Here is a 53530-nt window from a genome sequence, read left to right as displayed (position 1 = left end):
GGCTGCAAGAAGGATTCGATCTGCTATCCGCCGCTGACCCTGACGGTCAACACGGCAAACCTTCAGGTTTCCGAACCCGTTGTCGGCTTTGGCATAGGTCCAACTCCGGCCGCCCCTGCCGGAGGGACGGGAAACGGCGGCTTCAGCCTGGCTGAGGACACGCAGGACGGCGGCATGGTCGGCTCGCTTCTCGCCAGCGGCGGTGCGATCTGGGTGATCGTGAGTTTCCTCGCCTTCGGGCTGTTGCTCGCCTTCACGCCCTGCGTGCTGCCCATGTATCCGATCCTGAGCGCGACCCTGGCGCGCGAGGGCGAGGCATTGACGGCCCGGCGCGGCTTCATCCTGTCTTTGGCCTATGTGCTGGCAATGGCCGCAGCGTTTGGCCTGCTTGGCGTGGTTGCCGCGTGGTCCGGCCAAAACCTCCAGATGGTGCTGCAATCGCCCTACGCCATTGGCGCCGTCGCAGCGCTGTTCGTCGTGCTGGCGACGGCGATGTTCGGCCTGTTCGAACTGCAACTGCCGACCACCTGGGTCAGCCGGATGGCAGGGGTACAGGCCGGCACGCGCGGCTCGGTGGGCGGAGCCGCCGGAATGGGCTTCCTTTCCGCGCTGATCGTCGGTCCCTGCGTCACCGCGCCGCTCGCCGCGGCACTTCTCTATATCGCACATACGGGCGATGCCTGGATCGGCGCGAGTGCGCTGTTTGCCCTCGGGCTCGGCCAAGGCATTCCGCTGATCGCCTTTGGCACGATGGGGAGCCGCGCTCTGCCGCGTGCGGGGGCGTGGATGGTGCAGGTCAAATACGCGTTCGGCTTCGTCTTTCTCGGCGCGGCGATCTGGATGGTCTCCCGAATCCTGCCGCCGCAAGTGACGCTGGCGCTTTGGGCGGGCCTCCTCTTGATTGTTGCGGTCTTCATCGGCGTCGCTGATCGGCTCCTGGCCGATGCGGGTGCCTGGCCACGTTTCCGCAAAGCCGCCGGACTTGGGGTTTCCCTCGGCGGCGTCATCCTGGCGATCGGGGCGGCGTCGGGCGGGACCGACCCGCTACGTCCGCTCGCCCACTTCGTCATGACCGGTTCGGGCCAGCAGATCGCCCAGTCCGAGATGACATTCATCGAGGCAAACTCGACGCCGCAGGTCGAGCAAGCGATTGCCTCTGCCAACGGACGTCCGACATTGGTCTATTTCACGGCCGACTGGTGCGTCATCTGCAAGACGATCGAACGCGACGTCTTTTCGAGCACGGAAATCGTTGCCGCACTGAACGACTTCCAGCGTGTCAAGGTGGATCTGACCGGACTGGATGAGGCCAGTCAGGGTCTGATGCGCGATCTTGCTGTGGTCGGCCCACCGACCATGATCTTCTTCAACCGAAATGCCTCGGAGGCAAACGGCTCCCGCCTCATCGGCGATGTGACAACCGATACGTTGCTGACATCGGTCTCTCAGGCGAGGCAGTGAGATGAACGCAGTCGCCATCGGGCCTTTCGTCTTCGCACCCGACCGCTTCGCCGCGATCCTCGCCATCGCCGCCTTTCTCCTGCTGAGCGAGATCCTCGCCCGCAAGGTCGATCAGCGCTTTTCGTCCTGGGCCTGGGGCGCGACCGTCGCTTTCGTGGTCGGCGCGCGCGTCGGGCACGTCATCCAGCACGCGAGCAGTTTCCTCGCCGAGCCGCTGCGCGTATTCTACATGTGGCAGGGCGGCTTCATGATCGAAGCCGGCATTGCGCTGGCGTTCGCCTACACGTTCTTTCGCTTCCGGCGCGAATTGCGGCTCACATTGTGGACGGCCCTGCCGAGCGCCGCTGCGGCCTATGTCGCGTTCTTCGTACTGCAGCTCAGCGCCGGCGTGCCGGCGACACCGCTGCCGACCGGAGACATCTACCGCACGCTGGCCGGAGAACGGTTCAATCCAAGTGAACTCGAAGGTCAACCTGTGGTCATCAACCTGTGGGCGACGTGGTGCCCGCCCTGCCGCCGTGAAATGCCGATGATGGCGGACGTTGCCGCAAATACGGACGCTGCCGAACTTGTCTTCGTCAACCAAGGTGAAGGCCAGGAGATCATTCAGCGCTACCTCACAGCCGAGAATCTTGAGCTTGAGCATGTGGTGCTCGACGGACTCGGTGAGTTCGGTCGTCATTACGAGGTACCGGGCCTGCCGGCTACGTTGTTCCTCAAGAGCGACGGGACGCTGCAATCGGTACACATGGGCGAGATCTCAAGAGAAGCCCTCGTGAGCGGCATTCAAGGTCTCGAATAGCCGCCGCAGGTCCGGCACGGCTGGCTTTTGCTGACGACCGTGACGAAGCTGCGACCATCCTCATGATGTTTTGTCATGCAATCCTCATTGAGCCTGCCATTCTCGGACGCTATTGGGCAAGGCAACAGGTCTTAGGGCCTTTGATCGAGACGAGCCTTAATTGTCTCCATCTGCTCGATCTCGCTGCGCTGGGCTGCGATGATTTCTTCGCAAAGCGTCAGCAATTCAGCATCGCGCAGGTCTGCTTCCCGGCACATGAGGATCGCGCCCGAGTGGTGCGGGATCATCGAATCGATGAACTGCCCGTCACCGATCAGGGTTTGGCTTCGTGTGGCTGCGAATGAGGCGATCGTCAAGACGAGGAAGACGGCGTAGAGGGTGATATTGAGCCCTTTTCGCGGAAACATGCCGGGCATCGTTGCCAGCATGAAGATGCCCATCGGCGCCCACATGGTCACGGCCATGTAGAACATGTTGAGATTGTTTCGGAAATCTTGAAATCCGTCGATCATCGAGAACATGACGACGTACATGACGATCAGGCCGAGCGCCATGTTGATCCAGAACATCAGGTAGGGACGTCCTTCGCCGTGATCGGCGTGTTCGTGCTTGCCATTATGGGACGATTGGGTCATCTCGTGGCTCCTTGGTTTTCGCTTAATGTCCGAGACCGATGCCCATGGGCTTGAGTAGCATCCAGATCGCCATTCCGACCATCATCAGGTTCTCCGTCAGCGAGACGAAGCCGAGCGGAACGTTGCTGTCACCGCCAACGCAGGCGCATTTGAGTTCGCGCTTGTCGATATAGACCGCCTTGAAGACCGATACGGCTCCGACAGTGCCGATGAAGAGGGCAACGGGGATCGACAGCCACATCAGCGCGCCGGCCATCATCAGGATGCCCGCCAGCGCTTCGGCGAACGGATAGACGTAGGAGTAGCGCACCCAGCGCTGGGCGAACAGATCGTAGTTGAGGAACATGGTAGCGAAGCTTTCCACGTCCTTGAGCTTCTGCAGGGCGAGCAGACACATGGCGATGGCAATGAACCATTCTGCCGCCGCAACGGTCGCAAGGGTACCGAACGCGGCCCAACTCGTCGCTAGCGCCATCAACGCAGCCATCGCGAACAACGCGATCACCGGCGTATAGGTGGTGGCGTCCTTGTCCTTTACCTCCTTGCCGAAGAAGGCGAGAAGATCGTCGTAGCCGCCGATGCGATTGCCGCCGATAAAGGTCTGCGGTGTGGTGTCGACGCCGTGCGTTTTCTTGAAAGCATCGATCTCGGCGCGCGACGTCAGCTCATGATCGTTGACCTCGTAGCCCTGCCGTTTCAGGAGGTCGAGCGATTTGAGACCGTAGGGACAGGTATGTTCGTGGGTCACCATCCTGTGCAGGTCGGCGCGTTTTGCGGTGGAAGTGGCCATGTCGTCAGTCCTTCGATTTCAGAGTTTTGCTTTTGCGAACACCTCGACCAACTCGCTGAATTTGCGGCGTTGCGCGTCCGCATCACCTGCCGCTATCGCTTCCTCGACACAGCAAGCGGCGTGGGTCTTGAGGATTTCGGTCTCGACCTTGGCCAGCGCCGCCTTGATGGCGTGGATCTGATGCAGGATATCGATGCAGTAACGGTCATCGGCCACCATCTGGCTGACCCCTCGCACCTGTCCTTCGATTCGCTTGAGCCTCGCGCGGAGGGCTTTGTTGTCCTTCTGGCACATGGCCGTAAAATACCCCGTATGGGTATATTTAAGGTTCGAGAGCCATCTTGGTTCCCTCCGATCAAAAAATCTCGCCGGCGCTTTCTGTCTGCTTTGCACCATTGTCGCGATCATCAGTGGGGTTGACCTTCCAATGGTTGGAACCCTCATCTTGGAGGGCCAAACGAAGGAGATGGACATGAAGATCAGAGCCGAGAATCTGATCGCCGCAGTTGGAGAGCTTCGGGTCGGGTTGCTTGCGGTCAGGGATCTGGCCGATACGCTGTTATCCCTGGTCGAGGCCCGCGGACGCATCACCATTTTCGAAACAGGGTTCCAGACGTGGTTCAGCGTCCACGCGAGCCGTTTGCCTTGACCGAAGGCGCACCGATGGGGCGCTTGTCGCCTTCGCGGTGGCAACCGTCCTCGTGCTGATGACCGGCAAAGGAAAAGGGCGGAATTGATCCGCCCTTCACCGTCTCATTGGCTGCGCTTGGCCAGCCATTCCTGCATCTGCGCGATTTCCGCCTCCTGGGCGGAGATGACCTCCTCAGCAAGTGCTCGCACCTCGGGGTCTGATCCGTGTTCGAGAACGACACGAGCCATGTCGATGGCGCCCTGGTGATGGGGGATCATGCCGCGCATGAAATCCTCATCCGCATCGCCCGTAAACTCGATCGCCATATCGGCATGCATCTTGTCGTTGACTTGCTGGTAGGCGCGAATGACAGGGTTATCCGAAGGCGCGGTGGCGCCGTGTCCGGCATGTTCGCCGTGATTCATGGTCGCTCCTTGGCCTTGCTCGTCCATCTGAGACTGTGCGTAGGCGAGTCCGCCAGCAATGACGAACGCGCCGGCAATGAAGATCGGGGTGAGCTTGTTCATGACACAGCTCCTGGTCAGTTTACAGTTGCAGGATAGCCGGCTTCTTCGAGAACCTGCTGAATAGCCCCCGCACTAGCAGTCGTCTCAACCTTGACCGCCCGCGCCTCCGGATTCGTCTCCACCCTGGCGGTGGGGTCGACTGACTGGATCGCCTTGGTGACGGATTTTGCGCAGCCACCGCAGGTCATGTTCTCGATTCTGAGTTCCATGAGAATTCTCCTTGTTTGGTCTCACGTTGCCAAATGTGGGGCTTCCAACCATGGGAAGGTCAATGGCGATTTTTCTCTGTTTGTCCTCTTGACCTTCCCATGGTTGGAAACCCCATCTTCTGTCCGAACTGGAATTTCGGGACAAAAAAGGAGGCGGCTATGAATGCCCCCGTTCGAGCAACAGACCTGTCTGGAACGATATCACTCCCCATTGAGGGGATGACCTGTGCATCCTGCGTAGGTCGTGTCGAAAGAGCCCTCAAGGCCGTGCCTGGCGTCGCCGATGCGGTCGTCAATCTGGCGACCGAAAAGGCGAGCATCACCACGAACGCTGCGGTCGATCCTGCCACTCTCGTCAAGGCCGTGGAGGATGTAGGCTATGAGGTTGCGGCAAGCTTCTCCGCGCCGACGGCAGCCTCGCTTGAAGTGGCGATCGAGGGCATGACCTGCGCATCCTGCGTGGGACGCGTCGAAAAGGCGCTCAAGGCCGTACCCGGCGTCACTAATGCCGTCGTCAACCTCGCGACCGAGAAGGCCACGATCCAGGGCAGCGCCGATGCGGCGGCTTTGGTGGCTGCCATCGAGGGCGCGGGATACGACGCCAGGGTGATCGCCACGGCGGCAGGAACCAGCCAGGGCGAGACGGATGATCGTACCGAAAAGAAGGAAGCGGAACGTCGTGAACTGACCCGCGATTTCACCATCGCGGCGGTGCTGACGGTGCCTGTCTTCATCCTGGAGATGGGCTCACACGTCATTCCGGGCATGCATGACCTGATCGCTTCAACCATCGGCATGCAGACGAACTGGTATATCCAGTTCGTGTTGACGACCATCGTCCTGTTCGTTCCGGGTATCCGCTTTTACGACAAGGGGCTGCCCGCCCTGTGGCGGCTCGCCCCCGACATGAACTCGCTGGTCGCGGTCGGCACGCTCGCCGCCTATGGCTATTCGCTGGTCGCGACCTTCGCGCCCGGTTTCCTGCCTGCCGGAACGGTGAACGTCTATTTCGAGGCTGCCGCCGTCATCGTGACGCTGATCCTGCTCGGCCGTTTGCTGGAGGCTCGTGCCAAGGGACGCACCTCCGAGGCGATCAAGCGTCTCGTCGGCCTTCAGGCCAAGATGGCGCGCGTGCGCAGGGACGGCAAGACGATCGAACTGCCGATCGACGCCGTGCTGTCGGGAGACATCGTCGAGGTTCGTCCCGGCGATCGCATCCCGGTGGATGGCGAGGTCATCGAAGGCCAGAGCTATGTCGACGAATCGATGATCACGGGCGAACCGATCCCGGTGTCCAAAACGAATGGCAGCGAGGTCGTGGCCGGAACGGTGAACCAGAAGGGCGCCTTTGCCATCCGTGCGACGGCGGTCGGCGGCAACACGGTGCTGTCGCAGATCATCCGCATGGTCGAGGAAGCGCAAGGCTCAAAGCTACCGATCCAGGCGCTGGTCGACAAGGTCACGATGTATTTTGTGCCGGCGGTGTTTGCGGTAGCGATCCTCACCTTCGCCGCATGGATGTGGTTCGGCCCGTCGCCCGCGCTGACCTTCGCTCTGGTCAATGCCGTCGCCGTCCTGATCATCGCCTGCCCCTGCGCCATGGGTCTGGCGACGCCGACCTCGATCATGGTGGGCACGGGCCGCGGTGCGGAACTGGGCGTGCTCTTCCGCAAGGGCGAAGCGTTGCAGCTGCTCAAGGACGCCAGGGTCGTCGCCGTCGACAAGACGGGCACACTGACCGAAGGCAAGCCTGCGCTCACCGATCTGGAACTGGCCATCGGATTCAACCGGGCAAATGTCCTCGGTTTGGTTGCGGCCGTCGAAGCGAAGTCGGAGCATCCGATCGCCCGTGCGATCGTGGATGCGGCCGCCGGGGAGGACATCCCGCTGCCGGCCGTGTCGGACTTCGAGTCGGTGACGGGTTTCGGCGTCAAGGCCATGGTCGGCGGCAGCCAAGTCGAGATTGGCGCTGACCGCTACATGGCAGACCTCGGCCACGACGTAGCTGCCTTCGCCAAGATTGCCGAACGTCTCGGCAATGAGGGCAAGTCACCGCTCTATGCCGCCATCGACGGCAAGCTCGCGGCGATTATCGCCGTGGCCGATCCGATCAAGGAGACGACGCCCGCAGCGATCAAGGCGCTGCACGATCTCGGCCTCAAGGTCGCGATGATCACCGGCGACAATGCCCGCACGGCAAAAGCCATCGCGGCTCGGCTGGGGATCGACGAGGTGGTGGCGGAAGTGCTGCCGGACGGCAAGGTCGACGCTGTACGCCGCCTCAAAGCCCAGCATGGCAAGGTCGCTTTCGTCGGCGATGGCATCAACGACGCTCCGGCGCTGGCCGAAGCGGATGTGGGCCTTGCCATCGGCACGGGTACGGACATTGCCATCGAGGCAGCCGACGTGGTGCTGATGTCGGGCAGCCTGCAAGGCGTGCCGAACGCGATCGCACTGTCCAAGGCGACGATCGGCAACATCCGGCAGAACCTGTTCTGGGCCTTTGCCTACAACACGGCTCTGATCCCCGTTGCCGCCGGTCTGCTCTATCCGGCCTACGGCATCCTGCTGTCGCCGGTCTTTGCCGCCGGCGCGATGGCCCTGTCGAGCGTCTTCGTCCTCGGCAACGCGCTGAGGCTCAAGACCTTCCGCGCGCCCGCGCAGGCGGAAAGCGGCGCAGTCCGGCCCCGTCAGCCTGAACTTGCGCCTGCGGAATGAGAAACAGGCGAGCCTGCTTCGGCAGGCTCGCCACATGTAAAGGAATGAAGCGATGACCAATACGGGAACTCCGTCAGTGGTGCTGTATACCACGCCAACCTGCCCCGATTGCCATGCCGTCAAGCGATGGCTTGCTGACCAGGGTGTCCCATTCGAAGAGCGTGACCTGTCAGATCCGCAGATCGCCGAAGAGGCGAAAGCGCGGACCGGCGTGCGCGTTGCCCCGATCACGATTGTCAACGAACAGGTCTTCTATGGCACCTTTGCTGACCAGAAACCTCGTCTGGCGGAAGCCCTGTCATCGGGCGCCGCCTGAGGGAGATTGTCATGGGAAGACAAATCGAAATTCGGCAGGCGGGGCGCATCATCGACGTGCCGGATGGCCGAACCATTCTGGAGAGAGCGCTAGAAGAAGGGATCGCATATCCTCATGGATGCCGTTCGGGCCGCTGCGGCTCGTGCAAGTCCCGACTGGTCAGCGGCGAGGTCGATCTTCTGCCGCACACGCGCTTTGCCCTGACGGACGATGAGCGGTCTCAGGGACTGATCCTTGCATGCCGCGCGCAGCCGCTCACGGATTGCACGGTCGCATGGCTCGATGAGGAGGAAGAACAGCTTGATCTTCCCGTCCGCACCTATCGCACGCGGGTTGTCGCGATCGATGACGCAACCCACGACATCCGGCAAATCAGGCTGGAGGTCGAAACGGGAGAGGCCGTCGCGTTCAAGGCGGGCCAGTATGCGCAGGTGACGTTCGATGGCGTTCCGGCGCGCGACTATTCGATGGCGAACCAGCCGGGTCGAGACCATCTCGAATTCCACATCAGGCATGTGCCCGGTGGAGCGACGAGCGAACACGTCGCCAGGTCACTCAAGGTCGGCGACGAGGTTTCGGTTCGCGGGCCGCTCGGCAGTTCGTTTCTGCGCGAACAGCATACGGGTCCAATTCTGGCGGTCGCCGGCGGATCGGGACTGGCGCCGATCAAGTCGATTGTCGAAACGGCGCTGGCAAGCGGCCTGCGGCAGCCGATCCATCTCTATTTCGGGGCACGGACGGAACGTGATCTCTATCTCGTCGATCATTTCAGTCTTCTGGCGAGCACCTACGACAACCTCACCTTCATGCCCGTGCTTTCGGAGGTGAGCCGATCCGATCACTTCCGAACCGGCCTGGTAACGGATGCGATCGTGAGTGACGTGCAGGACCTCAATGGCTGGAAGGCATATATGGCCGGACCGCCTGCCATGATCGATGCTTCCGGCATCATGCTTCGCGAACTGGGCTTGCGCGGCGAGGACATACATGCGGACGTGTTTTTTACGCCCGAAGAAGCGCCTACATAAGTCGAAGAAAGGAACCAGCGATGAACATCGGTAAAGCAGCGGCGGCATCAGGCGTCTCGGCGAAGATGATCCGCTACTACGAATCGATCGGATTGATCGCGGAAGCGTCGCGGACGGATAGCGGATACCGGGATTACTCCGATAAGGACGTGCATACGTTGCGTTTTATCAGGCGTGCGCGCGATCTCGGTTTCTCGGTCGAGAAAATGACGGAACTGCTTGCGCTCTGGCGAGACCGAGACCGGGCGAGCGCGGACGTCAAGCGCGTGGCGCTCGAGCATGTCGAAGAACTTGAACGGAAGGCGCGTGAACTCAGGGAGATGAGCATGACGCTCAAGCACCTTGCCGAGAACTGCCGGGGCAATGCCCGGCCGGACTGCCCGATCATCGATGAGTTGGCGACGACTGATGACCCTGAGACCAGCCCCACACACACCCGCGATCGTTCCGGCGCGACAGGGAACAGGTTCGAGCACACGAGGCCCGTCGTGTCGGCGAAGGCGGAAAGAAGCGGTCACGGTGCCAGGGAGCAATAGCCATGACGCTTGCCGGCGAAATCCTGCACCTGTTCAAACGGGCATGTTCGGACGGCGACATGGAAGTTGCCGAGAAGCTATTGCAGGCTCTTGAACTGATTGATGCGCGAGGGCTCGGCGTCGCAGCTTCGCACAAGCCGTTGTCTCAAGCTTATCTGGCTATCGGAGAACTTCCTGTGCCTCCGAAAAAATGTCAGCGGCATCACTAGGACATCATCCGTTCAATGAGGCCCAAGGATGGATGAGCCGGAAACGGGACGGGTCAATGCCGACTTCGCAGGTCAACAACTGCCCGCGTAGGCGGGACTCCGAAACTCAGCGGCGGCGGGAGACCTCCTCCTGATATCCGCGCTCTCGTTCCGGCCAAGTACTCTTAATAAAAGCGAGGACAGCCCGGATCTCGCCGTCGCTCAGGGCATCGGCAAAACCAGGCATGTCGCTCTCATAGCTCCCTCCGACGATGGCCGCTGTACCCTCCTTGACGATGCGGAACAGCATCTCATCGGCATGGTGCCAGGTGTGGCCGCTCTCGTCGTGCGGCGGTGCGGGCAGCCGACCGGAGGGAGGCGGCGAGCGCCAGTCCGGCTGCCCTTCGAGATTCGCACCGTGGCAAGACGCGCATTGATCCGCATAGACTTGTCGGCCCTGCTCGACGACCTCCGCTGATGCCGCAGCGATGGATTCGGAACGGGCGTAATGCCACCCAGCCAATGTCGCCACGATCGCACCTGCGAGGAGCGACCCTGCCCAGAATGTATTTAGGAGCTTCTTTCGCATGGCACGCATGTTCAGTAACGAGGAATTGCAACGCACGAGATGGCAAGGAGGATTTGCCAGTGGTGCGACACCATTTGCAATAGACATTCCGGTGAGTAGTACCTATCGTTCCAGTATGTTTGCGCGCGTTGTCTCCATGCTTGCCATAATCGGCGTCGCCGTCATGACGATGGCATTCTCCGCGCACGCGGCACGAATGAGCATACCGCCGGAACAGGCTGTGCATGTGGGCGAGATTACAAACTCTGCAGCCGGCATTGAGCCTGCATGCACCAGCAAACACTGCGGATCGGCAGACATGGATGCGGGAACCTGTGAACTGGTTTGTGCAGGTTTTTCAATCTTTCTCGTATCACCGAGCGGTGGTTCTGGAAACCAATACACGTCAACCGCCTATGTTCTGCCGCCTGATGCCAGCATTCCCGGTCGGGCGCTCGGACTGAACGAACGCCCTCCGAAGATCCGTCTCCTCTGATCGCGCCCGGGCATTCGGCCCGCGGCCTTCCGACAGCTTTGAGGAACGGGACTGCGGTCCCGAGGAGACGACCATGAATACCCTTTCACGACGCGGCTTTCTCGCCGCTGGCGCGGCCATGCTGGCCTACGCTCAGGTGCCCCGGATGGCGGCAGCGCAGGACGCCACGCCGCTATCGCTTCGCGCCGCCAGCCGCACGCTCGACATCGACGGACGCGCCGCCACTGTCTGGGGCCTTGCCGGGCCATCCGGACAGGGCCTGACACTCGATCCCGGCATGCCGTTCCGGGTGGATCTAACGAACGAACTCGACACCGCCACACTGATCCACTGGCACGGCCAGATCCCGCCCAATGCGCAGGATGGCGTGCCCGACATGCCCTTGCCGATGCTCGCCCCCGGCGAGACTCGCGCCTATGACTTCGCACCGCTGCCCGGCACCTATTGGATGCACGCGCATGTTCCGCTGCACGAGATGCGCCTTCTGGCCGCGCCCCTGATCGTGCGCAGCGCCGAGGATGTCGCCGCTGACCGGCAGGAGGTGGTACTGTTTCTGCATGATTTCTCATTCAAGGCACCCGAAGAGGTGATGGCGGAGATCAAGTCCGGCCATGGTGCCACGGGCAATCACGGAAGCGGCACAGGCACAGGCACGGGCGGAATGTCAGGTATGAACCACGGCGCGATGGGAAACATGCCGATGACTGGCATGGATCACGGCGCCAAGGGCGGCATGATGGGAATGGGGACCATGGACGGCATGACGATGGACCTCAACGACTACGACTGGGACGCCTATCTTGCCAATGATCGTACGCTCTCGGACCCGGAAGTGGTGCAGGTCGAGCGCGGCGGGCGTATCCGCCTGCGGGTCATCAACGCCGCTGCGGCGACGGTGTTCTGGCTCGACACCGGCGAAGCGCAGGCCCGGCTCGTCGCGGTTGATGGCCATGCCGTTCAGCCGCTCTCCGGCACGAGGTTCGGTCTGGCCATGGGCCAACGGCTCGACCTTGAGATCGACCTGCCTTCGGAGGGCGGTGCCTGGCCGATCCTCGCGCTGCGAGAAGGCGCGCGGGAGCGCACCGGTCTGATCCTTGCCACTCCGGGCGCCGAGATACGGCACATTGATGCTTTGGCAGAGACCGAAGCACCGGCCTTTGACACCGACCTTGCGCAGGAGACGCGCCTGATCGCTTCCGAATCCTTGCCGGAGCGGCCGGTGGACCGCAGCCACATGGTGATGCTGGGCGGCTCGATGCAGCCCTATGTGTGGACGATCAACGGTGCCGTCTGGGGCCAGCATCGCCCGGTTACCGCGAGGCGCGGCGAACGGATCGTGCTGTCCTTCCACAATATGTCGATGATGGGTCACCCGATGCATCTCCACGGCCATGTGTTCCAGGTCGTCGGGCTGAATGGACGTGCGGTCACGGGCGCGCAGCGGGACACGGTGTATGTGCCGCCGATGTCGATGGTCGACGTGGCACTCGATGCCGGAGAAGCCGCGCGCTGGATGCTGCATTGCCATCACATGCCGCATCTTGAAACAGGCATGATGACCGAATTCGCGGTCAGCGCATAGGCAGCGTGCTGGCAGGAGGACGCCGGCACCGGCGTCCTCCTGTGCAACAAGGAGGTGAACCCTATGTCAATGTCTCACGGCGGTCATGCCGGCCACATGCCGGCGAGTGGTGATCGCAAAGCGCTCGTCATTTCGGGCTGGCTTACCGGCCTTTACTTCATCGTGGAACTCGGGATCGGCATCTGGACGGGCTCAGTCGCCGTCATGTCGGATGCCTTCCACACCTTCTCGGCCGTGGGCGGCGTGCTCATTGCGCTGGTCGCCATGCGTCTGGGTGAGCGAAAATCCAGCCCCTCGCGCACCTTCGGCTACATTCGGGCGGAGATCCTGGGGGCCCTCTTCAACGGCCTCTTCCTCGTCGCCATGGCTCTCTACGCGCTGTGGATGGGCGCGATGCGCCTCATGGAGCCCATCGAACTGGCCACGACGCCGATGTTGATCGCCGCAGCGGGCGGCATCGCCACCGAGCTTGTCGCGCTCTGGCTCATGTACGAGCGCCAGAAGGACAACCTGAATATGCGGGGTGCGTATTGGCACATCCTGCAGACCTTCGTCGGCAGCTTCCTCATCATCGTCTCGGCGCTGGTGATCCGATTCACGGGCTTTGTGGCCATCGATCCGCTGCTTGGCATGGCCTTCGGACTGCTGCTGCTCTGGGCTTCCTGGGGTATTATGCGCGAGGCATTGCACATCCTGCTGCAAGGCACGCCCGAAGACCTCGACTTGGAGGCCGCCATCGAGGCCATACGGCAGCTAGAGGGGGTTACCGACGTGCACCACGTCCATGCCTGGAGTCTGACATCCGGGCGCAATGTATTCTCAAGCCACGTCTGCGTTGGGGACTTTCAGGAAGGCGAACGGGTGCTGCGACAAGCAAGCAATCTCCTGCGCGAGCGTTTCAACATCTACTTCTCGACGTTGCAGATCGAGGAATACTGCCTCGACGGCGAGGACTCTGCGGCCGAGATTGACATCATGCAGTCTCAGACGGGGCAAGAACGGACCAGCATCGGAAAGATCCACGACAATCACTGATTGGCAGGAACCCCGGATTCCGATCATCTCTTGACCTTCCAACGGTTGGAAGGCGCAGAATAGGCGAAGAGCAAGCTTAGGATAAGACGCCGAGGAGGCGTGAAAATGGCCAGCAAGACCGAACACGATCACCAGAATCAGAGTCACGCTCATTCCGCCCAAGGTCATGCGCATGATCACGGGGCCGTCGCGCAGGACGACACGCACAAGGTCAAGGACCCGGTCTGCGGCATGATTGTCGATCCCCACACGGCCCAGCACAAGGCCGAGCATGCGGGCCGGCCCTATTATTTCTGCTCGGCCGGGTGCCGCGCGAAGTTCCTGGCCGAGCCCGAAAGCTATCTCGATCCGGCGGCGGCGGAGGTAGTACCGATTCTCGAGGGGACGGTCTATACCTGCCCGATGCATCCTGAGATCCGGCAGGACGGCCCCGGATCATGCCCGATCTGCGGCATGGCGCTGGAGCCGGTACTGGTCAGCCTTGAGGCCGAGCCCAATGTCGAACTGATCGACATGACACGCCGCTTCTGGATCGGCCTCGTTCTGGCGATCCCGGTGTTCATTCTCGAGATGGGCGGGCATCTGTTCGGGCTGACTCATGCCATCGGGCAGCAGGTCTCGAACTGGCTGCAACTGATCCTCGCAACGCCGGTCGTTCTCTGGGCGGGCTGGCCGTTCTTCCAGCGTGGCTGGCAGTCGCTCGTCAACCGCAGCCTCAACATGTTTACACTGATCGCCATGGGCACGGGAACGGCGTGGATATACAGCGTCGTCGCCACGCTGGCGCCGGGCATCTTCCCAGATGCATTCCGCCAGCATGACGGCTCGGTCGCGGTCTATTTCGAGGCGGCCGCGGTCATCACTGTGCTCGTGCTGCTCGGGCAGGTGTTGGAATTGCGGGCGCGCGAGAGCACCAGCGGCGCGATCCGGGCGCTGCTCGACCTCGCCCCCAAGACCGCCCGGATCATTCGTGACGACGGCACCGAGGAGGAGGTTCAACTCGACACCGTTCGGGTCGGCGACCGCCTGCGGGTGCGTCCCGGCGAGAAGGTGCCGGTCGATGGCGAAGTTCTGGAAGGACGCAGCGCCGTCGATGAATCGATGGTGACTGGCGAGTCGATGCCGGTCACCAAGGAGGTCGGCGCCACCGCCATCGGCGGCACCATGAACCAGTCCGGCGCGCTGGTGATCGAGGCGAAGAAGGTCGGCCGCGACACCATGCTGTCGCAGATCGTCCAGCTCGTCGCCGAGGCGCAGCGTAGTCGCGCGCCGATCCAGCGCCTCGCCGATCAGGTGTCGGGCTGGTTCGTGCCGGCGGTGATCGTGGTCGCAATCCTTGCCTTCATAACCTGGTCGATCTGGGGTCCGGAGCCGCGCTTCTCCTTCGGTCTGATCGCGGCGGTTTCCGTGCTGATCATCGCCTGTCCCTGTGCGCTCGGGCTGGCAACGCCGATGTCGATCATGGTCGGCGTCGGGCGTGGCGCACAGGCGGGCGTGCTGATCAAGAACGCCGAGGCGCTGGAGCATATGGAGAAGGTCGATACCATCATAGTCGACAAGACCGGTACGCTGACCGAGGGACGACCCGCCGTCACCGCAATCGTGCCGGCGCCGGGGTTCACCGAGGACGAGGCTTTGCGGCTTGCCGCCAGCGTGGAGCGGGCCAGCGAGCATCCGCTGGCGCTGGCCATCGTTCGCGCTGCCGAGGAGCGGGGGATCGTGACCGCACCGGTCGCGGATTTCGACTCGCCGACCGGCAAAGGCGCCTACGGCACGGTCGAAGGCAAGCGCATTCCCCTTGGAAATGCCAAGTTCCTAGCCGAGCAAGGCGTTGATGTCGCCCCACTGGCGGATGAGGCCGACCGGCTGCGCGAGGACGGGGCAACCGCGATCTTCATGGGAGTGGACAACCGCATCGCTGCCATCTTCGCCATCGCCGATCCGGTCAAGCCCTCGACGCCCGAGGCGCTTGCCGCGCTGAAGGCGCAGGGAATCCGCGTTGTCATGCTTACGGGTGATAACTGGACCACGGCCAAGGCGGTCGCCCGCCGGCTCGGCATCGACGAGGTCGAGGCCGAGGTCCTGCCCGACCAGAAAAGCGCGGTCGTGCAGCGTCACAAGGCGGCAGGCGAGGTGGTGGCGATGGCAGGCGACGGCGTGAACGACGCACCGGCGCTGGCGGCGGCCGATGTGGGCATCGCCATGGGCACCGGTACCGATGTGGCAATGGAAAGCGCAGGCGTCACATTGCTCAAGGGCGATCTCACGGGCATCGTCCGCGCGCGCCGGCTCTCGGAGGCTGTCATGCGCAACATCCGCCAGAACCTATTCTTCGCCTTCATTTACAACGCGCTCGGCGTGCCGGTGGCGGCCGGGGTGCTCTACCCGTTCTTCGACATCCTGCTGTCGCCGATCATCGCGGCCGCCGCCATGGCGCTGTCGTCGGTGAGCGTCATCGCGAACGCCTCCCGGCTGCGGGTCACGAGATTGTAGGAGGCTGACGTGGGCGAAGGTCCTCCATCTGGAAAAATTGGTGACGATGGTGGCGCCAACAGCCCGGATACCGTCCCATCCTTGCGCTAAGTCAAAGTCTGCGGCGAAGGGGGCCGCTATGAGTATCTTTGCGACGGAAGGGCAGAACAGGCCATGATGCAATGTCATGATGTCGGGCGGGATGATGTGGGGCATCGTTCTTCTGGTGCTCGTGCTCCTTACCGCCGCCGCTTTGATCAAATACGTATTTTTCCGGTGATCCAGCTTTGACGAAGTTGCGGCCCAGATGGAGGAACTGAGATGCAAACCATCCATATGATCAGCAGGCGCTCCTTCCTCGCCAGCGCCACCGCGTTCCCCCTCCTGCTCTCAACGGCGGGAACGGTTCGCTCGGCAGGACTGCCTCTGGTGACCGTCACCAAGGATACGAATTGCGGGTGCTGCGGCGCATGGGTCGAGCATATCGAGGCGGCCGGCTTCCCGGTGAGCGTCGTGGAATCGAGCGAGGTCGAAAGCCTCAAGCAGCGGCTCGGCGTCCCGGCGGCGTTGTACTCCTGCCATACGGCCGAAGTGGACGGCTATGTCATCGAAGGACATGTGCCGGCCGCCGCGCTTCGCCGCCTCCTGGCCGCGCGCCCGCTCGCGACAGGGCTTGCGGTTCCCGGAATGCCCGCCGGCTCCCCCGGCATGGACTTTCCCGGCGTGGTCCCCGAGCCATACGAGGTGTTCCTGTTCGGCCCTTCCGTCCAGAAAACCTTCGGGCGTTTCCGCGGCGCGCGGGAGATCTGAGTGGAACGGTGCTCATGATCCATCCGGTCGCCATCAGTCCGATCCAGAACCGGGCCTGCGGGGCAGACCCTGCCTTTGTCAGGAGCTCTGGTTGCCTGGGCTCGGATACTGACGGCCGCAAGGATGTCATCTGGTGCGTGGCAACTCTCCATCCCGACCTCGACAAAGAAGCCAAGCCATGAGCAGGAGCTCGACTGCGGCTTTCGGATCGAAAGGCGACTGGCTCCGCCAGTTCCTGACAGGCCTGCTGCTGCTTGCGTTCAGCGCTTTTGTTTTCCTGGCAGCGGCGCATGCCAGCCCGGGCACACACGGCTCGTATCAGGATCAGACCGTTGCGGGTGCACAGCATGAGGCCCATTCGAATTACTCCGACGACCGAAGCAAGGCTGCGGACGAACGATGCTGTCACACTGAAACGGCGCCGGACCGCGATTGCGGCCAGCTCTGCACCATTGTTGCCCTGCTACCCGAGGCGCCGCCTGTGATGCCATCCTCGGACGGCGAGCCATTGCTCGGTTTCCAGGCCAGCGATCTGGGCCGAAATCCTTCAGTCCTCCTGACACCACCGCGTCTGACCGCCCCTGCGTAGTGAACGCATCGGCCGGGAGGTGTTCTTCTCGGCACTCAAGCAGCAAACAGTCAGACGAAGCCACGGTAGGCGCGCGTCCAGAAATTAGACGCGGCTCTCCGGTGCCAAAGGATGAACCATGACGTACCGAACAATAGTTGCCCTTTCTGCCAGTCTCTTGATGGGAGTCTCCGGCGCTGCTCTGGCGCAGCAGGCAGAGCATGACGCCCATCACCCTCAGACGCCGCAGGCCCAGGAGGAACGGGCCCCTGCCTCCATGTCCCCTTCAGGACAGATGCCTTCGATGCAGGACATGCCGAAGGAATGCCGGGCCATGATGGAGACCATGCCCCAAGCGTGCATGGACGCCATGCAGCAGATGATGCAGGGCGGCATGATGCACGGTGGGATGGCCGCTCCCCAAGGCGGAGAGTCGGCTCCAGCCGACGCCGATGTCGCCGACTTCACCAAGGCCTATGTCGATGCGATGGAGGAGATGCACGGTCCGATGATGGAGGGCGTCATGGCCGAGGACCCGGACGTCGCTTTCATCCGGGGCATGATCCCGCACCATCAGGGTGCGGTCGACATGGCGAAGATCGTGCAGCGATACGGAGATGACCCGCAGACAAGAGAGTGGGCGTCTCAGATCATTGAAGCACAGGAACGTGAGATCGCCGAAATGCAGGCGTGGCTGGACAGGAATGCCGGCCAGCAGCCTGCCGGCTTGGTCGAGACAGGCGGAACCGTGTACTCCGCCAACGAGGGCGACAATTCGATCAGCGCCATCGAACTCGGCACGGGTTCGGTCGAGACGGTGCAGATCGGAGTCTCACCGCACAATGTCGATCGGACACCGGACGGGAGGCTGTTGCTCGCCGTCGGGAGCGCTGCCTCCGATCACGCTCACGGATCGGATGACCAGGGACATGCCGATGCCGGCAACGGGCTTCTGGTGGTGCTCGATCCGCAGCAGCTGTCACAACCCGTCGGCACTGTAGAAGTCGGTGCGCATCCGGCGCATGTCGTCGCCGATCGTAGCGGCCGCGCCTATGTTTCGCTGTCCGGCGGGAACGAGATTGCGGTCGTTGATCTCGCAGCGGCTTCGGTGATCGAGCACATCACGACCGGAGCCTATCCGCACGGGCTGCGCCTCAACCCGGATGAGAGCGAGCTCTATGTGGCCAATGTCGAGGACGGCTCGGTCTCCGTCATCGACACGCAGGAGCTGACCGAGGTTGCGCGCATTCCGGTGGGCGCAGCGCCTGTTCAGGTCGGGTTCACGCCCTCGGGCGATCAGGTCTACGTCTCTCTTCGAGACGAGAACCGGGTGGCCGTCATCGACACCGCATCCCGCGAGGTGACGAACAGGATCGACGTCGGGCCGAACCCGATCCAGATGTTCGCCACCCCGGATGGAGCCTACGTCTATGTGGCCAATCAGGGCACCGAGGCGGAACCGAACGACACGGTCTCCGTGATCGAGATTGAGTCCGGAAACGTGATCGAGACGATCACCACCGGGAGCGGCGCCCACGGCGTCTCGGCATCGGCTGACGGGGCATTCGTGTTCGTAACGAACATTGCCGATGACAGCGTTTCGATCATCGACGTGGCGAGCCAGGAAGTGCTCAAGACCGTGCCGGTCGGCGATCGCCCGAACGGCATAGTCTACGCCGGATCGAACCAGTAAGCAGCGCGGCGCCGGAGCGAAACAGCTCTGGCGCCAGACTTGAGAATTGAGAATAGCTATTGGCGTCGATGAGCAGAGCCGGCGTGCATGACGAACTTCGAGGCAGCACGGCATTGGTTGCAGACATCGGAACTGATCTTGTCGCATATGCCGCCCTTTTCGTAAGCGCGTTCACGTCGGCGACCCTCCTACCAGGGTCGTCCGAGGCAGCGCTCCTGACTCTTCTAACAATGGGACAGGCCAACCTCGTCACCCTAGTGGGCGTCGCAACGGCAGGAAATGTGCTCGGCTCCTTGGTGAACTGGGCGCTGGGCAGGTTCCTCTCAGGGTTTCGAGACCATCGCTGGTTTCCGATTGACGACAGGTCATTTAGCCGTGCATCAGATTGGTACGGACGTTATGGCGTGTGGTCTCTACTCTTGTCCTGGCTGCCGATTATCGGCGATCCGCTGACAGTTGTGGCAGGAGCACTGCGAGTTGACCTTTCTCGTTTTCTCATATTCGTGTCGATCGGCAAAGCGGCACGCTATCTCTTTGTCGCCGGCGCATTTCTCTGGTGGAGCGGTTCTTGAGTGTACTTGCACGTCGAGTCGAGCTGTTGAGAATGGCGGAGACGAAGGGGCGCAGCCGAGCCGCCACCGCGCCCAGAAGCCTCACGCGGCCGCCGACTGGTCCTTGCGTTCGGCCGGATAGCCTGCCTCGGTTAAGGCGGCGGGGAGTACCTGCTCGTCCACCTTCGTGGTGACCGTCACTTCGCGGGTGGGTGGATTGGTGGTGACATCAGCCGCCGGATCGACGCTCAGAAGCGCGTTGTTGACCCGGCGCGCGCAGCCGCCGCAAGTCATGTCGGGAGCAGTGAATCGGAACATGCGAACTCTCCTCTGTTGGGCGTTCACGGACAAATCTGGTCCTTGCCACGTTGGCAAGGTCAAGGGTCAACGAGGAAAAATGATATCGCGGCCAAGGCGGCCTTGACCTTCCCATTGTTGGAAGCCCCATCTGGGGTGCAATGGATCAGGAAGGAAGCATGTCAAGACGAACCTTGTTCCGGCGAATTTGCTGCTAGGACCGTCTGACCGCCGCCCGTTCCTGCCGCGCCAGGCCGCTCGGCCCGTCCGTGAACGACGAATCTGGTCATGTCATGGCCAGCTAGACCACTGATCGCCATTGCCTGATCGGCGCTTCTCGCATGCAAAATGTGGGCGATGTGCAGCTCATCGGCTTATAGATCAAGTTTCAGCGGATTTGGGAAGCAATTTGTTCTTGACCTTCCAGCCGTTGGAAGGATTAGGGGTCTGCGACATCTGAACGCCCCATGAAAAATAACAGGAACTCCGGATGTCTACGCTCTCCCCCCAAACGCCGAAGCCTCCGGTGGCTTCGTCACCTGCAAGCACGACATTGCCGCTGGCCGTCATTGCGACGGCTCAGCTCATGGTGGTGCTTGACGATACCATCGCGAACATCGCCCTGCCGACACTCCAGAACGAACTCGGAATGTCGGCTGCGAGCCTGCCTTGGGTGATCAACGCCTACGTTCTCGCCTTTGGTGGACTGCTGCTGTTCGGCGGCAGGTTGGGCGATATCTATGGCCGGCGGCGCATGCTGCAGGCGGGCATGGCGATCTTCACCATTGCTTCCCTGTTCGTCGGGCTTGCCCAGGACAGCATGAGCATAATCGCGTCACGCGGTCTACAGGGCGTGGGTGCGGCGCTGACGGCCCCCAATGCTCTTGCCTTGATCGCGACGACCTTCCCCGAAGGCAAGGCGCGCAACGGAGCGATGGCCGTTTACGGAGCAATGTCCGGCCTTGGTATCATCGCCGGGCTGATCCTCGGCGGGCTGCTGACGGGGCTGCTGGGCTGGCGCTGGGCCTTCTTCATCAACATTCCCATCGGCCTGGCTGTGCTGGCGGGGTCAAGAACGCTTGTCGAGGCGGAACTGCACAAAGGCCGCCCGGACTTCACCGGCGCGCTCACCAGCATTGTGGGCATGGCCGCGCTCGTCTATGGGATCACCCGTGGCGGCGAACATGGCTGGACGGACAGCATCACGCTCGCCTCGTTCGCTACCGCCGCGATCCTGCTGCCGCTGTTCCTGATCTTGCAGTCGCGCAGCAAAGACCCGCTTCTGCCGCCACGTCTGTTCAAGGAGCGCAACCGGGCGGGTTCCTACCTCGCCATGCTGCTGCTGGGCTTCGGTCCGATGGGGATGATCTATCTGCTGACGCTCTATTTGCAGCACATCCTCGGCTACAGCCCGATCATGACCGCGCTGGCGTTCCTGCCATTCGGTGCGGGTATTATCGTTGGGGCCATTGTCAGTTCCAAGCTTGTCACGCGGTTTGCGCCGCGCGAGGTGGCAGCGCCCGCCGCACTAATAGGCGGCGCTGCCTTGTTCTGGCTCGCCAATATCGGACAGGAACTCAACTATATGTGGCACTTCATGCCCGCGGCCTTCCTCACCGCTTTCGGTTTCGTGGGGGCCGTGATTGCACTGGCGCTGACCGCCGTCAAAGGCGTGCAGACACAGGAGACGGGCATCGCATCGGCGCTCTTCAACGCCTCGCAACAGATCGGCGTCGCCTTGGGGCTGGCCGTCCTTTCGACCATCGCAGTCTCTGCCACGGCTGGCAGGTTGCCGGGTGCACTCGCCGCCCTCTATCGCGGGCGGGAGACGGGTGACGCCGGGCTAGTGAGATCGGCCAGCGATGCGCTGATCCACGGTTATGGTCTTGCGCTTGCGGGAGCTGGAGCTGCCCTCGTGATTGCCGCAGTCATTGCCGCGGTTCTGGTCAACGCTAAGAGGGGACAGGTTTCTACCGGCACGATCGCTGTCCATTGACAGGATAGTCATTAAGCCTACGGCGCGGTTCCGTGGCGCGCTACCCGCCGTAGGCCTTGCGCAGACGCCTGCTTGGACGAATTGCAAGCGGAGCGGTTGACATACAACATATGAACACATATTCATGTGTTGTATGTCAACCGCATGAGCCCTGAAATGTCCCATTCACACAGCCATGGTCATTCTCATGATGACCATTCCCATGATCACTCCCATGCGCCGACCGTCACGAGCGATAATGAGCGCAAGGTCCTTCTCTCGTTCTTCCTGATCCTCACGTTCATGATCGTGGAGGTGATCGGCGGTCTGATCTCAGGATCGCTGGCGCTGCTCGCCGACGCTGGACATATGCTGAGCGACGCGGCTGCGCTGGCGCTAGCTTATGCCGCCTTTCGGTTCGGACGGCGGGCGGCAGACTCCAAGCGGACCTTTGGCTATCTGCGTTTCGAGGTCCTTGCCGGTTTTATCAACGCAATCACGCTATTCGCGATCGTCGTCTGGATTGTCTATGAAGCCTGGCAGCGCTTTCAGGAACCGCATGTTATCCTCGCGGGTCCGATGCTTGGCGTCGCCATTGCGGGGCTCCTCATCAATATTCTCGTGTTCTGGATTCTGACGCGCGGAGATACCGAGCACGTGAACATCAAGGGTGCCATCCTTCATGTGTTGGGCGACCTCCTCGGCTCTGTGGCAGCGGTTTCAGCCGCCATCGTGATCATGTACACGGGTTGGACGCTGATCGATCCTATCCTCTCGGTGTTTGTCTCCCTGCTGATCCTGCGCGCCGCGTGGAATCTCCTCGGCAAGTCGATACATATCCTGCTTGAAGGTGCGCCAGATAACGCGACGCCCGAGAAGATCGAACGCCATCTTGTCGAGAACATCGCTGGCGTGGCGTCGGTGAGCCACATCCATGTCTGGTCGATCACGTCCGGGCGGACCTTGGCCACCCTACATGTGCGGCCGAAAGCCGATGTCGATGCTCGCTCGGTGATGCGCGCGGTCGAGCGTGAGTTGAAGTCACAGTTTAAGATCGAACATCCGACCATCGCCATCGACTGGAATGACGATGCGGACGCGTGCAGCCTGTCGCAAGCCTCTGCCTTGACGGGGCACGCGCATGGGGATCGACACGACCATGATGGGCATCACCACAACCATGGGCCTGAGCATGTCCACAGCAAGCAGGAGCATGAACGTTGAAGCAAGCCCCGTCCCTGTCGCAGAACGACGTAACCGTACTGGCAGAGACTTTTCGCCTGCTGGGCGATCCTACACGGCTGAGAATTCTGCTCTTTTGCCTGCCGGGTCCAAAGTCCGTCGGCGACATTGTTGAGAGCCTGGGACTGTCGCAGACACTGGTTAGCCACCATTTACGCCTGCTCAGAGGTGCACGGCTCGTCAGGGGGGAGCGTCGGTCAAAGCAGGTTTTCTACGAAGTGGCAGACAGTCACGTGAGCGACATGCTGATCGACATGGCAACCCACATCGACGAGGAGCACTTTGATGACTGACAAACAAGGCTTCTTGGCGATGTGATGCCTGTACCGCTGAAGAGCGGGCCGCTAATGCGTTCGTTGAAGCAGGCAGCAGCACTTATCGCCGACACGGCAATCTTCACGCTGCGGTTAAGACCGGGACTTAAGCAATTTCGGTCTTGACCTTCCAATGGTTGGAGGCTGCACGATCTTGCTTGATACCCGTTTCGTCAATGCAAGGCGGCAGAAATGAAGGACCAAGCGAAGAACCGTTCGTCCGTCGACAAATTATTCGGCTCGCTGATCGCGGAAGGGTACGTTTATGCAGATGATGCCGCGGACCTCGATGATGGTGCCGACATACGGATTCGTTTGGGCTTTCTCCAGACATTGATGTTGGCGACCAGAAGCAAGGTGGCCGCATAATGCGGAAAGGGGTCAAGTGTTCGGATAAAGTCGAGCTTCGCCATCTCCGCTATTTCGTGGCTGTGGTCGAGCATGGCAGCTTTCGCAAAGCAGGAGCTGCGGTTGGACGGTCGCAAGCTGCAATCAGTCGGTCCATTGCCAAGCTGGAAGACGAGATTGGCGCCTCCTTGTTTCACCGGCATACATGGGGCGTATCGCAAACCTATGCCGGCCAGCGATTCCTCGTACACGCCCGCAGGGTCATCAGGACTGTTGGAGAAGGCGCTCGAGAGGTTGCCTCCGCAGGTCGTTCTGAAAAGGGACGTGTCCGGATCGGTATTTATTCCTCGATCGCTTCCGGCTTTTTGGCGGAGTTGCTGGAAGTTTACGGCAGGCGACATAGCGCGGTGAGAATCGAAGTGGCTGACGGGAACCCCGCAGAGCATGTCGCAGCGATCCGGCAACTCAATCTCGACGTCGCCTTCATCACTGGAACACGAGACTGGCCGGATTGCGAACGCGTCCTCTTGTGGTCGGAGCGTGTGTTCGTGGTCTTGCCTGACCATCATGCCTTAGCCAACAGGGAGGAAGTCGTATGGCGCGATCTGGCCGACGAGTCCTTTATCGTCAGCGAGACTGCTCCGGGACAGGAAATTTACGATCATCTGGTGCGGCGGCTGGCGGATCTCGGCAGGCATCCCGAGATCCAGGTGCAATATGTCGGTCGGGATAATCTGGTGCCGCTTGTCGCCCTCGGCCGAGGGCTGACTTTGGTGAGCGAAGCCATCACCGTCGCACAATTTCCGGGTGTGGTTTACCGACCGATCCTCGGCGAGGTTCTGCCCTTTTCGGCCGTCTGGTCGGCGAGCAACGACAATCCCGCCTTCCGTCGCTTTCTCAGTCTGGCGAAAGCAATGGCCGTCAGACCTGCGACTTCGGAGACAGGACGGAGCGCCGTGCTTTCGTGAACCCCCTGTCAGTGGCGATAAAGCGCTCCAACATTGGCACGATCAGCCTGACAGGATCAGCGGCGGGTTGGCCGGTCTCGCGGGCCAGCACCTCGGCATAGGTCGCAAGATCGCGATGAAGCGGCCCCGGCAGCTCTACCGTAACCTTGACGGGCTTGTCCTCGACGATGGGACCGAGTTTCAGTTTTGTCATGCTCAACCTCCTGCGGGCTCGAATACCAGGTCGCGGGTCACAATAATCCTGACCGGAAAGCCGGGCCGGATGGTGAGCGTCGGCGCGACCTGCAATTGGCGCTGGACGATCTGCTGCCCGGCCTGATTGACGGTATCCTGTGCGCCGTCGCGAATGGCGCGGATCAACCGGTCCTCGTCGCTGGTCGCCAGCTCTGTACCGACCGCGAGCAGTGTGGAAAGCCCTGCCGCTTTCATCAGATCCCACCAGTGATAATCGACGCCATCCTCAAGCCCGGCGTAACCGGAAGCGTCCGCGCCCGGCAGGCGCTCCAGAACGATGGAGCGGCCGCCCGGCAGGATCAGGCGATTCCACACCAGCAGGACGCGGCGCTGGCCGAAGGTCACGCCGTCATCATATTGGCCGATGATGCGCGTTCCCTGCGGGATCAGAAGCAGCGAGCCGGTCGGGCTGTCATAGACGTTTTCGGTGACCTGCGCGGTGATCTGGCCCGGCAGATCGGAGCGGATTCCGGTGATGAGTGCGGCCGGAATGACGGCTCCAGCCTGAAGGATGTAGGGCGATGCCGGCGGCGTGACGCGATCTGGCGCAACCGTCTGTCGGTCGACCGGGCTATTGAGGAAAGCCGCGTGCCTGTTCTGCCCTGTGCCGTCCGGCTGCAAGCCTATCCCGGCTATTCCTGGCATGGCCGTTCCCGCTGTCCCGCCAGAACGCGACCCGGACTGGAAGAACACGTTGCTCAAGCGCGCGGCCTCTTCCTCGGCGCGGCGGCGCTCCTCTTCGGGATCGACGGCTGGTGTGGTGATTGCCGGAGGCGCGACTGGCTGCCCCCGGTTCTGCGCGTCGAGGATCGGACGGCCAAGGTCGCCCGGCAATGCCGGTCCCAGGACGGGGCCGGTATAGTCGCGCGGCAGACCGGCGAGGCCGTCAGCCGTGGGTCGGTTTTCGGTCGAATAGAGTTCGCCGCCACCCGGCCCCGCATCGCGGGTCTGGAGCGCATAGATCAAGGTTCCGGCGATGCCGAGAAGCGCGACCGCGCCAACGCTTGCCAGCAACTTTCGGGACAGGCGGGTGACACGAGGCGGCTCGGCGCGCAGGCGCATGGGGGCGGCGGTATCGGTATCGCTCATGACGACGATCCTCCCGTGGTCGTGCTGGCTGGTTCTGCTGCGGCCTGCGTCGGGTTGATGCGGACGATCCTGACCACTTGCTGCCGATCGCCGCTGCCAAGGCGCAGTTCGGCCGCACCGAACAGGCGGTCCACGATCAGGACATTCTGGTGGACACGGCTGTTGACGATCTGCGTTTCTCCGTCCGACCCGATGACGAACAAAGGCGGCATTTCGCCCTGCACGATGCCGCGCGAGAAAATGACATAGACGCGGCGGCCATCGTCGAAGACGGAGAGCGGCCGCCATGGCGGGCTGTCGCCCCGCACCTGCAATCCGTAGCGATAGTTCCGCGCCGCCTCGGCGGGGATGATGGGCGCGGCGGGCGTGGTGGCACGGCTTCCCGCCGGCGCCGCGGGATAGGCCCATGCGACGGAAGGCATGTAGAGCGATTCCCGCGCGCGCAGCTCGATCATGTAGGTGCGCCGGTCGGTGGTCACGACAAGGTTGGTGGAAATGTCCGGGCGTGTCGGCTTCACGAGGATGTGGACGCGGCGGTTCGCGCCCGAACCGGATTCGGTGTCGCCAATGATCCATCGTGTCGTATCCCCGGCCGCAATAGGTCCCGCGCCGGTCAGGCTTTCGCCCGGCGCCAGCGCGATATTTGTGATCTGGCCGGGGGCCGCATAGACCTGATAGAGCGCGCCTTCGCTCCACGGATAAATCTGGATGGCGTTGTAATAGCCCTCACGGCGAGGTTCGACACGGGCGGCGGCATTGGCGTTTTCGACACGGCCGTCCGGAGTGCTGGCAGCAGTTCCGCCCCGCGCGACCGTCCAGGCCGGCGGCGTGTGAAGCGGCCGGGGCCGGTCGTCGGTGGCGACCGTCTGCACGGTGGGCAGCGGCGGCACGTCGGCGTCATAGTTGAATTGCGGCGTCCGGTTGGTCGCGCAGCCGGCCAACATGGTCGCGGAAAGCAGCAAAGCCGCGAAAGCGGGTTTACGGAAAACCGGAAAACCGGCTCTACGGAAAGTCGTGCGGGTCATTGGCTCATCTCCCGCGACCACGAAATTGCGTTGATGTAGATTCCCAGCGGATTGGCGCGTAATCGTTCGGCATCGCGCGGGGGCTGGATCACGACAGTCAGGATCGCGGTCCATCGCTCGGTCGTGGAAAGCTGGCCGTTCTCGAAATGGCGTTCGGTCCAGGCGACGCGGAAACTGTCCGGCGAAGCCCGGATGACGCTCGACACCTCGACGGCGATCTGCTGGCGGCCGACCTTGGTGAAGGGATCGTTGGCCCGCGCATAATCGTTCAAGGCCGCCGCGCCCCGGTCGGTGGTGAACTCGTAAGCCCGAAGCCAGTTCTGCCGGACGATGATCGCGTCCGCCGGGATCGCGCGGACCTGCTCGATGAAGCGGCCGAGATGGAAGGCGATCTGCGGATCGGTCGGGCGATAATCGGCGTTCGCGGGCGCGACAGCCTGCGCCTGACCGAGATTGTCCACCTGCACCACCCAGGGCACGACGGTTCCACGCGCCGATTGCCAGACGAGCGCGGCGGCAAAGCCGGCCGAGAGGATCAGACAGCCGAACGCCATATAGCGCCAGTTCTTCGCCTGCACGCGGGCCGAGCCGATGCGTTCGTCCCAGACCTGTGCGGCTTTTTGATAGGGAGTCTCGGGTTCCGGCACCTTGCCGTAATGGGTCGTCGGTCGTTTGAAGATGTTCATGTGCGGTCACTTTCGGAAAGGCTGACGGAGGAGCCGCCGCCGTGGCTGTCGCCGGATCGGACAGCATGAGCAGCAGCCGTGACGCCGTGGCTCATGGCCCGGCCACGCCGCATCTGCTGCGCCCAGGCCGGCGGCCCATCAGGGGTTGAGGGGGTTGACGGCGCAGGCGACGAATCTCTGCCGACGGTGCCCATGGTCGACGTGCCGCCGGATGCCGCGAATCCGGCTTTCGCACCATCGGAATAGCTGGATTTCAGGCTGTCGCTGGCGCGGGAGGCGGCGCGCTTGAGTGGTGAAACGGCGGCGGAGGCTCCGGCGCGCGCCACACCGCCAAGGCCGGAGGCGACCCCGGCCGTGCCGGACCCGCCCAAGGAGCCGAGGGTATAGGCGGACGAAGCCGCACCGGCGGCCGAGGCACCGCCGCGGGCAAGTGCTGCCCCGCCCGAGAGTGCGGCTGCGCCACCCCGCGCCGCGAGCATGGTCGCGCCACCGGCTGCGATCGCAGCGCCGCCAACCGCAAGGCCAGTCCCGACGGCGGCGCCGGCACTGAGTTGCGGGCCTCCGGAGACGAGGCCGGTGGCGATGCCGGGGCCGAAGATGCCGAGGCCGAGAAGGGAAAGGGCTGCCAGCACGATCGCCATGGCGTCGTCGATTGTCGGGGTCGCACCGCCGAAGCCTGCGGTAAACTGGCCGAAGAGCGTGGAGCCGATGCCGATGATGACGGCGAGGACCAGCACCTTGATACCGCTGGAGATCACATTGCCCAGCACCCGCTCGGCCATGAAGGCGGTCTTGCCGAACAGGCCGAATGGAATCAGCACGAAGCCGGCCAGCGTGGTCAGCTTGAACTCGATCAGCGTGACGAAAAGCTGGATTGCCAGGATGAAAAAGGCCAGCACCACCAGCGCCCAGGCGAACAACAGGCACGCGATCTGGATGAAGTTCTCGAAGAAGGCGATCCAGCCCATCAGGTCCGAAATAGATTCCAGCAGCGGGCGACCGGCGTCCAGCCCGGTTTGGGCAACGCGGCCGGGGCGCAGCAGATCGGCAACCGAGAAGCCAGTGCCGGACGCCATGAGCCCGAGCCCGGCGAAGCTCTCGAAGACGATCCGTGCGAGATTGTTCCAGTTGCTGATGAGATAGGCGAAGACGCCGACGAACAGCGTCTTTTTCACCAACCGCGCAATGATGTCGCCGTCGGCGCCCCAGGCCCAGAACAGTGCGGCGAGCGTCACGTCGATGACGATCAGCGTCGTGGCGATAAACGCCACCTCGCCGCCGAGCAGGCCGAAGCCGGAGTCGATATAGCTGGTGAAGATGCCGAGAAAATTATCGATGACCCCCGTTCCGCCCATGGCTCACGGTCTCCCGTTCTGTGCGGGGGTCGCTGGCGCGGGTGTCTTGCCGAGGAAGCGATCGCGGGTCTCGGCCCAGGTTCGGAGGCAGTCGGCATCATTGGCCGCCGCCTCGCCCAATGCCTGGCAACGCCGCTGTTCCAGACGCAGCGGATCGGTGGCGGGCTGAAGCGCTGGGACGGAAGGTGCTGGCGCGGGGCCTTCCTCACGCGACATCTCGATGATCGCCGCCGTGATGGCCACGGCCACGAACACAATGGCCGCGATCCGGGCCAGCACCTTCCCCTCCATACTCCGCCTCCTTTCCTCAGTTGAACATTCGCGCGTTGCCGGGCTGATAGCCTGACCCCGGCGTCAGGAAACGCTCGCGCTGAATGCGTCCCTGTTCGGCTGCCGTGGCGCGTTCGGCCTCGGTCAAGGCATTCGCCCGGCCATTGGCCGAGATGACAGCGATCAGGTCCGAAAGCTGCTGCGACTGGAGGGCGAGAAGCTGGTTGCCAGCCTGGGTCGCCTGAAGCGCGCCGGTCGCCCCCTGGCTTTGGCCGACAAGCTCCGACATTTGCGTGCGATTGCTGTCGATATTGCCGACGACGCCGGCCTGGACGCGCATGGCGTCCTGCAGGCCGCCGACGGTGTTTTCCCAGCGCGAGCGCGCATCGGCGATCATCTGGGTGTCGGTCGCGGTCAAAGACAGCTTGCCGTAGTCCTGCTGGAACATCTGATCGATGTTCTGAACGTCGAACGCAATGTTCTGGGCCTGCCCGAGAAGCTGCTGGGTCCGCTGGACGTTCTGCTGAAGCGCCTGAAGCGAGCTGTGAGGCAGGCTCGCGAGATTGCGGGCCTGGTTGATCAGCATCTGCGCCTCGTTCTGAAGCGAGGTGATCTGGTTGTTGATCTGCTCCAGCGTACGGGCGGCGGTCAGCAGATTCTCCGCGTGGTTGGTCGGATCATAGACGATCCGGCCGAACCCGCCGAAGAAGGCATGGGCCGGGGTGATGAAGTCCGGCGCGAGCGCCAGCGGCGCGGCAAGCGAAAGGGCGAGCGCCGAAGCGCTGGCCATGCGGGAAATCCGGGTCTTTGTGCGCGTCATGGGGTACTTTCCTCTTCTTCCAGGGTGAGCTCGAACGCGTCCTCATCGAAAATGACGGACGGCAGATCCTCGCTTTCGGTCGCGAGATTGCTGAGGTCCGGGATCAGTTCTGCGGCCCATTCGACGCCACGCGCCTTGAGCCAGGCGGCGAGGAACCCGTCGCGGCCATGCTCGGTGAGGATTTCGCTGATCAGGGCCTGATCGGATTTGGCCGATGCGGCGCAAAGCGCCAGCCCGACTTCCGACAATCCGAGGTCAAACAGGCGGTTGCCGCGCCGCGACTGGCAGTAGTAGTCCCGCTTGGGCGTGGCCCGTGCGAGGATCTCGATCTGCCTGTCATTGAGGCCGAAACGGCGATAGATCGCGGTGATCTGGGGTTCGATGGCGCGCTCGTTGGGCAGCAACAGCCGCGTTGGGCAGCTTTCGATGATCGCCGGCGCGATGGCTGAATTGTCGATGTCGGACAGTGACTGCGTGGCGAAGATGACGCTGGCGTTCTTCTTTCGCAGGGTTTTGAGCCATTCCCTGAGTTGGTCCGCGAAGCCTTCGTCGTCGAGCGCCAGCCAGCCCTCGTCGATGATCAGCAGCGTGGGCCACCCGTCTAGCCGGTCGCCGATGCGGTGGAAGAGATAAGAGAGGACCGCGGGCGCCGCGCCGGTCCCGACAAGGCCCTCGATTTCGAATGCCTGCACGTCTGCTGAACCAAGATGTTCGGTCTCCGCATCGAGCAGCCGGCCATAGGGACCACCGACGCAATAGGCGCGGAGCGCCTGTTTCAGATCATTCGACTGGAGCAGCACGGCGAGGCCGGTGATGGTGCGTTCCCCGACCGGGGCGGAGGCGAGCGAGGTCAGGGCCGTCCAGATGTGCTCCTTCACCTCCGGGGTGATCTGGATGTTCTCGCGCGTCAGGATCGCCACGATCCAGTCGGCGGCCCAGGCGCGTTCGGCCGTCTCGTGAATGCGCGCCAGAGGTTGCAGCGAGACGGATGTTTCGGAAGCGTCGGTCAGCTCGCCACCAAGATCGTGCCAGTCACCTTGCATCGCGAGGGCGCAGGCCCGGATCGAGCCGCCGAAATCGAAGGCAAAGACCTGTGAGCGCGCGTAGCGCCGGAACTGCAAGGCCATTAGCGCCAGCAGCACCGATTTGCCGGCACCCGTCGGCCCGACGACAAGCGTATGGCCGACATCGCCGACATGGAGGGAAAACCGGAACGGGGTCGATCCTTCGGTCCTGCCATACAGCAGCGGGGGCGCGCCGAAGTGATCGTCCCGTTCCGGTCCCGCCCACACGGCGGACGAAGGGACCATGTGGGCAAGGTTGAGCGTCGAGACCGGCGGTTGCCGGACATTCGCATAGGCATGTCCGGGCAAGCTGCCGAGCCAGGCGTCGACGGCGTTGACCGTTTCGACCATGACGCTGAAATCGCGGGACTGGATGATCTTCTCGACCAGCCGCAGCTTTTCGTCGGCGCGGCGGGCGTCCTCGTCCCAAACGGTGACGGTCGCCGTGACATAGGCCATGCCCGCCATGTCGGCGCCAAGTTCCTGCAGGGCCATGTCGGCATCGGCCGCCTTGTTGGCGGCGTCGGTGTCGACGAGCGCGGATTGCTCGTTGGTCATCACCTCTTTCAGGATGGCGGCAATCGACTTGCGCTTGGCGAACCACTGGCGCCTGATCTTCGTCAGCAGCCGGGTCGCATCGGTCTTGTCCATGAGGATGGCGCGGGTCGACCAGCGATAGGGAAAGGCCAACCGGTTCATTTCGTCGAGCAGGCCGGGGGTGGTGGTTGCCGGAAAGCCGGTGATCGTCAGCACCCGGAGATGCTGATTGCCCAGGCGCGGCTCCAGCCCGCCGGTCAGCGGCTGATCGGCCAGCAGCGCATCGAGATAGGTCGGGGTTTCGGGCACGCGGACGCGATGCCGGTTGATCGAAATCGTCGAATGCAGGTAAGTCAGCGTCCCGGCGTCATCGAGCCAGCGGCATTCCGGCATAAAACCGTCGAGCAGCGCCAGCACGCGGTCGGTGCGGTCGGCAAAGCCGCGCACCAGTTCCCAAGGGTTCACGCTCGACGTTTCGCGGCCCTCGTAAAGCCAGGACTCGGAGCGGGCGGCATCCTCGGCGGGCGGAAGCCAGAGGAAGGTCAGGAAATAGCCAGAGACGAAATGGCTGCCTTTCTCCTCGAAATCGGCCTTGCGCTCGGCATCGACCAGCGCCGATGCGGGATCGGGGAAGCGGCTCGCCGGATAGGTGGCGGCTTCCGACCGCTGTGCTTCGACGAAGATCGCCCAGCCGGAGCCGAGGCGACGGAAGGCATTGTTAAGGCGGCCAGCGACCGCGACCAGCTCGGCCGCGACGGCGGAATCCAGATCGGGACCGCGAAACTTCGCGGTGCGCTGGAACGAGCCGTCCTTGTTGAGGACAACGCCGAAGCCGACCAGCGCTACCCAGGGAAGGTAATCGGCGAGGCGGGATGCGGTACGGCGGTATTCGGCGAGATTCATCATGGGCTTCCTCACACCGAAAGATGACCGGGGATGCGGAGGTGGCGGCGCGCGACCTCGACGAAGAGCGGATCGCGCTTGGCGGCCCAGACGGCGGCGATGTGACCGACGGCCCAGATCAGGATGCCGGCCAGCCAGAGCTGGAGGCCGAGGCCCACGGCTCCGGCCAGCGTGCCATTGAGGATCGCGACGGAGCGTGGCGCTCCGCCAAGCAGGATCGGTTCGGTCAGGGCGCGGTGAACCGGCACACTGAATCCCGGAACCGCGTCGAGCGCCTCGAAACTCACCGCCATCAGACCAGCGCTCCGCCGCCGAAGCTGAAGAACGAGAGGAAGAAGCTGGACGCCGCGAAGGCGATGGAGATACCGAAGACGATCTGGATGAGGCGACGGAAGCCGCCGCCGGTATCGCCGAATGCGAGCGTCAGGCCGGTGACGATGATGATGATCACTGCCACGATCTTGGCCACCGGGCCTTCGACGGATTCAAGGATGGATTGCAGCGGCGCTTCCCAGGGCATGGAGGAGCCAGACGCTTGGGCGGGGGCAGTCATCAGGCTCGCCCAGGTGAAGGCGGCGGCGGTCGCCAGATGATGACGGATACGAACGGCGCAACGGATCATGCAGGTTCTCCTGGAACGTGAGGGATTGAGGTGTCGGGAAAAGCGAGGGAAATCCGGTAATCGCCGTCGGGGCCGAGCCCTTCGACGCAGGCAAGTTCGGCCAGCCGGCGCGCGGAGCCGCGGCCAGCGAGGACGGCCACGAGGTCGATGGTCTCCGCGATCATCGCGCGCGGCACAGTGACGACGGCTTCCTGGATGAGTTGTTCGAGGCGGCGCAGGGCGCCGATGCCGGAACCAGCATGGATGGTGCCGATGCCGCCCGGATGGCCGGTGCCCCAGGCTTTGAGGAGATCGAGCGCCTCGGCGCCGCGCACCTCACCGATCGGAATGCGGTCCGGACGCAGGCGCAGCGAAGACCGCACCAGTTCCGACAAGGTGGCGACACCATCCTTGGTGCGCATCGCCACGAGATTCGACGCTGCGCATTGCAGTTCGCGGGTGTCCTCGATGATGACGACCCGATCCTGCGTCTTCGCCACCTCGGCGAGCAGCGCATTGGTCAGCGTCGTTTTACCGGTGGACGTGCCGCCTGCGACAAGGATGTTGGCGCGGGACGCGACGGCCGCGCGGAGCGTTTCCGCCTGATCGGCGGACATGATGCCGGCGGCCACATAGTCGTCTAGCGTGAATACTGCGACCGCGGGCTTGCGGATGGCGAAGGCGGGTGCGGACACGACCGGCGGCAGCAACCCCTCGAAGCGCTCGCCGGTTTCGGGCAGTTCGGCCGAGACGCGCGGGCTGCGCGCATGGACTTCGACGCCGACATGGTGGGCGACCAGCCGCACGATGCGCTCACCGTCAGCGGCGGACAGTATTTCGCCCGTATCGGCCAACCCTTCGGACAGCCGGTCCACCCAGATGCGTCCGTCCGGGTTCAGCATGACCTCGACGACAGACGGGTCTTGCAGCAGGGTTGAGATGGCAGGCCCGAGCGCTGTCCGGAGCATGCGCGCGCCGCGGTCCACATTTGCCTGTTTGTGGTTGATGCCTGGCATCTCGTCCCCGTTCCACCGGGGAGGCGAGAGACGATCCCCGGATGGGGATCACTAAAAGAGACACAAAACAGGTCGTTTCAACAAGTTTCGGTCGTCGTAGTAATGTGGGATAAAATTACAGGAGAACGGCGGTGTGCCTGACCAGTCGGATGATCTGCAGGCACACCGGCATGCTCTCGACTGATTCGACCGGCCCGTGGCGTCAGGCCGCCTCGCCGGGACCGAGCCGACGTTCGCCCCAGGTGGTCCGCTCTCGGAAATCATGTCGCAAGTGGCTTAGCACTTGCGATAAAGTCTTGTGAAACGAATAGCCGCGACTTTCCGGGTGCAGCCGATCTATTGCGGGTTTCAGGAATTGCGCGAGATTGAGGCGCGCGCGCTCCATCTATAAGCAATAATTTCAACAAAACATGAAACGTTGAAATGATATGGACGAAAACGACGCGCTCGCGGGCTTCGCCGCGCTCTCTCACAAGGACCGCTTGCGGATAATCCGCATGTTGGTCGTCGCGGGGGCTGACGGCATGGCCGCTGGTGCCATCGCCGGCGCGCTCGATGATGCGCCGCCGTCGCGCGTCTCCTTCCATCTCAAGGAACTGGAGCGTGCCGGACTCGTGCAGGGGCGGCGAGATGGCAAGTCGATCATCTACAGCGCCAACTGGCCGGCGCTCTCCGATCTCGTCGCCTTCCTCATGCACGACTGCTGCCAAGGTCACTGCAAATATTGCGATCAAGCGATTGCCCTGTTCGCGAAATGCGAGGGCCGCCCAACCGGTACGATCCGCTGCGAATAGGACTGCCGATGCAGAAAGCCCTCGCCTTTGTTGAAAACAATCTCCTGCTGCTGGCCGTTGTAACGGCCGCGCTTGGCCTGCTCGTCCCTTCGCTCGGCATGGTCCTTGAAAGCGGCATAAGCCCGCTTCTGGCATTGCTGATGCTGGTCATCAGCCTGACATTCGACGCTCACGCCGTGAAGCTGGTTTTCCGGAAGCCGAGCCGGCAGCTTTGGGCGCTTGGCCTCGTCTATGGTCCCATGTCGCTCGCCGGATGGCTCACCGGGCGGCTGTTCTTCGGCTCTGGGCCGCTGGCCGCCGGTCAAACCCTTGTCGGCACTCTGCCGACTGACGTTTCCGCTCCGTTGCTGGTCCTGCTCGCACGCGGCAATGTCGCCCTCGCGGCGGTCCTCAATGCGGTCAACACAGTGCTTTCGCCCTTCATCGTGCCGATCCTGTTCCTGCTTCTCACCGGAATCGAGCTGCAAGTTCCCATCGGGGCGATCATCATGGAATTAGTGCTGATCGTGGTGCTGCCGACCGTGATCGGGGTCTACCTACGCACGCGATACCCGGAAGCGGTCGGCCGACACGATGGCCTCTATCCCTCTCTTGGTTCGGTGCTCTACCTGCTCCTGCTTCTGGCGGTCGTGGGTCCAAACGCCGAAACAATCCTCGGCTATGGCTGGTTCGCCCTCCTAATCGCGCTGGCCGCGCTCACGCTGAACCTGATCGGCTATGCGGTCGGGTCCATCGCAAAAGTCTTTGTGGCCGACCGGCAAGAGCTGATCGCCTACCTGTTCACGGTGAGCAAAAAGGAGTTCTCCATTGCGGCGGCGTTCGTAGCGGCGTCCGGGTTGCCCTCGGAAATCGCCGTGCCTGCCGCCTTCTTCGCTGTGATCCAGATGATTACGTCACCGATCGCCGCAAAGATTTTGGCATCGAGAGGCCCGGCGCTGCGGTGAGCAGTCATTAGGTTCTGGCTGGCAGCGGAGACAGGCTCTCTATTATCCTACAATCTGCGACCAGCCCGCATCCACACTGGTCTATCATCCTGTCCAGTTCCGACTTGAGCGCAGTTAGGTCTTCGATTTTTCGCTCGACTTCCTTCCGGTGCTCCTTTGCAATCGCATCAATCGCCGCGCAGGACTGCGAACGATCGTCGGCCAGCTTGAGAAACTCCCTGATCTGATCGAGCGAGAAACCAAGCTCGCGCGCACGCCTGATGAAGCTGAGGCGGTTGAGGTGGCCCGGCTCATATGCACGGTAGTTGCCATCGGTACGCGAGGGTGCGGGCAGGAGACCGTTCTTCTCGTAGAACCGGATCGTCTCGACCTTGGTCCCCGTTCGTCTAGCCAATTGGCCGATCATCAGAATTCTGTCGTTCATCTCTTGACCCTATAGTTACTACAGGGTCTATCTACAATGTCACATCGGGAAAGTCGAGGTGACATCATGGCGGCAGCGAGCCCTTACAGACTGCGTGTAGAAGGCATGGACTGCGCCTCCTGCGCGTTGAAAATTGAAACGGTGATGCAACGCCTGCCGGGCGTTAGCGACATTCATGTCAGCTACGCCAACGAGACGCTCGCATTGCAACTGGATGAGGACCGTACGGCTCTCGGCACCATTGAGCAAAAGATCCGAGCGCTCGGCTACACACCAGTGATCGAGCAGACCGAGGCAAAGGCGAGCCCACCTCGGAAACGCAGCACGGAGGCGTGGTGGAAAGGCAGCAAGGGTCGGCTTGTGCTCCTTACCGGCGCGTTGTTCATCCTTGCCTTCGCCCTCGCGCGTGTCCTGCCCGAATCGGAGCAATGGCTATACTCGGGCGCTGCATTGATCAGCATCATCCCGTTCGCGAGGCGGGCGGTCGCCGGCGCGATGTCCGGCTCCCCCTTCACCATCGAGACGCTGATGACGGTCGCGGCACTCGGCGCGGTCGCCATCGGCGAGGCCGAAGAAGCTGCTGTCGTGATCTTTCTGTTCGCAGTGGGCGAATTGCTTGAAACCGTGGCGGCCGGCCGTGCGCGCGCTGGCATTGAAGCACTGATCGATCTCGTGCCTCGGGCCGCGTTCCGCGAGCGTGATGGTGTTGTTGAGAAGGTCGCCGCAGAAGATCTGGCCGTCGGTGATGTTGTCGTTGTTCGGCCTGGTGACCGTGTGCCGTCTGACGGCACGGTGATTGACGGCGTTTCTGAGGTCGATGAGGCCCCGGTGACAGGCGAATCCGTGCCCGTGCTGAAAGAAGCCGGCGCAAACGTCTATGCCGGCAGCATCAATGCAAATGGCGAGTTGCGGGTGTCGATCAGCCATGTCGCGGCCGACAACACCATCGCCCGTATCATCCACATGGTCGAGGAAGCCCAGGAATCAAAGGCCCCGACGGCGCGTATGATCGACCGTTTCAGCCGCTGGTACACGCCGGGCGCGATGGTCGTCGCGGCTCTGATCGTTGTCGTGCCGCCGCTCGCCTTCGGCGGTGACTGGATGACATGGGTGTATCGGGGTCTCGCGACGTTGCTGATTGCTTGTCCCTGCGCGCTCGTGATTTCCACACCGGCGGCTATTGCTTCGGGTCTTGCCGCCGGTGCGCGTCAGGGACTGTTGATCAAGGGCGGCGCGACGCTGGAAACACTTGGCAAGGTCGTAACCGTTGCCTTCGACAAGACGGGAACGCTGACGCGTGGCCACCCCCAGGTGACGGACATTGTGCCGATCAATGGTGATGAGAACTCCGTCCTTGCCATCGCGGCGGCCGTCGAGCGCAGCACCAGCCATCCTCTCGGGATTGCAATCGTGGAGGCGGCAAAGGTGCGGGGGCTCGAACTGCCCGCCACCTTCGGGGGCGGCGTTGCCACACCCGGCAAAGCGGTCACAGCGCGGTTGAAGGACGGCTTCGCTTCGGTCGGGTCTCCCCGTCACGCCGCCGAACAAACGGGCCTCGAAGAGAGCATCGTTGACACGATCACCGGGCTGGAGAGCCAGGGCAAGACGGTCGTCGTGCTCATCAAGGGCAAGACCATCGAGGGATTGATCGCCTTGCGCGACGAGCCGCGCGACGACGCTATCGAAGGTGTGAAGCGGCTGACAGATCGCGGCGTGCGCCCTCTGATGCTGACCGGCGACAACAAGCGCACGGCCGACGCCATTGCGGCTCATCTCGGCCTTGAGGCGAGCGCCGAACTTCTGCCCGACGCCAAGCTCGCCGAGATCGGCCGCCTCAGGGCTGATGGACCGATTGCCATGGTGGGAGACGGTATCAACGACGCTCCGGCGCTCGCTGCTGCCTCCGTTGGCGTTGCCATGGGTGCGGGCACCGACGTCGCGCTGGAAACCGCTGATGCCGCGCTGCTCAGAAACCGGGTGACGGGTATCGCTGATCTCATCGGATTGTCGCAGGCGACGCTCGGCAATATCTGGCAGAACATCGCAATAGCGCTTGGTCTGAAGGCTGTCTTCCTCGTGACGACTCTATTCGGCATTACCACGCTCTGGATGGCCATCCTCGCCGATACGGGCGCTACTGTCCTCGTTACGGCCAATGCGCTGCGCCTGCTGACCTGGCGCGGCACCCGCGACAAATGAGCTTGAACAGTGCGCACATGCAGGTCGCGGCTTCCACTTCTCGCCAAGAAAGCCGAGGTATAATTTATGAGTAATCAGTCCCAGGGCAGTGCCAATTCATCCGAGAAGAGCGAACAATGGGCGCTCGCATGGGTACTTGCGATTAATACTGCCCAGGCAGCCATTGTGGGAGGATTAGGTTGGTGGGCTCAGTCAACAGGATTGATGGGCTCTGCACTCGATAATCTTGGCGATGCCGGTGTCTACGCCATCAGCCTTTTCGTCGTAGGTCGCGGTTTGGCGGCGAAGGTTCGCGTTGCGCGGCTGTCGGGTATGCTCCTGATAGTATTCGCCGGTTTGCTTCTGTTTGAGGTTGGCCGACGCTTCTTCACTGGCTCCGATCCGATCGGGCCGGTCATGATCGCCGTGGCAATCGCGAGCGCGCTTACGAATATGATCTGCATGTGGTTCCTGAAATCACATCGGGAAAGTGGCGTGCATCTGCAAGCCTCATGGATATTCACGACAAACGATATGCTCGTGAACTCGGCGATCGCTGTTTCTGGTCTTGCAGTAATTCTTTTCAATTCGCCTTATCCGGATCTGATCATTGGCTTGGGTGTGGTTGTAGTCGTTGTCAGAAGCGGCTTCGAAATCCTTGAGAAGGCCGGCGAAGCTGGAAAAGGAGAAAAGGAACATGACTAGTTTGCGAGCCCTATCCGCCGCCTTCCTTGCCCTTGCAGTGTCGATCTCTCCTGCTGTGGGTCACGACTTCCAAGCTGGTTCGATCACCATCAATCACCCGTGGTCACGCGCGACTCCGCCGGTCACGCCGGTAGCCGGCGGCTATCTGACGCTGACAAACGATGGCGATATGGCCGATCGCCTGGTTTCAATCTCATCACCTCTGTCAGACCGGGTGGAAATCCATGAGTCGACCGTGAGCGATGGGGTTGCCAGCATGAGGCCTGTGCAAAATGGCATCGAAATTGGAGCTGGCGAGACCGTCGAGCTTCAACCTGGCGGTATGCACATCATGTTCTTGAAGCCATCGCGCCCTTTGAAGGATGGGGAGCGGTTTGCCGCGACTCTTGTGTTCGAGCAGGCCGGTGCGATCGACGTTGAGTTCGTTGTGCAGAACATGGGCGCTCGTCCGGAATCTGCGAACGAACATGACGGACACGGAGAGGCTGTCCAATGAGCGGCGTCAAACTTTTCCGCCTTGTTGCATGGGTTGCCGTCGCCGCTGTCGGCGGGCTTTTCATCGGCCTGTCCGTATCCAAGCCTTGGCAACAGCAAACCGTGGCGGTCGCGTCCTCGACAGGCACGGCAGCCATCGGCGGCCCGTTCCAGCTCACATCCCATCGAGGCGAAACGATCGACAATGCTGCGCTGGCCGGAAAGCCTTATCTCGCCTTCTTCGGCTTCACCCATTGTCCCGATGTGTGCCCGACGACGCTCTATGAACTGAGCGATCTCATGAACGAGCTCGGGCCGGTGGCCGACCAGTTCAACGTCCTGTTCTTCACCGTCGATCCCGAACGGGACACACAAGAATTGCTGGCTCAGTACATGACAGCCTTTGATAACCGCATCCTCGCACTGCGGGGAAATCGACAGGAAACGGACGCTGTGGTGAAGGCCTTTGCGGCCTATGCGCGAAAAGTGCCTCTGGAAGGGGGCGAATACACAATGGATCATACCGCCGGCGTTTACCTGATGGATGCCGAGAGCCAATTCGTCGGCACGCTCGACATGCACGAGCCGCGTGAGATTCGATTGCAGAAGCTCCGCCGCCTGGCGGGCGAGATTGGCTGATGGAGTTCTCCAGTATCGGAATAGCGACGGCTTTCGCCGCAGGTGTCGTATCCTTCCTGTCGCCCTGCGTCCTTCCGCTGGTGCCGGGCTATATCTCCTACGTCGCAGGCCGCACGATTAGCCCGGATGGCACTGCGGCCGATGCCGAATTCAAGGCGGCAAGCCGAACTCTCGGCCTCAGCCTCTGCTTCGTGCTCGGCTTTACGACCGTGTTCGTCCTCCTTGGGGCCAGCGCAACCGTGTTGAGCCGGCTCCTGCGCATGTATCTTTTCGAAGCGAACCTGATCGGAGGCGTAATCGTCGTCCTCTTCGGTCTGTTCACGACAGGCCTCGTACCAATGCCCTGGCTCAATCGTGAAGCGCGGTTCCATGCCAATCCGGGCAGCGGAAGCGCCGGCGCGGCTTATCTCCTCGGTCTCGCTTTCGCGTTCGGCTGGACTCCCTGCATCGGACCAGTGCTGGGCGCGATTCTGACCCTGTCCGCCGCCAACGCCACGGTCGCAAGCGGAACGACGCTGCTCGCCGTCTACTCGCTCGGCCTTGGCCTCCCTTTCATCTTGGCCGCTTTGTTCATGCGCGGGTTCATGGCGCGGATGATGTCGATGCGCCGTACTGGCCGGGTGCTCAAAATCGTCGCTGGTGGGGTGATGGTGGTGATGGGCATCGCCATGATCACCGGCCATCTAACCAGCTTTGCGATATGGCTGCTCCAGACTTTCCCGGCCCTCGGCCGGATCGGCTAAGCCGGAGTTTAAAGGACATTTGGACATGCTCAGGCTCGGCCTTCCCATCGCCCTTGGCGGATTTTTCCTTGATCAGGCGACGAAGTGGTGGGTCCTGAACCATGTTATGAACCCGCCTCAGGTCATCCCCGTCACCGGCTTCTTTAATCTCGTGCTCGGCTTCAATACCGGCGTGAGCTTCGGATTGTTCGGCCAGGCGCCGGCTTGGCTCCTGATGGCGTTCACGCTCGCTATAGTCGCTGGCCTCCTTGTCTGGATCCATCGAAGCGACAGCCGCCTGACGGCATCCGCCCTCGGGCTCGTGGTTGGGGGGGCGCTCGGCAATCTGCTCGACCGGCTGCGGCAGGGTGCGGTGGCGGATTTCCTGGATTTTTACATTGGCAGCTATCATTGGCCCGCCTTCAACCTTGCCGACGTGGCGATTGTCTGTGGGGTCGGGCTTTTGCTGGTGGAGAGCGTTCTGGCACGAGGCAAAACAAAGGCTGCATGAACAGAAGTCCTCGCCAGCTATCCGAAACTATCGCCGCAAAATTCCCGGAACCTGCAACGTAGCGGGCTTTAGAAGTAGTGCGACATGGCAATGGCTCGGGCGGGCTTAGCCGCAGCAGGCAGACGCTCTCGTCTGCTGCGCGCGATGCCTCGGCTTGCAGATTGCGGGGCGCGGGCTGAGACGCACAATCGTCCGGTCTTTCTCGATCTCGATTCCGGCCCCGTCATAGACCTGCATCGGCTCACCGGGCCGGCTCACCTCCCATGTCAACCGCGCGTCCGTGTCAAGCTGGACCCTGCTGCCGACCTTTCCCAAGATTGACCGGAACTTGGCGACGGTCATCGGCATGCTGCCTTCGGTCGGGGGAATATCCTCGACCTGCAAGACCGTCTCCCGCCACGCATCGGGATTGCCGCCGCAATCGAGCGTGACGAAGGAACCGGCCTTGACCTCCGTGATGTGATAGCCGGCCTGCACCTGCTGCCCGTCGCCATAGGCGAGCACAAGAACCTTGTCGGCATGGCCCTCCAAAATATCGAGGATCGCCCCGAGCGAGGCAACATCAGGAAATTCTGTGATTAAGGGGCTGGCGTAAGCGTTCATGTCCGTGTATCCATGATTCAACTACTCTTGAGATGTTGAGGCATACATGAACGAAAAGCAAGCCCTCTCTGCCTTCGCGGCGCTCTCGCAGGAAACCCGGCTGCGCATCGTGCGCCTGCTGGTGACGGCCGGCCCGGAAGGGATGCCGGCCGGCGCGATCGGGGAAGCGATGGACGGCGCATCGTCGTCGCGCATGTCCTTCCACCTGAGCCACCTTGAACAAGCCGACCTCATCGAGTCGCGGCGCGACGGGCGCTCGATCATCTACAGCGCCTCCTATCCGGCGCTGTCCGGCCTGCTCGAATTTCTCATGCGCGATTGCTGCCAAGGCCACCCGGACGTGTGCAACCCGGCAGTCGCCGCGCTGTCCTGCTGCAAACCGACGAAAGGCGTCACCCATGCCTGAGCCTATGGCCAATCACTCCGATAGAATCTTCAACGTGCTGTTTCTTTGCACCGGAAATTCCGCCCGCTCGATCCTTGCCGAAAGCATCTTGAACAAGGATGGTGCGGGTCGCTTCCGGGCCTATTCGGCTGGAAGCCAGCCCAAAGGCGAAGTGAACCCGCTCGCCCTGAAGGTACTCGAAAGCTACGACTACCCGGCTGAAGGCTTCCGATCGAAAGGATGGGAAGAATTCTCCGGCCCCGACGCGCCGGTGATGGATTTCGTGTTCACCGTCTGCGACAACGCGGCCGGCGAAGCCTGTCCGGTCTGGCCGGGCCAGCCGATGACCGCGCATTGGGGTATCGAAGACCCCGCCACCGTCGAGGGCACCGAGATTCAGCGCATGGCGGCTTTTGTCACGGCGTTTCGCTACATGAAAACCCGGATTTCGGTCTTCGTGGCCTTGCCCGTCGCCAGCCTCGATAAATCGTCGCTCAATATGAAGCTCAACGAAATCGGTCAATCCGAAGGGGCAGCCTCGCCCCGCTCTGGCGCGGCGTGAGGCAATCCATGGATGTCATTGTCTACCACAATCCCGATTGCGGCACCTCGCGCAATACGCTCGGCCTGATCCGCAATTCCGGCGTCGAGCCGCATATCATCGAATATCTGAAAACCCCGCCCTCACGGGCGCTGCTCGCGCAACTCATCGAGCGCGCCAGCCTGACGGCCCGCTCGATCTTGCGGGAGAAAGGAACGCCCTATGCCGACCTCGGCCTTGGCGATCCAGAATTGAGCGATGACGCATTGCTCGACGCCATGATGGCGCACCCGATCCTCATCAATCGCCCCCTCGTCGTCACCCCCCAAGGGGTCAAGCTCTGCCGACCGTCCGAAGCCGTTCTTGATCTGCTGCCCCCACAACGGGGCGAGTTCGTCAAAGAGGATGGCGAGCGGATCATTGACGAACATGGACGGCGCGTTGCTTCCGCCTGACTTTCAGCCTGCGATTGGAGAATACTGATGGCTTCCCTCAAGCCAGCTTCCCGCCTTGGTTTCCTCGACCGCTATCTGACGGTGTGGATTTTCGCCGCGATGGCACTCGGCGTCGTGCTGGGCACGATATTCACCGGCTTGCCGGAAGCTCTCAACGCCATGTCGGTCGGCACCACCAACATACCGATCGCCATCGGCCTGATCCTGATGATGTATCCGCCGCTCGCCAAGGTGCGCTACGAAGAACTGCACCGGGTCTTTTCCGACAAGCGAGTGCTGATCCTTTCGCTGGTACAAAACTGGATCATCGGCCCGACGCTGATGTTCGCGCTGGCCGTGATCTTCCTGCGCGACCACCCGGAATACATGACAGGACTGATCCTGATCGGACTCGCCCGCTGCATCGCTATGGTGCTGGTCTGGAACCAACTCGCGCGCGGCGACAATCAATATGTCGCCGGTCTGGTTGCCTTCAACTCGATATTCCAGATTCTGTTCTTCTCCACCTATGCGTGGTTTTTCCTTTCCGTCTTGCCACCCCTCTTCGGCCTTGAGGGCAGCGTCATAGACGTGAGCTTCTGGACCATTACCGAAGCGGTGCTGATCTATCTCGGCATTCCCTTCCTCGCCGGGTTCCTGACGCGCCGCATCCTCATCGCTCGCAAAGGCGCGGGCTGGTATGAGCACGAATTTCTGCCGCGCATCAGCCCCATAACGCTAGCCGCGCTGCTGTTCACCATTGTCGCCATGTTCAGCCTCAAGGGCGCGGACGTGGTGTCGCTGCCTCTCGATGTCCTGCGCATAGCCATTCCCCTGGCGCTTTATTTCGTCATCCAGTTCCTCATCAGCTTCGCGATGGGCCGGCTGATCGAGGCGGATTATCCGCGCACCACGGCCATCGCCTTCACCGCTGCCGGCAATAATTTCGAGTTGGCCATCGCGGTCGCCATCGCGGCATTCGGTCTCGCATCGCCGGTGGCCTTCGCCGCCGTCATCGGCCCGCTCGTGGAAGTGCCCGCACTGATCCTGCTCGTTCATGTCGCGCTCAGGCTCGGCGCGAAGTGGTTTCCCGAGAAAGGGACGCCCGTTGCCGTTCCGGCCGAGGCCAAGCCATGACGGTTTCCGACCTTCCTAATGTGGTCCGCGCGGTGCTCGACAGCCCATCGGCTGAACGCCTACGAACGACGCCCTCTGCTCATCCGCCGCGCATTCTCCTGCTCTACGGCTCGTTGCGTGAACGCTCCTATAGCAAGCTGCTCACGCTCGAAGCCGAACGGCTCCTCAACCACTTCGGCGCGGAAACCCGTGTGTTCGATCCGCACGGCCTGCCGCTGCCTGATGGTGCGCCCGTTGATCATCCGAAGGTGCAGGAGCTTCGGAAACTTTCGGAATGGTCCGAAGGGCAGGTCTGGACCAGCCCCGAACGTCACGGTGCCATGAGCGGAGTCCTCAAGGCGCAAATCGACTGGATACCGCTCGCGGTTGGCGCAGTTCGCCCCACCCAGGGCCGCACATTGGCCGTGATGCAAGTCTCTGGCGGCTCGCAGAGTTTCAACGCCGTCAACCAACTTCGCGTCCTCGGCCGCTGGATGCGGATGATCACCATCCCCAACCAGTCCTCGGTCGCCAAGGCATATCAGGAGTTCGACGAAGCGGGTCGAATGAAGCCTTCATCCTATTACGACCGGGTGGTCGATGTGATGGAGGAACTGGTGAAGTTCACGCTTCTGACCCGCGACGTCGCTCCTTACCTCACCGACCGCTACAGCGAGCGCAAGGAAACCGCCCAAAAGCTGGAAGAGCGTATGGCGCTCAAGCGCGTCCGGTGACGACAAACCTGCCGGCTCAAACGGGCCTGTCTCCCGACGCGAGAAGGTGGCCCGTCATCTCCGCGCTCGGCATCGTACAGATATTTGCATGGGGCAGCTCCTATTACCTGCTCGCCGTTCTCGCCGCCCCGATCGCGGCCGATACGGGTTGGCCGCTTTCATGGATCGTCGGCGCTCTCTCCATTGGCCTGCTCGCGGCCGGCGTCGTTTCCCCGCGCGTGGGTGACGCCATTGGCCAGCACGGCGGGCGTCCCATCCTTGCTCTGGCTTGCCTGCTGTTCGCTGCCGGCCTCGTCATCCTTGCGGCTGCGCCGTCCCTATGGGTATTCGTCGCCGGATGGATCGTGCTCGGTATCGGCATGGGGGCCGGCCTTTATGATGCGGCATTTGCCACGCTCGGGGGCTATTATGGCCGTTCCGCGCGATCCGCCATCACTACACTGACCTTGTGGGGCGGCTTCGCAAGCACGGTCTGCTGGCCGCTCTCGGCCTTGTTTCTGGAGCATCTGGGATGGCGCGGGGCCTGCATGGCCTATGCCGGCATTCATCTCGCGATCTGCCTGCCGCTCGTGCTGCTGGTCCTTCCGAGCAACGGCAAGCCCAGGCCGATCGGTGGCAAAGACCAAGCTCCTGCGATCAAGCTGCGCGACCATGAGCGCCGGGCCTATCTGATCATGATGGCGATCGTGGTGCTGGCCGGATTGGGCGTCACCATCATATCGGTGCATCTGCTGACCCTGTTGCAGCAACGCGGGCTGTCGCTGGGCGAAGCTGTAGCCCTCGGCGCGCTGATAGGCCCGGCCCAAGTCGCCGGCCGAATTGGCGAAATGGCGAGCGGGGGGAGGCATCATCCCTTCTGGACACTCGCGGCCGCCTCCGTCCTGAGCGCGGCAGGGGTGACGATGCTCGCGGCAGGTTTTCTCATCATCGGCCTGTCGCTCATCCTCTACGGGGCCGGCAATGGCATCTTCTCGATCGCCAAGGGTGCGCTCCCGCTCGCCCTGTTCGGACCTTCCCGCTATGCGCCGATCATGGGGCGGCTTGCCCGGCCCAGTCTCGTCGCCCAAGCTGCCGGCCCAACCGTGGGTGCGATCCTGCTTTCGGTCGGGGGCACCGATCAAACTCTTGTGGCGCTGGCAGCTCTCGCCATCGCCAATCTCGCCCTCGTCGCGCTGTTATGGGGGCCGATCAAAGGAGAAGCGGGAAGCAACGATAAGTTTTGAGAAGCCGTCACGAAGATCCCTGATTTTTGTAGCAGGTCAGGCCAACGTTGAATTTTCAGGGGAATTTCTGTCGCAAATGTCGCGTGCGAAAGTCAAAATTGTGCGACTGATTTTTGCGACACGTCGCGGCCCGGAATCCGGGCCGCAATGGATTACCGCTCTTCCCGCTGCTGTGGTGCTGGACCGATTGTAGCGGGTTCCCCTTCGATGATGCGGATCGGCACGCCCAAAGCAGCCGAAAGGGATGCTTCGCTGCCACCGGCAAGCTCTGTTCCGGGGAGAACCGTAAGAACCACATATCCGGTGCGCTCATCGACATATCCGCCGTAGCCATCGGGAAGAACGCGCGTAATCATCTGGCGGTCATCCAACGCGGCGACCAGTTGATCGACGGTATGGGATGCGCCTGTCAGGACTTCGACACGCACCCGATCTTCGCCCAATTGGTACTGAAGCGTGCCCGCATCCCGGTCTCCCGTTAGCCTGACGACGACATGGAAATCGGGCTCGCGCTCGATGAAGATACCGGCGATACGGTCGCGGAAACGCTCCTGTAGGGCGGCCGAAAGCGGGCCGGTGTCCGGCTCCATCTCATGCGAGGGGATTTCAGGAACATAGTTCTCAGGCAACCCGGCCGGTCTGGCGGACGTGGGCGCCTCCGCGCCTGCCACGGATGCTGCCGCGACAAACACCGTTGCGCCAAAAGCCCCCGCCCATACCCTATTCATTTGTGGTTTTGCCGCGTGCTTCGAAGAGCGCGGCCTTGTCTTCCGCGGGGCTGATGAAACCGTCGCCATCGGTGTCGATCTGGTCGAAGACTTCATCGGTCATGTTCGGATTCCCGGCTTTCGCCTCTTCCCGGCTCAGCTTGCCGTCGCCATCCGTGTCGCCCGCGTCCCATTCGGCCTGCCATGCGGCTTCGTCAAAATCTGCGGGCGGTTCCGTCTGGGCGAAGGCAGGGACGGCGAGACCGATGGCGAACAGGCTGGCAATGGCAAGTCTCAAGGCTGTTCCTCCAAAGTCGAGTGAATATACAGCCATCACCTTAGGATAATTCGCGAAAATCCCAAAGACCGCGACAGTCGCGAAGGCCGCTTCCGGCGGATCCTTGTTACTGCTCAGCCAACCGGGAGCGGGAACTCGTGTCAACGACTAAGGCGGCCAAATTCAACTCTCTGATCCGTCACATCCTCCGACACCTCCTGCCGCAGCTTCGGTCCCTGTGCGAGGCGGCGACCGAGCGCGGTGATGAACGCCTCGTATCGCTCCGCTGATTTGGCCTTCGCGGCCTTTGCCGCCGGCTCAGGCAAGGCCGGTGTGGTGTTGACCCAGAAGCGGATGAAGACCGCCAGGCTTTCGACGGCGATGCCGACGTCTCGTTCAAGCCGGTCCATGCGGCGATCGAGTCGATCGAGGCGCTTGGCGATTATCGCCTCTCGGCGTTCGGCATCGTCGGGAGACAGGAATGAGGCGATGGCCGCCTCGCCGATCATCGACTGCGACCGGTCCCGCCGCGCGGCAAACTCGGTCAGGGCTTTTTCGACATCGGGGTCCAGATAGACGGTGAGTTTTTTCTTCTTCCGGAGATTGGCCATGGCGCTACAGCTCCATGCCGTCGTTCGGGTCCATGGCAACCTGCCGGGCAATGCCCTGCACCTGGCGGATCATGCGCCGATTTTGCATGGCCTCTTCCTCAACTTCATCGGGCGGCGCGATCTCGAATTCGTTCTCGAGGGGCTTTTTCTTCTCCACGGGCTTTACGCGGCTGAGTTCAGGCTGCAATCGGCGTTCGGATTCGGTCGGATCTTCGTCATTGGTTCTCTGGTCGCCGTGATCCGTGGCGCCTTCCGGTCGCGCCGGGATCGGAAGCTTGGTCCAGTCGTCGGGCCGCGTTTCTTCGGGACCTTTCAATTCAGGCGGTGACAGAACGCGCTCGCGAAACCGGGCGTCCTCGTAATAGCGCGCCTTCGTCGCCCGGATCGGGGGGATGCCCGCCACCATGACGATCTCCTCATGTGGGGGAAGCTGCATGATCTCGCCCGGCGTCAGCAACTGGCGCGCGGTTTCCGAGCGCGAGACCATAAGGTGCCCGAGCCAGGGCGACAGGCGATGGCCGGCATAGTTCTTCATCGCCTTCATCTCGGTGGCGGTGCCGAGCGCATCCGACACCCGTTTCGCCGTGCGCTCGTCGTTGGTGGCGAAGCTGACGCGGAGATGGCAGTTGTCGAGGATCGAGTTGTTCGGCCCGTAGGCTTTCTCGATCTGGTTCAGCGACTGCGCGATCAGGAAGCTCTTGAGGCCATAGCCGGCCATGAACGCCAGCGCCGTCTCGAAGAAGTCCAGTCGCCCGAGCGCCGGAAACTCGTCGAGCATCAAGAGCAGCCGATGCCGCCCGGCATTCGCCTGCAGATCCTCGGTCAGGCGGCGGCCGACCTGGTTCAGCAGCAAACGCATCAGGGGTTTGGTGCGGTTGATGTCGGATGGTGGCACCACGAGGTAGAGCGTGGTCGGCTGATCGCCGGCCACAATATCGCCGATCCGCCAATCGGAGCGGCGCGTGACCTTGGCCACGACGGGATCGCGATAGAGGCCCAGAAACGACATCGCCGTCGACAACACGCCGCTGCGCTCGTTCTCGGACTTGTTGCGCAGCTCGCGCGCGGCGCTGGCAACGACCGGGTGCGGCCCCGCTTCGCCCAGATGCGCGGTCTTCATCATGGCGCGCAACGTGGAATCCACCGGGCGCTTCGGATCGGACAGGAATTTGGCCACACCTGCCAGGGTCTTGTCGGGTTCGGCGTAAAGCACATGCAGGATGGCGCCCACCAGCAGCGAATGGCTGGTCTTTTCCCAATGGTTGCGCTTGTCGAGACTGCCTTCCGGATCGACGAGGATGTCGGCGATGTTCTGGACGTCGCGCACCTCCCACTCGCCGCGGCGCACTTCCAGCAGCGGATTGTAGGCCGAGGATTTCGGGTTGGTCGGGTCGAAGAGCAGCACGCGGCCGTGCTGCGAGCGGAAGCCGGAGGTGAGCTGCCAGTTCTCACCCTTGATGTCGTGGACGATGGCCGACCCCGGCCAGGTCAGCAGCGACGGGACGACGAGGCCGACGCCTTTGCCCGAACGTGTCGGGGCAAAGCACAGGACATGCTCCGGCCCGTCATGGCGTAGATAGTCCTTCTCGTAACGGCCGAGAACAACACCATCGGGATCGAGCAGGCCCGCCGCCTTGATCTCTCCTTTCCCGGCCCATCGCGCCGAGCCATAGGTGGCGACGTTTTTCGCCTCGCGCGCCCGCCAGACCGACATGCCGATGGCGACGGCAATGGCGATGAAGCCGCCCGATGCCGCGATGATCCCGCCCTTGGCGAAGATCGGCGGCGCATAGGCTTCGTAGAAATACCACCACCAGAAGATCGCGGGCGGATAATAGATCGGCACGCCGAACATCACGAACCAGGGCGGCCCGAGTTGCGCCTGATAACCGAGGCTCGAGGCGACATACTGGGTCGCGCCCCAGGTGGTGGCGAGGATGATGAGGAAGACGATGGTGATCTGTCCCCAGAGGATCTTGGTCGCGGACATTGCGATGGTCCTTTCTGGTTGAGGCTAAAGGCCGAGGGAGCGCTTGCGCCCGAAGTCCCAATCTACGCCGCCATCATCGCGGGCTACGCCGGAGACGTGACGGCCGATCTGTTTTTCGAGAGAGGGCGACCAGGGCACGAGCTGGAAGCCGAGGCCGTCGTCGATCATGGCGAAGCGGCCGGAGGCGAGCGCGAAACGCTGGCGATAGGAGCCGGCGACATATTCGCCGCTGGCTGCGCGCTCGAAGGACATGCCGGTCTCGGTTGCGAGCTTCTCGCCGAGGTTGTCGAGTTCGCGTTGGCGCAAGGTGCTGAGCAGCCGGCGCGCGAAGACGACGCGACCGCCCTGCCGCTCGGCAAAGCCCTCGCCGATCAGATGTTCAGCGCGTTCGTCCAGAGCCTGACGGACCTCAGCGCCGAAACCGCTGTCCGACAGCGCGATCGGATCGCGGGCGATGGCCTGCCGGTCGAGCCAGGTCGCGCCCGAGGCGCCGACTTGCGCACCAAGATCGAGATCGGCGCGGACGGCGAGCGCGACGCGGCGCTGCCCCTGCGGGTCCTCCCAGGATCGCAACTCGACGATGGAACCGGGCGGACTGTCGCCGGCGGCGTCGAGATGCGGCAGCTTGATGTGATGGGTCCGCCCGTCGGTGCCGTCGACCACGGCATAAGCGGTGCCCTTCAACTCGTCGTCGAGGCCGCGCTCGACCAGGCGGCCGATGACGGGAACGTCAAGGCTTTCGCCGGCGAGGACATAGCTGGCCGAGCCGCGTTCGATGCCGCGTTCGGTCAGGGCACGGTGCATGCGCTTGATGATGTCGCCGCGCTCGCCCAGTTCACGCAGGACCGCTTCGGCTTCGGGCTTGATGAACCATTGCGAGAGGCCGATCTCTTCGGCAAGCCCGCGGATTTCAAGGGTTCGCAGCCGCCCCACCTTCAGAGTATGAAACTCGTCCGGCTGGCGGTCGGGAAGCGGGGCAAGGTCGATGATGCCGGACTTGCCGGCGTCGCGCACAAGCTGCCGGTCGAGCTGCGTCCAGCGTTCCGCCTCGACCTGCCGCTCCAGATTGCGGTGGATCTCCAGATCGGTGCGGGGCCCGAGTTCCTGCGTGACCAGATCCTGCGCACGGGCGCGCATGCCCTCCTTGATGTAGTCGCGGGAAATCACCAGGTCCTGGCCATCGTCGGTGCGGCCGCGCAGGATGATATGGATATGGGGATTGTCGGTGTTCCAGTGATCGACGGCGACCCAATCGAGGCGCGTGCCGAGATCCTTCTCCATCTGCCCCATCAGCTCGCGGGCGTGATCCTTCAGATTGGCCATGTCCACCGCGTCTTCGGGCGAGACGATGAAGCGGAAATGATGCCTGTCGTCCTGGCACTTTTCCGCGAAAGCGCCGACATCCATGTCGTCCCTTTCCGGGCCGAACATCCGCGCCTTTTCCCCGTCGCGGGTCACGCCATCGCGGCGCAGATAATTAAGGTGTGCGCCGAGCGGAGCCGAGCGTGCCGTTTGGCGAACCACGCGGGTCTTGATGACGGCGATGCGCGAGCGTCCGGTGAGAAGCCGGTTGGCCTGGATGCTGGCGCGCTGACCGCGCACGAAGCGTGAGCGGTTGCCCGAGGTGATCTTGCCGGAGCGCGAGACGCGTCCGCCGGCTTTCTGGGCGGCGGCGAGCGCCTGGGCGACAAAGGGCCTCGCCTGTTGCGCGCGGGTCGAGCGGATACGGCCCGGACGGATGCGGAACTCGTTGTCATCGGACATGGGGCGCCCCCGCACGGTGCAAATCATCAAGGAAAATCAGGAAGAGGAGCGCGCAGCGCACGGTGCGCGCCAGCGCCGCACGGTGCGGGACGCGCCGGAAACCTGAACAAAAACAACCGCCCGCCACAGCCGCACCGTGCGGCCTTTTATCTCGCCATCTTTCGGTCGTGGTGCCTGCCGCCACCCTCTGCGCCCTCCATGACACGCCAGCGCCCGATGGGATGCGAATTGCGGTGCCGCTGCTCATGGCCGGTCCCCACCGGCATCGCGGGCGACGAACAGCCCCTCCGACTGCAAGGCGGTGAGTGCGTCCGGTGCCGCCGGGACGAGCGAAGGGGCATCGTCCGGCGTGCGGTCGGGGGACGCGGGATCGGCAGCGGAAGCGCCGATTTCACGCGCGACGAAGAGCGCCGCCTCGCGCCAGTCGGGCGGCGGAGCGACCGTCGAGCCGCTGCCGGAAGGCCGCTCGCCGAGCAGGATCGGCGTCAAAGCAGCGACATAGGCGCGCGTCTCGGCAGGCAGCGGACGAGCCGTCGCGCGGTATTCATCGTAGCGACCGGGACCGGCATTGTAGGCCGCGAGCATCGCGGCAACATTGCCGTAGCGATCCCACATCTCGCGTAGGTAGGCGGTGCCCGCGAGGATGTTGTCGCGCGGCTCGAAGGGGTCGCGGCCGAGAGCATGGCGGATGCGCAGCTCCGCCCAAGTCGAGGGCATGACCTGCATCAGCCCCATCGCGCCGGCAGACGATATGGCGTGCATATTGCCCGCGCTTTCGACCTGCATCACGGCGATGATCCATGCCGCCGGGATGCCGAACCGCTGCGAAGCCTCTTCGATATGGGCGCCGTGCGGATGCACGGCGACGGCACGACCCATCACGGCGATCTGCGCCAGGCCGGGCAGCGGGGCAATGGCTGTGACGAACAGGCCGGAAAGAAGAAGGAGGAGGATGCGGCGGCGGGCGCCACATCTCCCCGAGGCGGGACGGATGCAGGACGTGACCATGATCACTCCTGCTCGTCGCGCTTCTTTTGGCGGGTCCAGTGCAAGCCCCAGTCGCGGCCGTCTTCGTCCGACTGGAACAGGCGGGCGCGGATCGGCTGCTGGAAAACTGGATCGTCGAGAAGCACGGAGACGAACGGTCCCGCGCGCTCGCCGGAATGTTTCCAGCGTGCGCCGACTTCCGGCCCATACTCATCGCCGAGATGGATGCGATAGGCAGGCGCCTTGTCGGCGTCCGCATTTTCCGACGGCGTAAAGGTCAGCTCGACGTCCAGCGAGAGCGTGCGGAGTCGCCCGGAATAGCCGGACGGGGTGCGGGTAAACTGGCCGATCTGTGCCATGGAAGGCTCCTTTCCTATGCGGTGGAGAAGACGCGGGACGGCTCAACG

The 53530-nt window shown here is 62.7% G+C and carries 62 protein-coding genes (1 of these 62 only partly in view); 35 read left to right on the top strand and 27 right to left on the bottom strand.

What is annotated here, in order from left to right; translation table 11 throughout:
* Window positions 1-1461, top strand: the 3' portion of a protein-coding gene (gene dsbD, locus CHEJ32_RS0114380; protein ID WP_034658536.1) for a protein-disulfide reductase DsbD. The gene continues 357 nt to the left of window position 1, outside the view; the window shows 1461 of its 1818 coding nt (coding positions 358-1818); the start codon falls outside the window, past its left edge; its stop codon occupies window positions 1459-1461.
* A gap of 1 nt (window position 1462) precedes the next feature.
* Window positions 1463-2263: a TlpA disulfide reductase family protein gene (locus CHEJ32_RS0114375; protein ID WP_012092689.1), complete on the top strand. Its 801-nt coding sequence runs from the start codon at window positions 1463-1465 to the stop codon at window positions 2261-2263.
* 131 nt (window positions 2264-2394) lie between these two features.
* On the opposite strand, the gene CHEJ32_RS0114370 is transcribed toward CHEJ32_RS0114375, so the two are convergent.
* Genes CHEJ32_RS0114370 through CHEJ32_RS0114360 form a run of 3 tightly spaced genes read right to left on the bottom strand, consistent with a single transcriptional unit; the run spans window position 2395 to window position 3982 of the window.
* Complete coding sequence (locus CHEJ32_RS0114370; protein WP_012092688.1) at window positions 2395-2898, bottom strand: DUF305 domain-containing protein; 504 nt, start codon at window positions 2896-2898, stop codon at window positions 2395-2397.
* 22 nt (window positions 2899-2920) lie between these two features.
* Complete coding sequence (locus CHEJ32_RS0114365) at window positions 2921-3688, bottom strand: glutaredoxin family protein (RefSeq protein ID WP_012092687.1); 768 nt, start codon at window positions 3686-3688, stop codon at window positions 2921-2923.
* 18 nt (window positions 3689-3706) lie between these two features.
* The gene (locus tag CHEJ32_RS0114360; RefSeq protein ID WP_028034411.1) at window positions 3707-3982 is read right to left on the bottom strand and encodes a metal-sensitive transcriptional regulator; all 276 of its coding nucleotides are present in this window, start codon (window positions 3980-3982) and stop codon (window positions 3707-3709) included.
* Between the two features lie 178 nt (window positions 3983-4160).
* On the opposite strand from CHEJ32_RS0114360, the gene CHEJ32_RS27175 reads away from it, so the two are divergent.
* Window positions 4161-4337: a hypothetical protein gene (locus CHEJ32_RS27175; protein ID WP_156122387.1), complete on the top strand. Its 177-nt coding sequence runs from the start codon at window positions 4161-4163 to the stop codon at window positions 4335-4337.
* Between the two features lie 104 nt (window positions 4338-4441).
* On the opposite strand, the gene CHEJ32_RS0114350 is transcribed toward CHEJ32_RS27175, so the two are convergent.
* Together CHEJ32_RS0114350 and CHEJ32_RS0114345 are read right to left on the bottom strand one after the other, a co-directional pair.
* Window positions 4442-4846 (bottom strand): DUF305 domain-containing protein, encoded by a 405-nt coding sequence (locus CHEJ32_RS0114350; RefSeq protein ID WP_012092685.1) that lies wholly within the window; start codon window positions 4844-4846, stop codon window positions 4442-4444.
* A gap of 14 nt (window positions 4847-4860) precedes the next feature.
* Window positions 4861-5055, bottom strand: a complete 195-nt coding sequence (locus tag CHEJ32_RS0114345; RefSeq protein ID WP_012092684.1) for a heavy-metal-associated domain-containing protein — start codon at window positions 5053-5055, stop codon at window positions 4861-4863.
* A 159-nt stretch (window positions 5056-5214) separates the two neighbouring features.
* On the opposite strand from CHEJ32_RS0114345, the gene CHEJ32_RS0114340 reads away from it, so the two are divergent.
* Genes CHEJ32_RS0114340 through CHEJ32_RS0114320 form a run of 5 tightly spaced genes read left to right on the top strand, consistent with a single transcriptional unit; the run spans window position 5215 to window position 9862 of the window.
* Window positions 5215-7773 carry a heavy metal translocating P-type ATPase gene (locus CHEJ32_RS0114340; RefSeq protein WP_028034409.1) on the top strand — a complete coding sequence of 853 codons (2559 nt, stop codon included), beginning with the start codon at window positions 5215-5217 and terminating at the stop codon, window positions 7771-7773.
* Between the two features lie 52 nt (window positions 7774-7825).
* Window positions 7826-8089, top strand: a complete 264-nt coding sequence (locus CHEJ32_RS0114335; RefSeq protein WP_012092682.1) for a glutaredoxin family protein — start codon at window positions 7826-7828, stop codon at window positions 8087-8089.
* 11 nt (window positions 8090-8100) lie between these two features.
* Window positions 8101-9117 (top strand): 2Fe-2S iron-sulfur cluster-binding protein, encoded by a 1017-nt coding sequence (locus CHEJ32_RS0114330; RefSeq protein WP_012092681.1) that lies wholly within the window; start codon window positions 8101-8103, stop codon window positions 9115-9117.
* A gap of 20 nt (window positions 9118-9137) precedes the next feature.
* The gene (gene cueR / locus CHEJ32_RS24890; protein WP_012092680.1) at window positions 9138-9653 is read left to right on the top strand and encodes a Cu(I)-responsive transcriptional regulator; all 516 of its coding nucleotides are present in this window, start codon (window positions 9138-9140) and stop codon (window positions 9651-9653) included.
* Window positions 9654-9655: 2 nt separating this feature from the next.
* Window positions 9656-9862: a hypothetical protein gene (locus CHEJ32_RS0114320; protein ID WP_028034408.1), complete on the top strand. Its 207-nt coding sequence runs from the start codon at window positions 9656-9658 to the stop codon at window positions 9860-9862.
* Window positions 9863-9968: 106 nt separating this feature from the next.
* On the opposite strand, the gene CHEJ32_RS0114315 is transcribed toward CHEJ32_RS0114320, so the two are convergent.
* Complete coding sequence (locus tag CHEJ32_RS0114315; protein WP_028034407.1) at window positions 9969-10430, bottom strand: cytochrome c; 462 nt, start codon at window positions 10428-10430, stop codon at window positions 9969-9971.
* Here CHEJ32_RS0114315 and CHEJ32_RS0114310 point away from each other — a divergent pair.
* The 8 genes from CHEJ32_RS0114310 to CHEJ32_RS0114265 all read left to right on the top strand — a co-directional run bounded on the left by CHEJ32_RS0114310 (window position 10429) and on the right by CHEJ32_RS0114265 (window position 19637).
* Window positions 10429-10905 carry a hypothetical protein gene (locus CHEJ32_RS0114310; RefSeq protein WP_197057541.1) on the top strand — a complete coding sequence of 159 codons (477 nt, stop codon included), beginning with the start codon at window positions 10429-10431 and terminating at the stop codon, window positions 10903-10905. The genes CHEJ32_RS0114315 and CHEJ32_RS0114310 overlap by 2 nt on opposite strands.
* Window positions 10906-10978: 73 nt before the next feature.
* The gene (locus tag CHEJ32_RS0114305) at window positions 10979-12487 is read left to right on the top strand and encodes a multicopper oxidase family protein (RefSeq protein ID WP_012092678.1); all 1509 of its coding nucleotides are present in this window, start codon (window positions 10979-10981) and stop codon (window positions 12485-12487) included.
* Window positions 12488-12550: 63 nt separating this feature from the next.
* The gene (locus tag CHEJ32_RS0114300; protein ID WP_028034405.1) at window positions 12551-13522 is read left to right on the top strand and encodes a cation diffusion facilitator family transporter; all 972 of its coding nucleotides are present in this window, start codon (window positions 12551-12553) and stop codon (window positions 13520-13522) included.
* Between the two features lie 105 nt (window positions 13523-13627).
* Complete coding sequence (locus CHEJ32_RS0114295) at window positions 13628-16015, top strand: heavy metal translocating P-type ATPase (RefSeq protein ID WP_012092676.1); 2388 nt, start codon at window positions 13628-13630, stop codon at window positions 16013-16015.
* 300 nt (window positions 16016-16315) lie between these two features.
* Window positions 16316-16804: a DUF411 domain-containing protein gene (locus CHEJ32_RS0114285; protein WP_012092675.1), complete on the top strand. Its 489-nt coding sequence runs from the start codon at window positions 16316-16318 to the stop codon at window positions 16802-16804.
* A gap of 178 nt (window positions 16805-16982) precedes the next feature.
* Window positions 16983-17393 (top strand): hypothetical protein, encoded by a 411-nt coding sequence (locus CHEJ32_RS0114275; RefSeq protein WP_028034404.1) that lies wholly within the window; start codon window positions 16983-16985, stop codon window positions 17391-17393.
* Window positions 17394-17511: 118 nt separating this feature from the next.
* Window positions 17512-19065, top strand: a complete 1554-nt coding sequence (locus CHEJ32_RS0114270; protein WP_012092673.1) for a DUF305 domain-containing protein — start codon at window positions 17512-17514, stop codon at window positions 19063-19065.
* A gap of 68 nt (window positions 19066-19133) precedes the next feature.
* Entirely contained in the window at window positions 19134-19637 is a 504-nt protein-coding gene (locus CHEJ32_RS0114265) for a YqaA family protein (RefSeq protein ID WP_012092672.1), read from the top strand.
* A gap of 81 nt (window positions 19638-19718) precedes the next feature.
* Here the strand turns inward: CHEJ32_RS0114265 and CHEJ32_RS0114260 are convergent, their stop codons facing one another.
* The gene (locus CHEJ32_RS0114260; protein WP_012092671.1) at window positions 19719-19934 is read right to left on the bottom strand and encodes a heavy-metal-associated domain-containing protein; all 216 of its coding nucleotides are present in this window, start codon (window positions 19932-19934) and stop codon (window positions 19719-19721) included.
* A gap of 469 nt (window positions 19935-20403) precedes the next feature.
* Here CHEJ32_RS0114260 and CHEJ32_RS27755 point away from each other — a divergent pair, with 469 nt between their 5' ends.
* The 5 genes from CHEJ32_RS27755 (at window position 20404) to CHEJ32_RS0114235 (ending at window position 24760) form a co-directional block, all read left to right on the top strand.
* Window positions 20404-21909, top strand: coding sequence for an MFS transporter (locus CHEJ32_RS27755; protein ID WP_012092670.1), 1506 nt, complete (start codon window positions 20404-20406; stop codon window positions 21907-21909).
* Between the two features lie 156 nt (window positions 21910-22065).
* A complete protein-coding gene (locus tag CHEJ32_RS0114250) occupies window positions 22066-23112 on the top strand; it encodes a cation diffusion facilitator family transporter (protein WP_034658511.1) in 1047 nt (348 codons plus the stop codon).
* Complete coding sequence (locus CHEJ32_RS0114245) at window positions 23109-23423, top strand: metalloregulator ArsR/SmtB family transcription factor (RefSeq protein WP_012092668.1); 315 nt, start codon at window positions 23109-23111, stop codon at window positions 23421-23423. The genes CHEJ32_RS0114250 and CHEJ32_RS0114245 overlap by 4 nt, the downstream gene beginning before the upstream one ends.
* 213 nt (window positions 23424-23636) lie before the next feature.
* On the top strand, window positions 23637-23813 hold the full coding sequence (locus tag CHEJ32_RS27170; RefSeq protein WP_012092667.1) for a hypothetical protein: 177 nt from the start codon (window positions 23637-23639) through the stop codon (window positions 23811-23813).
* Window positions 23813-24760, top strand: coding sequence for a LysR family transcriptional regulator (locus CHEJ32_RS0114235; protein WP_012092666.1), 948 nt, complete (start codon window positions 23813-23815; stop codon window positions 24758-24760). The genes CHEJ32_RS27170 and CHEJ32_RS0114235 overlap by 1 nt, the downstream gene beginning before the upstream one ends.
* On the opposite strand, the gene CHEJ32_RS0114230 is transcribed toward CHEJ32_RS0114235, so the two are convergent.
* The 11 genes from CHEJ32_RS0114230 to trbB are packed head-to-tail and all read right to left on the bottom strand — an operon-like array spanning window position 24714 to window position 34360.
* Window positions 24714-24953, bottom strand: coding sequence for a DUF2274 domain-containing protein (locus CHEJ32_RS0114230; RefSeq protein WP_012092665.1), 240 nt, complete (start codon window positions 24951-24953; stop codon window positions 24714-24716). The two genes, CHEJ32_RS0114235 and CHEJ32_RS0114230, sit on opposite strands and share 47 nt — an antisense overlap.
* 2 nt (window positions 24954-24955) lie before the next feature.
* Window positions 24956-26083: a TrbI/VirB10 family protein gene (locus CHEJ32_RS0114225; RefSeq protein ID WP_012092664.1), complete on the bottom strand. Its 1128-nt coding sequence runs from the start codon at window positions 26081-26083 to the stop codon at window positions 24956-24958.
* Entirely contained in the window at window positions 26080-27108 is a 1029-nt protein-coding gene (gene trbG, locus CHEJ32_RS0114220; protein ID WP_012092663.1) for a P-type conjugative transfer protein TrbG, read from the bottom strand. Before trbG ends, CHEJ32_RS0114225 begins: the two co-directional genes overlap by 4 nt.
* A complete protein-coding gene (gene trbF, locus CHEJ32_RS0114215) occupies window positions 27105-27794 on the bottom strand; it encodes a conjugal transfer protein TrbF (protein ID WP_012092662.1) in 690 nt (229 codons plus the stop codon). The genes trbG and trbF overlap by 4 nt, the downstream gene beginning before the upstream one ends.
* Window positions 27791-29149, bottom strand: a complete 1359-nt coding sequence (gene trbL / locus CHEJ32_RS0114210; RefSeq protein WP_012092661.1) for a P-type conjugative transfer protein TrbL — start codon at window positions 29147-29149, stop codon at window positions 27791-27793. Before trbL ends, trbF begins: the two co-directional genes overlap by 4 nt.
* A 3-nt stretch (window positions 29150-29152) precedes the next feature.
* Window positions 29153-29440: a putative entry exclusion protein TrbK-alt gene (gene trbK-alt / locus CHEJ32_RS0114205; protein WP_012092660.1), complete on the bottom strand. Its 288-nt coding sequence runs from the start codon at window positions 29438-29440 to the stop codon at window positions 29153-29155.
* 16 nt (window positions 29441-29456) lie between these two features.
* Window positions 29457-30239, bottom strand: a complete 783-nt coding sequence (trbJ, locus tag CHEJ32_RS0114200) for a P-type conjugative transfer protein TrbJ (RefSeq protein WP_012092659.1) — start codon at window positions 30237-30239, stop codon at window positions 29457-29459.
* Complete coding sequence (gene trbE, locus CHEJ32_RS0114195; RefSeq protein ID WP_012092658.1) at window positions 30236-32746, bottom strand: conjugal transfer protein TrbE; 2511 nt, start codon at window positions 32744-32746, stop codon at window positions 30236-30238. Before trbE ends, trbJ begins: the two co-directional genes overlap by 4 nt.
* 8 nt (window positions 32747-32754) lie before the next feature.
* Window positions 32755-33036 (bottom strand): VirB3 family type IV secretion system protein, encoded by a 282-nt coding sequence (locus tag CHEJ32_RS0114190; RefSeq protein WP_012092657.1) that lies wholly within the window; start codon window positions 33034-33036, stop codon window positions 32755-32757.
* On the bottom strand, window positions 33036-33365 hold the full coding sequence (locus tag CHEJ32_RS0114185) for a TrbC/VirB2 family protein (RefSeq protein WP_012092656.1): 330 nt from the start codon (window positions 33363-33365) through the stop codon (window positions 33036-33038). The genes CHEJ32_RS0114190 and CHEJ32_RS0114185 overlap by 1 nt, the downstream gene beginning before the upstream one ends.
* Window positions 33362-34360, bottom strand: a complete 999-nt coding sequence (trbB, locus tag CHEJ32_RS0114180) for a P-type conjugative transfer ATPase TrbB (protein WP_012092655.1) — start codon at window positions 34358-34360, stop codon at window positions 33362-33364. Before trbB ends, CHEJ32_RS0114185 begins: the two co-directional genes overlap by 4 nt.
* A gap of 428 nt (window positions 34361-34788) precedes the next feature.
* Between trbB and CHEJ32_RS0114175 the strand changes: the two genes are divergently transcribed.
* Window positions 34789-35154, top strand: a complete 366-nt coding sequence (locus CHEJ32_RS0114175; RefSeq protein WP_012092654.1) for a helix-turn-helix transcriptional regulator — start codon at window positions 34789-34791, stop codon at window positions 35152-35154.
* An 8-nt stretch (window positions 35155-35162) separates the two neighbouring features.
* A complete protein-coding gene (locus CHEJ32_RS0114170) occupies window positions 35163-36098 on the top strand; it encodes a bile acid:sodium symporter family protein (RefSeq protein ID WP_012092653.1) in 936 nt (311 codons plus the stop codon).
* Window positions 36099-36105: 7 nt separating this feature from the next.
* Here CHEJ32_RS0114170 and CHEJ32_RS0114165 read toward each other — a convergent pair whose 3' ends face one another.
* Complete coding sequence (locus CHEJ32_RS0114165; RefSeq protein WP_012092652.1) at window positions 36106-36522, bottom strand: helix-turn-helix domain-containing protein; 417 nt, start codon at window positions 36520-36522, stop codon at window positions 36106-36108.
* Window positions 36523-36588: 66 nt separating this feature from the next.
* Here CHEJ32_RS0114165 and CHEJ32_RS0114160 point away from each other — a divergent pair, with 66 nt between their 5' ends.
* The 6 genes from CHEJ32_RS0114160 (at window position 36589) to lspA (ending at window position 41751) form a co-directional block, all read left to right on the top strand.
* Complete coding sequence (locus CHEJ32_RS0114160) at window positions 36589-38721, top strand: heavy metal translocating P-type ATPase (RefSeq protein WP_028034401.1); 2133 nt, start codon at window positions 36589-36591, stop codon at window positions 38719-38721.
* 66 nt (window positions 38722-38787) lie between these two features.
* On the top strand, window positions 38788-39405 hold the full coding sequence (locus CHEJ32_RS0114155) for a cation transporter (RefSeq protein WP_012092650.1): 618 nt from the start codon (window positions 38788-38790) through the stop codon (window positions 39403-39405).
* Window positions 39398-39901, top strand: a complete 504-nt coding sequence (locus CHEJ32_RS0114150; protein ID WP_028034400.1) for a copper chaperone PCu(A)C — start codon at window positions 39398-39400, stop codon at window positions 39899-39901. The genes CHEJ32_RS0114155 and CHEJ32_RS0114150 overlap by 8 nt, the downstream gene beginning before the upstream one ends.
* The gene (locus CHEJ32_RS0114145; RefSeq protein ID WP_012092648.1) at window positions 39898-40518 is read left to right on the top strand and encodes an SCO family protein; all 621 of its coding nucleotides are present in this window, start codon (window positions 39898-39900) and stop codon (window positions 40516-40518) included. The genes CHEJ32_RS0114150 and CHEJ32_RS0114145 overlap by 4 nt, the downstream gene beginning before the upstream one ends.
* The gene (locus CHEJ32_RS0114140; protein ID WP_012092647.1) at window positions 40518-41261 is read left to right on the top strand and encodes a cytochrome c biogenesis CcdA family protein; all 744 of its coding nucleotides are present in this window, start codon (window positions 40518-40520) and stop codon (window positions 41259-41261) included. Before CHEJ32_RS0114145 ends, CHEJ32_RS0114140 begins: the two co-directional genes overlap by 1 nt.
* A gap of 25 nt (window positions 41262-41286) precedes the next feature.
* The gene (gene lspA / locus CHEJ32_RS0114135) at window positions 41287-41751 is read left to right on the top strand and encodes a signal peptidase II (RefSeq protein WP_012092646.1); all 465 of its coding nucleotides are present in this window, start codon (window positions 41287-41289) and stop codon (window positions 41749-41751) included.
* 105 nt (window positions 41752-41856) lie between these two features.
* Here the strand turns inward: lspA and CHEJ32_RS0114130 are convergent, their stop codons facing one another.
* Complete coding sequence (locus CHEJ32_RS0114130) at window positions 41857-42354, bottom strand: DUF6428 family protein (RefSeq protein WP_012092645.1); 498 nt, start codon at window positions 42352-42354, stop codon at window positions 41857-41859.
* 46 nt (window positions 42355-42400) lie between these two features.
* Between CHEJ32_RS0114130 and CHEJ32_RS0114125 the strand changes: the two genes are divergently transcribed.
* From CHEJ32_RS0114125 to CHEJ32_RS24885, 6 genes are read left to right on the top strand one after another with little or no spacing between them, the layout of a single operon-like run.
* Window positions 42401-42760, top strand: a complete 360-nt coding sequence (locus CHEJ32_RS0114125) for a helix-turn-helix transcriptional regulator (protein WP_012092644.1) — start codon at window positions 42401-42403, stop codon at window positions 42758-42760.
* Complete coding sequence (locus tag CHEJ32_RS0114120; protein ID WP_012092643.1) at window positions 42753-43301, top strand: arsenate reductase ArsC; 549 nt, start codon at window positions 42753-42755, stop codon at window positions 43299-43301. The genes CHEJ32_RS0114125 and CHEJ32_RS0114120 overlap by 8 nt, the downstream gene beginning before the upstream one ends.
* Window positions 43302-43309: 8 nt before the next feature.
* The gene (arsC, locus tag CHEJ32_RS0114115) at window positions 43310-43735 is read left to right on the top strand and encodes an arsenate reductase (glutaredoxin) (protein ID WP_012092642.1); all 426 of its coding nucleotides are present in this window, start codon (window positions 43310-43312) and stop codon (window positions 43733-43735) included.
* Window positions 43736-43762: 27 nt separating this feature from the next.
* Window positions 43763-44851: an ACR3 family arsenite efflux transporter gene (gene arsB, locus CHEJ32_RS0114110; protein ID WP_012092641.1), complete on the top strand. Its 1089-nt coding sequence runs from the start codon at window positions 43763-43765 to the stop codon at window positions 44849-44851.
* Window positions 44848-45564, top strand: coding sequence for an arsenical resistance protein ArsH (gene arsH, locus CHEJ32_RS0114105; RefSeq protein ID WP_012092640.1), 717 nt, complete (start codon window positions 44848-44850; stop codon window positions 45562-45564). The genes arsB and arsH overlap by 4 nt, the downstream gene beginning before the upstream one ends.
* Window positions 45561-46787, top strand: coding sequence for an MFS transporter (locus CHEJ32_RS24885; RefSeq protein WP_012092639.1), 1227 nt, complete (start codon window positions 45561-45563; stop codon window positions 46785-46787). The genes arsH and CHEJ32_RS24885 overlap by 4 nt, the downstream gene beginning before the upstream one ends.
* Window positions 46788-46939: 152 nt before the next feature.
* On the opposite strand, the gene CHEJ32_RS0114095 is transcribed toward CHEJ32_RS24885, so the two are convergent.
* The 7 genes from CHEJ32_RS0114095 to CHEJ32_RS0114060 all read right to left on the bottom strand — a co-directional run bounded on the left by CHEJ32_RS0114095 (window position 46940) and on the right by CHEJ32_RS0114060 (window position 53482).
* Window positions 46940-47515, bottom strand: coding sequence for a hypothetical protein (locus CHEJ32_RS0114095; RefSeq protein ID WP_028034399.1), 576 nt, complete (start codon window positions 47513-47515; stop codon window positions 46940-46942).
* Complete coding sequence (locus CHEJ32_RS24880; protein WP_036749074.1) at window positions 47508-47792, bottom strand: hypothetical protein; 285 nt, start codon at window positions 47790-47792, stop codon at window positions 47508-47510. Before CHEJ32_RS24880 ends, CHEJ32_RS0114095 begins: the two co-directional genes overlap by 8 nt.
* Window positions 47793-47932: 140 nt before the next feature.
* Window positions 47933-48382, bottom strand: coding sequence for a CopG family transcriptional regulator (locus CHEJ32_RS24875; RefSeq protein ID WP_012092637.1), 450 nt, complete (start codon window positions 48380-48382; stop codon window positions 47933-47935).
* Window positions 48383-48386: 4 nt separating this feature from the next.
* On the bottom strand, window positions 48387-50372 hold the full coding sequence (locus tag CHEJ32_RS0114080; RefSeq protein ID WP_028034398.1) for a conjugal transfer protein TraG: 1986 nt from the start codon (window positions 50370-50372) through the stop codon (window positions 48387-48389).
* A 24-nt stretch (window positions 50373-50396) separates the two neighbouring features.
* Window positions 50397-52136, bottom strand: coding sequence for a VirD2 family relaxase/mobilization nuclease (locus CHEJ32_RS0114075; protein WP_028034397.1), 1740 nt, complete (start codon window positions 52134-52136; stop codon window positions 50397-50399).
* Between the two features lie 243 nt (window positions 52137-52379).
* Window positions 52380-53144, bottom strand: coding sequence for a lytic transglycosylase domain-containing protein (locus CHEJ32_RS0114065; RefSeq protein ID WP_012092634.1), 765 nt, complete (start codon window positions 53142-53144; stop codon window positions 52380-52382).
* 2 nt (window positions 53145-53146) lie between these two features.
* Window positions 53147-53482, bottom strand: coding sequence for a DUF736 domain-containing protein (locus CHEJ32_RS0114060; protein WP_028034396.1), 336 nt, complete (start codon window positions 53480-53482; stop codon window positions 53147-53149).
* Window positions 53483-53530 lie beyond the last annotated feature (48 nt).

The organism is Chelativorans sp. J32, assembly GCF_000518985.1.
Lineage (GTDB): Bacteria > Pseudomonadota > Alphaproteobacteria > Rhizobiales > Rhizobiaceae > Chelativorans.
This window is presented reverse-complemented; position numbering and strand designations above follow the sequence as displayed.

Bases quoted from the DNA above. Each gene is read 5' to 3' on its own strand.
- CHEJ32_RS24875 (WP_012092637.1), bottom strand. From the start codon at position 48,382: ATGGCCAATCTCCGGAAGAAGAAAAAACTCACCGTCTATCTGGACCCC.
- CHEJ32_RS0114120 (WP_012092643.1), top strand. From the start codon at position 42,753: ATGCCTGAGCCTATGGCCAATCACTCCGATAGAATCTTCAACGTGCTG.
- arsC (WP_012092642.1), top strand. From the start codon at position 43,310: ATGGATGTCATTGTCTACCACAATCCCGATTGCGGCACCTCGCGCAAT.
- CHEJ32_RS0114230 (WP_012092665.1), bottom strand. From the start codon at position 24,953: ATGACAAAACTGAAACTCGGTCCCATCGTCGAGGACAAGCCCGTCAAG.
- CHEJ32_RS0114295 (WP_012092676.1), top strand. From the start codon at position 13,628: ATGGCCAGCAAGACCGAACACGATCACCAGAATCAGAGTCACGCTCAT.
- trbK-alt (WP_012092660.1), bottom strand. From the start codon at position 29,440: ATGGAGGGGAAGGTGCTGGCCCGGATCGCGGCCATTGTGTTCGTGGCC.
- CHEJ32_RS27170 (WP_012092667.1), top strand. From the start codon at position 23,637: ATGAAGGACCAAGCGAAGAACCGTTCGTCCGTCGACAAATTATTCGGC.
- CHEJ32_RS0114185 (WP_012092656.1), bottom strand. From the start codon at position 33,365: ATGATCCGTTGCGCCGTTCGTATCCGTCATCATCTGGCGACCGCCGCC.
- CHEJ32_RS0114330 (WP_012092681.1), top strand. From the start codon at position 8,101: ATGGGAAGACAAATCGAAATTCGGCAGGCGGGGCGCATCATCGACGTG.
- arsB (WP_012092641.1), top strand. From the start codon at position 43,763: ATGGCTTCCCTCAAGCCAGCTTCCCGCCTTGGTTTCCTCGACCGCTAT.
- CHEJ32_RS0114350 (WP_012092685.1), bottom strand. From the start codon at position 4,846: ATGAACAAGCTCACCCCGATCTTCATTGCCGGCGCGTTCGTCATTGCT.
- cueR (WP_012092680.1), top strand. From the start codon at position 9,138: ATGAACATCGGTAAAGCAGCGGCGGCATCAGGCGTCTCGGCGAAGATG.
- CHEJ32_RS0114170 (WP_012092653.1), top strand. From the start codon at position 35,163: ATGCAGAAAGCCCTCGCCTTTGTTGAAAACAATCTCCTGCTGCTGGCC.
- CHEJ32_RS0114320 (WP_028034408.1), top strand. From the start codon at position 9,656: ATGACGCTTGCCGGCGAAATCCTGCACCTGTTCAAACGGGCATGTTCG.
- trbJ (WP_012092659.1), bottom strand. From the start codon at position 30,239: ATGACGCGCACAAAGACCCGGATTTCCCGCATGGCCAGCGCTTCGGCG.
- CHEJ32_RS0114150 (WP_028034400.1), top strand. From the start codon at position 39,398: ATGACTAGTTTGCGAGCCCTATCCGCCGCCTTCCTTGCCCTTGCAGTG.
- CHEJ32_RS0114250 (WP_034658511.1), top strand. From the start codon at position 22,066: ATGTCCCATTCACACAGCCATGGTCATTCTCATGATGACCATTCCCAT.
- CHEJ32_RS0114340 (WP_028034409.1), top strand. From the start codon at position 5,215: ATGAATGCCCCCGTTCGAGCAACAGACCTGTCTGGAACGATATCACTC.
- CHEJ32_RS0114365 (WP_012092687.1), bottom strand. From the start codon at position 3,688: ATGGCCACTTCCACCGCAAAACGCGCCGACCTGCACAGGATGGTGACC.
- lspA (WP_012092646.1), top strand. From the start codon at position 41,287: ATGCTCAGGCTCGGCCTTCCCATCGCCCTTGGCGGATTTTTCCTTGAT.
- CHEJ32_RS0114095 (WP_028034399.1), bottom strand. From the start codon at position 47,515: ATGAATAGGGTATGGGCGGGGGCTTTTGGCGCAACGGTGTTTGTCGCG.
- CHEJ32_RS0114060 (WP_028034396.1), bottom strand. From the start codon at position 53,482: ATGGCACAGATCGGCCAGTTTACCCGCACCCCGTCCGGCTATTCCGGG.
- CHEJ32_RS0114080 (WP_028034398.1), bottom strand. From the start codon at position 50,372: ATGTCCGCGACCAAGATCCTCTGGGGACAGATCACCATCGTCTTCCTC.
- CHEJ32_RS0114125 (WP_012092644.1), top strand. From the start codon at position 42,401: ATGAACGAAAAGCAAGCCCTCTCTGCCTTCGCGGCGCTCTCGCAGGAA.
- CHEJ32_RS0114225 (WP_012092664.1), bottom strand. From the start codon at position 26,083: ATGAGCGATACCGATACCGCCGCCCCCATGCGCCTGCGCGCCGAGCCG.
- CHEJ32_RS0114190 (WP_012092657.1), bottom strand. From the start codon at position 33,036: ATGGCGGTGAGTTTCGAGGCGCTCGACGCGGTTCCGGGATTCAGTGTG.
- CHEJ32_RS0114075 (WP_028034397.1), bottom strand. From the start codon at position 52,136: ATGTCCGATGACAACGAGTTCCGCATCCGTCCGGGCCGTATCCGCTCG.
- CHEJ32_RS0114300 (WP_028034405.1), top strand. From the start codon at position 12,551: ATGTCAATGTCTCACGGCGGTCATGCCGGCCACATGCCGGCGAGTGGT.
- trbE (WP_012092658.1), bottom strand. From the start codon at position 32,746: ATGATGAATCTCGCCGAATACCGCCGTACCGCATCCCGCCTCGCCGAT.
- CHEJ32_RS0114275 (WP_028034404.1), top strand. From the start codon at position 16,983: ATGAGCAGGAGCTCGACTGCGGCTTTCGGATCGAAAGGCGACTGGCTC.
- CHEJ32_RS0114310 (WP_197057541.1), top strand. From the start codon at position 10,429: ATGGCACGCATGTTCAGTAACGAGGAATTGCAACGCACGAGATGGCAA.
- CHEJ32_RS0114370 (WP_012092688.1), bottom strand. From the start codon at position 2,898: ATGACCCAATCGTCCCATAATGGCAAGCACGAACACGCCGATCACGGC.
- CHEJ32_RS0114375 (WP_012092689.1), top strand. From the start codon at position 1,463: ATGAACGCAGTCGCCATCGGGCCTTTCGTCTTCGCACCCGACCGCTTC.
- CHEJ32_RS0114270 (WP_012092673.1), top strand. From the start codon at position 17,512: ATGACGTACCGAACAATAGTTGCCCTTTCTGCCAGTCTCTTGATGGGA.
- CHEJ32_RS0114335 (WP_012092682.1), top strand. From the start codon at position 7,826: ATGACCAATACGGGAACTCCGTCAGTGGTGCTGTATACCACGCCAACC.
- CHEJ32_RS0114130 (WP_012092645.1), bottom strand. From the start codon at position 42,354: ATGAACGCTTACGCCAGCCCCTTAATCACAGAATTTCCTGATGTTGCC.
- CHEJ32_RS0114315 (WP_028034407.1), bottom strand. From the start codon at position 10,430: ATGCGAAAGAAGCTCCTAAATACATTCTGGGCAGGGTCGCTCCTCGCA.
- CHEJ32_RS0114305 (WP_012092678.1), top strand. From the start codon at position 10,979: ATGAATACCCTTTCACGACGCGGCTTTCTCGCCGCTGGCGCGGCCATG.
- CHEJ32_RS0114145 (WP_012092648.1), top strand. From the start codon at position 39,898: ATGAGCGGCGTCAAACTTTTCCGCCTTGTTGCATGGGTTGCCGTCGCC.
- CHEJ32_RS0114155 (WP_012092650.1), top strand. From the start codon at position 38,788: ATGAGTAATCAGTCCCAGGGCAGTGCCAATTCATCCGAGAAGAGCGAA.
- CHEJ32_RS0114065 (WP_012092634.1), bottom strand. From the start codon at position 53,144: ATGGTCACGTCCTGCATCCGTCCCGCCTCGGGGAGATGTGGCGCCCGC.
- CHEJ32_RS0114235 (WP_012092666.1), top strand. From the start codon at position 23,813: ATGCGGAAAGGGGTCAAGTGTTCGGATAAAGTCGAGCTTCGCCATCTC.
- CHEJ32_RS0114360 (WP_028034411.1), bottom strand. From the start codon at position 3,982: ATGTGCCAGAAGGACAACAAAGCCCTCCGCGCGAGGCTCAAGCGAATC.
- trbB (WP_012092655.1), bottom strand. From the start codon at position 34,360: ATGCCAGGCATCAACCACAAACAGGCAAATGTGGACCGCGGCGCGCGC.
- CHEJ32_RS0114285 (WP_012092675.1), top strand. From the start codon at position 16,316: ATGCAAACCATCCATATGATCAGCAGGCGCTCCTTCCTCGCCAGCGCC.
- CHEJ32_RS0114345 (WP_012092684.1), bottom strand. From the start codon at position 5,055: ATGGAACTCAGAATCGAGAACATGACCTGCGGTGGCTGCGCAAAATCC.
- CHEJ32_RS0114175 (WP_012092654.1), top strand. From the start codon at position 34,789: ATGGACGAAAACGACGCGCTCGCGGGCTTCGCCGCGCTCTCTCACAAG.
- CHEJ32_RS0114160 (WP_028034401.1), top strand. From the start codon at position 36,589: ATGGCGGCAGCGAGCCCTTACAGACTGCGTGTAGAAGGCATGGACTGC.
- CHEJ32_RS0114265 (WP_012092672.1), top strand. From the start codon at position 19,134: ATGAGCAGAGCCGGCGTGCATGACGAACTTCGAGGCAGCACGGCATTG.
- trbG (WP_012092663.1), bottom strand. From the start codon at position 27,108: ATGACCCGCACGACTTTCCGTAGAGCCGGTTTTCCGGTTTTCCGTAAA.
- arsH (WP_012092640.1), top strand. From the start codon at position 44,848: ATGACGGTTTCCGACCTTCCTAATGTGGTCCGCGCGGTGCTCGACAGC.
- CHEJ32_RS0114140 (WP_012092647.1), top strand. From the start codon at position 40,518: ATGGAGTTCTCCAGTATCGGAATAGCGACGGCTTTCGCCGCAGGTGTC.
- CHEJ32_RS0114260 (WP_012092671.1), bottom strand. From the start codon at position 19,934: ATGTTCCGATTCACTGCTCCCGACATGACTTGCGGCGGCTGCGCGCGC.
- trbL (WP_012092661.1), bottom strand. From the start codon at position 29,149: ATGGGCGGAACGGGGGTCATCGATAATTTTCTCGGCATCTTCACCAGC.
- CHEJ32_RS0114165 (WP_012092652.1), bottom strand. From the start codon at position 36,522: ATGAACGACAGAATTCTGATGATCGGCCAATTGGCTAGACGAACGGGG.
- trbF (WP_012092662.1), bottom strand. From the start codon at position 27,794: ATGAACATCTTCAAACGACCGACGACCCATTACGGCAAGGTGCCGGAA.
- CHEJ32_RS27755 (WP_012092670.1), top strand. From the start codon at position 20,404: ATGTCTACGCTCTCCCCCCAAACGCCGAAGCCTCCGGTGGCTTCGTCA.
- CHEJ32_RS27175 (WP_156122387.1), top strand. From the start codon at position 4,161: ATGAAGATCAGAGCCGAGAATCTGATCGCCGCAGTTGGAGAGCTTCGG.